Here is a 56,790-nt window from a genome sequence, read left to right on the forward strand (position 1 = left end):
TCGACCGGCTCGCCGGTTATCTCGGTATCTCCGGCGGCTTCGACGGCTTCCTGCAAGCGGTGCTCGACCTGCGCACCGCGCTCGATGTGCCGCATACGCTGGACGGTCTGAAGGTCGACGGCGCCAAGGCCGCGAAGATCGCCGAAATGGCCATCGTCGATCCGACCGCCGGCGGCAATCCGATCGAGCTGACCCTCGAGGGCGCAGCCGAGATCTTCGACGCGGCACTCACCGGCCGCCTCTGAGGCAGGCGTCGGCGGTTGCCGACGCTTCGCCAATTGACAGGGGGGTACTCCGCCCCCTACATCCCCACTGGCTTTCGCGGGCATGAGCGGCCTGCGAAAGCCGCGACCGGCCGGACGGCAGGCCGGCGCCGACAGGACAGATGACAGGGTGGGACCGGGCAAGATGAGTGACACGCGGATCGACCGCCGCTTCGCGGCATTGCAGGCGGCGAACCGTCCGGCGCTGGTGACCTTCGTCACGGCCGGCGATCCGGACCTTGCCACCTCCCAGGCGATCCTCGATGCGCTGCCGGCCGCCGGCGCCGACGTCATCGAGCTCGGCATGCCCTTCTCCGATCCGATGGCCGAAGGCATTCCCGTGCAGCTCGCCAACCAGCGCGCGCTGGCTGCCGGGCAGACCATGGACAAGACGCTGGACATGGTGCGCGCCTTCCGCCGCCACGACCAGGACACGCCCATCGTGCTGATGGGCTACTACAACCCGATCTACGTGCGCGATCCCGCCGTTTTCGTCAAAACGGCGGTCGAGGCCGGCGTCGACGGGTTGATCATCGTCGACATTCCGCCGGAGGCCGACGACGAGCTTTGCCTGCCGGCCATGGCCGCCGGTCTCAACTTCATCCGCCTGACGACGCCGACGACCGACGACAAGCGGCTGCCCGCCGTTCTCGCCAACACGTCGGGTTTCGTCTATTACGTATCGGTGACCGGCATCACCGGCGCCACCATCGCCAACCGCGACCGGGTGACCGAGGCGGTCCGCCGCATCAAGCGTCACACCTCGCTTCCGGTTGCCGTGGGCTTCGGCGTCAAGACGGCGGAAGATGCCGAGGTGATCGGCCGCGATGCCGATGGCGTCGTCGTCGGATCGGTGCTGGTGGAAGCGGTGCGCACGAGCCTCGACGGCGAGGGCCGGGCAACGGCTGCGACGGTCGAGGCTGTGGCCTCGGTGGTGCGCGGACTGGCCGGCGGCGTCGCGCGGGCCCGCGGCTGAGCCGCATCGGCCGCGTGAGGGCCGGGAACATGCAAGACAACGGACGGTATCTGCCTTGAACTGGATCAACAACGTCGTTCGCCCGAAGATCCGCGGCCTGCTGCAGAAGCGGGACGTGCCGGAGAACCTGTGGATCAAGTGCCCCGAGACCGGCGAGATGGTTTTCCATCGCGATCTCGAGGCGAACCAGTGGGTGGTGCCGAATTCCGGCCACCACATGCGGATTTCCGGCACACGCCGGCTCGAGCTGTTCTTCGACGACGGCTCGTTCGAGAAGGTGAAAACCCCCGAGGTCGTCGCCGATCCGCTGAAGTTCCGCGACGAGAAGCGCTACACCGACCGCCTGCGCGATGCCCGTGCCAAGACCGGCCTCGATGATGCCGTCACGGTTGCGACCGGCAAGCTGCGCGGCATGGACATGACCGCCGCGGTGCAGGACTTCGCCTTCATGGGCGGGTCGCTCGGCATGGCCGCCGGCGAGGCGGTGCTGACCGGCATGCAGACGGCCGTTGCGCGCAAGACGCCCTTCGTGCTCTTCGTCGCCTCGGGCGGCGCGCGCATGCAGGAAGGCATCCTGTCCCTGATGCAGATGCCGCGCACCACCGTCGGCGTGCAGATGCTGCGCGATGCGGGCCTGCCCTATATCGTCGTCTTCACCAACCCGACGACCGGCGGCGTGACGGCCTCCTATGCGATGCTGGGCGACGTGCACATGGCCGAGCCGGGCGCGCTGATCGGCTTTGCCGGTCCCCGCGTCATCGAGCAGACCATCCGCGAAAAGCTCCCCGAGGGCTTCCAGCGCTCGGAATACCTGCTCGACCACGGCATGGTCGACATGGTCGTGCATCGCCACAAGCTGCCCGAGACCATCGCCCGCGTCTGCTCGATCCTGATGAAGGCCGAGGTCAGCCTGCCGGACGAGGAAGAGCTGATGACGCCGTCGCGCGAGGAAGACGAGGCCAAGGTCTCGCCGGAACTCGTCCAGGGCGGCGAGACCTCTTCCGCAGCCGAGAGTGGCAGCCGCGAAGCCGACGGCGAGAGCCGCTAGACGGCCGGGCTGTCGCAGGCGCGACACGGGTGGACGCAGCCAGGCTTGCCGCGTTCCCGAAAGATCCCGTAACCATGAGGGCTGCTGCAGCCGTGCGGATCCCCGCGCGGCAGGGCGGGCAGGACAATGGACCAGGTAACAGCGATCCTCGACCGACTTCTGGCGCTGCACCCGCGCGAGATCGACCTGTCGCTCGGCCGCATGGAGCGCCTGCTCGATGCGCTGGGGCGGCCGCAGGACCGCTTGCCGCCGCTCGTCCACATTGCCGGCACCAACGGCAAGGGCTCCACCACCGCCTTCATGCGGGCGATCCTGGAGGCGGCCGGCCTCAAGGTGCATGTCTACACCTCTCCGCACCTGGTCTCCTTCAACGAGCGCATTCGCCTTGCCGGGCGCATCGTCACGGACGCGCGGCTGATCGAGGCGCTGGACACCTGCGAACAGGCCAATGCGGGCGCGGAGATCACCTTCTTCGAGGTGACGACGGCCGCGGCCCTGCTGCTCTTCGCCGAGGAGCCGGCGGACGTGCTGCTGCTGGAGGTCGGTCTCGGCGGCCGGCTCGATGCCACCAACGTCGTCGATGCGCCCCTCGCGGCCACCATCACGCCGCTGTCGATGGACCATGAGCGCTATCTCGGCGAGCGGCTTGCCGACATCGCGGCGGAAAAGGCCGGCATCCTCAAGCGCGGCTGCCCGGCAGTGATCGCACCGCAGCCGGACGAGGCGCTTGAGGTGATCTCGCGCATCGCTGCACGTCTGGGCGCGCCGCTTCAGGTTTTCGGGCAGGATTTCACCGCCTTCGAGGAGAACGGCCGTCTCGTCTACCAGGACGAGGAAGGTCTGATGGACCTGCCGCTGCCGCGCCTGTTCGGTCGCCACCAGATCGTCAACGCGGCGATGGCCATCGCCTCGCTGCGCGCTGCCGGGCGCCTGCCGGCGCCGGAGACCATCGAGGCCGGGCTCCTGGCCGTCGACTGGCCGGGCCGCATGCAGCCGCTGACGGAAGGGCCGCTGCTCGATCTCTGCCCGCCGGGCAGCGAGCTCTGGCTCGACGGCGGCCATAATCCCGGTGCCGGGATCACCATTGCAGAGGTGATGGCGGAGCAGGAGGAGCGCCGGCCGCGGCCGCTCTATCTCATCTCCGGCATGCTCAAGACCAAGGATCCGGTCGGCTTCTTCCGCCCCTTTGCCGGTCTTGCGCGCGAGGTCGCCTGCGTGCCGCTGACCACGACCGATGCCGGCCGCGATCCCGCCTGCCTTGCCGGCTCCGCGCGCGAGGCCGGCCTTGCGGCCGATGCCCATGCCTCGCTTGTCGACGCGCTCGCCCATGTGCGCGAGCAGGCCGCCGGGGACGACGTGCCGCCGCGCATCCTGATCTGCGGCTCGCTCTATCTCGCCGGAGAGGTCCTGGCCCGCAACGGCATGAAGCCGGTCTGAGGCCGCGCGCTCACAGCTTGCGCAGCCGCACCTCGTTGATCGCGTGGGTATCGGCCTTGCGCAGGATCAGGTCCGCGCGCGGGCGCGTCGGCAGGATGTTTTCCCGCAGGTTCACGAGGTTGATCTCGTTCCACAGGCCTTCGGCGATGGCGAGCGCTTCGTCGTCGCCCACCTTGGAATATTTGTTGAAGTAGGAGCCGGGATCGCGGAAGGCGGTCTCGCGCAGCCGCATGAAGCGCGACACGTACCACTCGTGCAGGACGTCCTCCTCGGCGTCGATATAGATCGAGAAGTCGAAGAAGTCGGAGACGAAGGGCACTTCCTTGCCGTCGCGCGGCAGATTGGTCGTCTGCAGCACGTTCAGCCCCTCGAGGATCAGGATGTCCGGCCGGTCGACCGTGACGAACTGCCCCGGCATCACGTCGTAGTAGAAGTGGGAGTAGACCGGCGCGCGCACATGCCGCCGCCCCGCCTTCAGGTCCGACAGGAACTTCAGCAGCGTCGCCCGGTCGTAGCTTTCGGGAAAGCCCTTGCGCCGCATCAGGCCTTCCGCTTCCAGCACGGCGTTGGGATAGAGGAAGCCGTCGGTGGTGACGAGATCGACCTTCGGGCTTGCCGGCCAGCGCGCCAGCAGCGCCTGCAGCAGGCGTGCTGTCGTCGACTTGCCGACCGCCACAGAACCGGCGATGCCGATGACGAAGGGGTTCTTGACGTCGTTGCGGCCGAGAAAGCGCGAGGTGGCGCGGTGCAGCTGCTGGGTCGCCTCCACGTAATAGGCGAGCAGCCGCGACAGCGGCAGCAGGATCGATTCCACCTGGCCGATGGAGACCGGGTCGTTGAGCGACTGTAGCCGCCGGACCTCGGTCGCCGTCAGCGTCATCGGCGTGTCGGCCCTGAGCTTTGCCCACTCGGCCTCGGTAAACACCCGGTAGGGCGACAGATCGTCCTCAGTGAACCTGTTGAGGCTGTGTTCCATGGCGACCATGCAATCCTCGATCCCGCCGGATGTCCGGCCGTTCGCTCGGGAGGCCCGGGGTTCATCCCGCGGGTCGCGCCGGGCAGTCCGCCGCAAGGCCTGTCCCGTCAGTCGGGCCGCCGCGACGCCTTCTCCTCCAGGCCCGTCTGCGCCGTGCGGCGCTCCAGTTCCGCCATCACGTCCGCCAGCGGCACGTCGCGCGCATTGAGCAGCACCAGCAGGTGGTAGAGCAGGTCGGCGGCCTCGCCGGTCAGCTCGCGCGCATCGCCCGCCACGGCCGCGATCGCCGTCTCCACCGCTTCCTCGCCCACCTTCTGGGCGATTTTCGCCGGTCCCTTGCCGATCAGCTTGCGGGTGTAGGAGCTCTCGTCCTCGCTCCGGGCACGCGCCGCGATGATGCGGTCAAGGTCGTTCAGTGTGAAGCCGGTCATTGGTCGGACGTCTCCTGCGGCCCTGCGCCGCCCGGTTGGGGCTTTGCGTGCGGGCCGGTGTGGCGGGGCCAGGGTGTCAGGCTGCGTCGAGCCGCATGGGAATGCCGGCCCGGGCCATGTGGTCCTTGGCCTCGCGGATCGTGTGGGTTCCGAAGTGGAAGATCGAGGCGGCGAGCACCGCCGTCGCATGTCCGTCGCGCACGCCCTCGACCAGATGATCGAGCGTGCCGACGCCGCCCGAGGCGATCACCGGCACCGGCACCGCATCGGCGATGGCGCGCGTCAGCGCCAGGTTGAAGCCCGTCCGGGTGCCGTCGCGGTCCATCGAAGTGACCAGCAGCTCGCCGGCTCCCAGCTCCACGGCCTTGCGGGCGAACTCGACGGCGTCGATGCCGGTCGCCTCGCGCCCGCCATGGGTGAAGATCTCGAAGCGTTCCGCCTCGCCCGGCGCGTTGACCTGCTTGGCGTCGATGGACACGACGATGCACTGGGCGCCGAATTTTTCCGCAGCCTCGCGGATGAAATCGGGGTTCTTTACCGCTGCGGTGTTGATCGACACCTTGTCGGCACCGGCCACCAGCAGCTTGCGGATGTCTTCGACCCGGCGCACGCCGCCGCCGACGGTCAGTGGCATGAAACAGGCCTCGGCCGTCCGCCGGACCACGTCGAAGATCGTGTCGCGGTTCTCGTGGCTTGCGGTGATGTCGAGGAAGCAGAGCTCGTCCGCGCCGGCCGCATCATAGGCCTTCGCAGCCTCCACCGGATCGCCGGCATCGACCAGATTGACGAAGTTCACGCCCTTGACGACGCGGCCGTCCTTGACGTCCAGACAGGGAATGACACGTGCTTTCAGCATGTTAGGCGATTACCCGACGTATTTCGCGGTCGCAGCATACAGCCCCTGCCCCGTGCTGCAAAGCCGGGAAAGATCGCAAGGGCGGCGGCGGCTTGCAGATTACCCAGCGGCAAGGACCTTCAGGGCCTCGGCCGGGTCGAGCCGGCCGTCGTAGAGCGCCCGGCCCGAGATCGCGCCTTCCAGCACGGCGCAGTCCGGCGCGGCGAGCCGCTTGACGTCCTCGATGGAGGCAAGGCCGCCCGAGGCGATCACCGGGATCGAGGTGGCACCGGCCAGCTCCAGCGTGCCGTCCCAGTTGATGCCGGCGAGCACGCCGTCGCGGTCGATGTCGGTATAGATGATCGCGGCAACGCCGGCGTCCTCGAAGCGGCGGGCCAGTTCGATGGCCGACAGTTCGGAGGTCTCTGCCCAGCCCTCGACCGCCACCTTGCCGCCGCGCGCGTCGATGCCGACGGCAACCCGGCCCGGAAACGCCTTGCAGGCGGCCTTGACGAGATCGGGGTCGCGCACCGCCACCGTGCCGAGGATCACCCGGGCGATGCCTTTGGCGAGCCAGGCCTCCACATGGGCAAGGGTGCGGATGCCGCCGCCCAGCTGCACCGGATTGGTCGTCGCCTTCAGGATCGCGTCGACCGCATCACCGTTGCGGCTCTCGCCGGCGAAGGCGCCATCGAGGTCGACCACATGCAGGTAGCTGAAACCCTGCGACTGGAAGCTGAGGGCTTGGGCGGCCGGATCGTCGTTGAAGACGGTGGCCTGCGCCATGTCGCCGAGCTTCAGGCGGACGCACTGGCCGCCCTTCAGGTCGATGGCGGGAAACAGGATGGGCATGGATGGTGTTCCGTGTGGTGATGGCGGCCGCTTACGGCGCCCACTCGATGAAATTGGCGATCAGCGCAAGGCCGAGCCGCTGGCTCTTTTCCGGGTGGAACTGGGTGCCCACCATCGTGTCGCGTCCGACGATCGCGGTGATCGGCCCGCCGTAATCGGCCGTGGCGATGACATGCGCCGGGTCCGAAGCCTTCAGGTGGAAGGAGTGGACGAAATAGGCGTGCAGGCCTTTTTCGCCCGTCTCGATCCCTGCGAGCAGCGGATGGTCGGCAAGCTTGCGGATCGTGTTCCAGCCCATATGCGGGATCTTCAGCTGCGGATCGTCCGGCGTGATCGCGGTGACGTCGCCGGGGACCCAGCCGAAGCCCTCCGTGGTTTCGAACTCCAGGCCGCGGCTCGCCATCAGCTGCATGCCGACGCAAATGCCGAGGAACGGGCGGCCCTTTGCCTCCACGGCCTCGATGAGGGCGGCTTCCATGCCGTCGATCGCGCGGATGCCGCGCCGGCAATCGGCAAAGGCGCCGACGCCCGGCAGCACGATCCGGTCGGCGCGCGCGACCAGGTCCGGATCGGCGGTTACCCGGATGGTCGCACCGCTGCCATGGGCATGCGCTGCCCGCTCGAAGGCCTTCTCGGCCGAGCGCAGGTTGCCGGAGCCGTAGTCGATGATGGCGATCAGCATGGGGTCGTTCCGTCAGGCAGAAATGCGGGAAAGTCGAAAGGTGCGGCCCGTGGCGGCCTTGGATCAGCTTCGATGCGGGGCAAGGCTGAGGCCGACCACCCGCTCGGCGCCGATCCGCGGCACGGGATAGCCGGGCCGATGCGGCGGGGGAGCGTCCGGCCGCGGCGTGCTGCCGCCGGCCTGCAGGTCCTGCGCGTGTCGCTGATGGGCGGCGAGCCGCGCGAAGAAGCGGCGCTCCGCCTCCTCGTTCCCCTGCGCCTCGATGACGGCGACGAAGCGCCAGCCGCGCCGCTCCAGCGTCCAGCGCCACAGCCCGTGCGCCTCGAAGGCGAAGAGGATCGACAGCGCCGCGGTGGCGATGCCGGGCATCGGCCCGCCGATGAAGCGCGAAGCGAGTTCCAGGGCAAGGCCGGCCACCAGATAGACGAGCAGCACCAGCCACAGCCGCTTCACCAGCAGCCAGGGAAGGGTGAAGAGCAGCGCCAGCCAGCTGAAGCCGTCGCGGATGAAGACCGTGCGCTGCGCCTCCGCCTCGCCCATCGTCTCGGGCGAGGAACCGGGCGGGATCAGCACCATGTAGATCGCCATCTGTCCCTCCGTCCGGCGGCCTCAGCCGCCGAGCTGGCCCTTGGTCGAGGGCACGCGGCCTGCCTGCCGCGGGTCCGGTTCGATCGCCTTGCGTAGCGACCGCGCCACCGCCTTGAAGCAGGTCTCGGCGATGTGGTGGCAGTTGCTGCCCGTCAGGTTGGCGATATGCAGCGTGATGCCGGCATTCATCGCGAAGGCGCGGAAGAACTCCTCGAAGAGCTCGGTGTCGAAATCGCCGACCTTGTCGCGCGGGAAGGCGACGTCCCACACCAGGAACGGACGGCCCGACACATCGAGGGCGCAGCGGGTCAACGCCTCGTCCATGGCCAGATGGCAGTCGGCATAGCGGGTGATGCCGGTCATGTCGCCGAGCGACTGGCGCAGCGCCTGCCCGAGCGCGATGCCGACATCCTCGGCCGTGTGGTGGAAGTCGATATGGGTGTCGCCGCTGGCACGGATCGTCATGTCGATCAGCGAATGCCGGGACAGCTGTTCCAGCATGTGGTCGAGGAAGCCGACGCCGGTCTGCACCGAATAGGCGCCGGTCCCATCGAGGACGATCTCGACGTCGATGTCGGTTTCCTTCGTCTTGCGCGAGATCTTCGCGGTGCGCATGGGCGACCCTGTCCTTCTGTCGCCGGCCTGCTGCCGGCTGCGAAGCCTTGTAACAGGACGCCTGCCGATATGAAATACCTGCGCGCGCGGTGCCGCGATCTGGTCAAGATCGCCCTGCACGGGTAAGACGGAAATTCGACACTTGCAACGTTCCGGAGACCTGCCGATGCAAAGCGCTGCCCTTCCGCTGGACGAGGACCCGTCCCCTTTCGCGCCGGCGAGCGCCCGCGACCGCCTGATTGTCGGCCTTGATGTGCCGACGGTGGAGGAAGCCCGCGCCATCGTGCGCGAGACCGCGGGTGCCGTCGGCACCTACAAGATCGGCATGCAGCTGCAGTTCGCCGGCGGCCTGGAGCTGGCCGCGGAGCTGGCCCGCGACGGCCACAGCATCTTTCTCGACGTCAAGCTCCTCGACATCGACAACACGGTGATGAAGGCGGTGGAGAACATCGCCCGCATGGGCATGCGCTTCGTCACCATCCATGCCTATCCCAAGGCGATGCGCGCGGCCGTTGCCGGGCTTGCCGCGGCCGGCGGCGACGTCTGCCTGCTCGGCGTCACCGTGCTGACCTCGATGGACGAGGACGACCTGCACGATGCCGGCTATGCCGGCGGCGTCGACGAGTTGGTGATTGCCCGCGCGGCAGATGCCCGCGCGGCCAATATGGGCGGCATCGTCTGCTCGCCGCTGGAGGTCGCCTCGCTGCGAAACGTGGTCGGCCCGCGCCTCGTCACCGTCACCCCGGGCATCCGTCCGGCGGGATCCGAGGCCGGCGACCAGAAGCGCATCATGACGCCGTCCGATGCGATCTCGGCCGGCGCTGATTACCTGGTGGTCGCACGCCCGGTGATTATGGCCGCCAACCGCCGCGCCGCGGCGGAGGCCATCGTCGAGGAAATCGACCGCGCGCTTTAGGCGCGCCAGCCGGTTCAGCGGGGCTCTTTGAGCCCTGCTGCCAGGCACTCGACTGCGGCCTGAACGCCGCCTGCGCCATGCGGCACGCCGAGCGCCTTCAGCGCCAGCTCCAGCACCCCGAGCGTGCCCAGCACGGTCGGGGCGTTGACATGGCCCATATGGCCGATGCGGATGCCCTTGCCGGCGATCTCGCCGATGGTGCCGCCGACGGTGACGTTGCAGGTCTCCTGGCACCAGCGCCGCAATGCGGCTGGGTCGAGCCCCGGTGTCAGCACCACGGTGACGGAGTTGGAGCGCTGGGCGTCCTCCAGGATGTTCAGTTCCATCGCGCCGCCTTCCGCCCATCTGGCGACGCAGGCGCGCACGGCGGCGGCCAGCATTGCGTGGCGGCGATGGGCGGCGTCCAGCCCCTCTCCCAGCAGCAGGTCGAGCGCCTGGCGGAAGGCGAAGAGCAGGTGCTCCGGCGGCGTGCCGCAATATTTCTGGTAGTGCTCGCTGCCCTGCCGGAACGTCCAGTCCCAGTAGAAGGTCTTCAGGTCCGCCGTCTCGTGGGCGGCGAGCGCTTTGGCATTGGCGCCGACGAAGGCGAGGCCCGGCGGGGTCATCAGCCCCTTCTGCGCGCCGGTGACGGTCACGTCGACGCCCCATTCGTCCATCTTGTAGGGCACGCAGCCGAGCGAGGCGATGGTGTCGACCATGAACAGCGCCGGATGGCCCGCCGCATCGATGGCCTTGCGCAGGGCGGCGATGTCGTTGAGCACGCCCGAGGCCGTGTCCACCTGCACCACCAGCACCGCCTTGATCTCATGGGCGGTGTCCGCCGCAAGGCGCTCGGTCACCGCGGCCGGATCGACGGCGCGGCGCCAGTCGCCCGGCAATACCTCGACCTCAAGACCGGTCATCGTCGCCATCTCGCCCCAGCCGCGGGCGAAGCGGCCGGAGTCCAGCACCAGCACCCGGTCGCCGCGCGACAGCGTGTTGGTCACCGCCGCTTCCCAGGCGCCATGTCCGTTGGCAGCATAGAGGAAGGCCTTGCCGGTGGTGCCGAAGACCTTCGGCAGATCGGCGAGCAGGCTGTCCGTCAGCCCGACCAGCGAGCCGGTATAGATGTCGATTGCCGGGCGGTGCATGGCCCTGAGCACTTCGTCCGGCACGGTGGTCGGTCCGGGGATCATCAGGAATTCACGGCCGCTGGCGAGCGTCATGGCAGGCTCCGGAGAGGTTGCGCGGCAGGGCGGCCCGAAATGTGAGGGCGGGCCCGCCGCGCGGGCGGGTGGGATCGCTCCTCGTCCGGCCGCCCGGCGGGCGGCGCGACGAGGATCAGACCACGTTCTTTTCCAACACCGGGCGCCCTTGTGCAATCCGCTCGTGCGACAGGGCACCAAGATCGAGGCTGCGCCAGCCGCCGTGGACGATGAGTTCGGCAATGCCGCGGCCGACCGCCGGCGACTGCTGCAGCCCGTGGCCGGAAAAGCCGGTGGCAAGATAAAGGCCCGGATGGCCGTCGACCGTGCCGAGAATGGCGTTGTGGTCGAACAGGTTCATGTCGTAGTGGCCGGCCCAGGCCTGGCCCGGCCGGATCGCCTCGAAGGCGGGCACGCGTGCGGCGAGCACCGGCCACAGATATTCGTCGAAGAAATCGTGCTCCACGTCGAAGTCGCGGGTGTCCGGGTCGCGCTCCTGCGGCGGGGCGGAGCCGCACAGGAAGCCGGTGCCTTCCGGGCGCACATAGGTGCCGGTCGGATCGATCAGCAGCGGACAGCCGGCAACGGGCTCGCGGCAGTCGAAGGTGAAGATCATCCGCTTGCGGCTTTCCACCGGCAGGTCGACGCCGAGCTGGCGGGCGAGCCGCGCCGCCCCTTCCGCGCCGGCGGCATTGACCAGCTTTCCGGCCGAGATCGTGCTGCCGTCCGACAGCTGCAGGCGGAACCCCTCGCCCTCGCGCGCGGCCTCCCGCACCTCGGCCGCCAGATAGGGCACACTGAGCGCGCGCGCCTTCTTGCGGAAGGCCTGCATCAACCCGTAGCCGTCGAACCAGCCCTCGCCGGAGCGTCCCCAGCAGCCGGCGGCAATGTCCTCGACATTGAGCCAGGGAAAGCGGGCGAGAAGCTCGTGCGGCTCCAGGAAGGCGATGTCCGCGCCCATGCGGGTCTGCAGGGCGTGGTTTTCCTCCAGGATGTGCCGCTTGTCGGCTGTCGCCAGGAACAGGTAGCCGCCTTCGTGCAGGTCGATCGCGGGCCGCTCGTCGCCGACCGCCAGCCGCATGCCGATCTCGCGCAGAAACTCGATGCCGTAGAGCGAGATGGCGATGTTGGTCGGCTCGGAGAATTGCTGGCGGATCGAGGCCGCCGACAGCGCCGAGGCGCAGGTCCGGTAGGACGGGTCCTTCTCGATCACGACGACCCGGCCGGTGAAGTCCGGGTCCATGGCAAGGTGGCAGGCGATGGAGGATCCCATAACCGCACCGCCGACGATCGCGACGTCGAAAGTCTCAGCGCTCACGTCGAGCCCGTCCTGTGGCAAGCGGTTGGCTTTAAAAAAAGCGGACGGGGGCCGCCGGCCCCCGCCCTTTTGGGACTGATCAGAAGAACGCCTGCAGACCGGTCTGGGCGCGGCCGAGGATCAGCGCATGGACGTCATGCGTGCCCTCGTAGGTGTTCACCGTCTCCAGGTTCTGGGCGTGCCGCATGACGTGGTACTCCTCCTGGATGCCGTTGCCGCCGTGCATGTCGCGGGCCTGGCGGGCGATGTCCAGCGCCTTGCCGCAATTGTTGCGCTTGACGATGGAGATCATCTCCGGCGCCACGCGCCCCTCATCGAACAGGCGGCCGACGCGCAGGGAGGCCTGAAGGCCGAGCGCGATCTCGGTCTGCATGTCGGCGAGCTTCTTCTGGAAGAGCTGGGTCTGGGCCAGCGGCTTGTTGAACTGCTTGCGCTCCAGGCCGTAGTTGCGGGCCCGGTGCCAGCAATCCTCGGCCGCACCCAGCGCACCCCAGGAAATGCCGTAGCGCGCGCGGTTGAGGCAGCCGAACGGGCCCTTCAGGCCGGCGACGTTCGGCAGCAGCGCGTCCTCGCCGACCTCGACATTGTCCATGACGATCTCGCCGGTGATCGAGGCGCGCAAAGACAGCTTGCCGCCGATCTTCGGTGCGGAAAGACCCTTCATGCCCTTGTCGAGGACGAAGCCGCGGATCGCCCCGTCATGGGCGTCGGACTTGGCCCAGACGACGAAGACGTCGGCGATCGGGGCGTTGGAGATCCACATCTTGGAGCCCTTGAGCCGGTAGCCGCCGTCGATCTTCTCGGCGCGGGTGCGCATGCCGGACGGGTCGGAGCCTGCATCCGGCTCGGTCAGGCCGAAGCAGCCGACGAATTCGCCGCTGGCGAGCTTCGGCAGGTACTTCTTGCGCTGCTCCTCGCTGCCATAGGCATAGATCGGATACATCACCAGCGAGGACTGCACCGAGTTCATCGAACGGTAGCCGGAGTCGACCCGCTCGATCTCGCGGGCGACGAGGCCGTAGGCGACGTAGGAGGCGTTGGCGCAGCCATACTCTTCCGGCAGCGTGATGCCGAGCAGGCCGAGCTCGCCCATCTCGTTGAAGATCTCGCGGTCGGTCTTCTCCTGGGCATAGGCTTCCAGCACGCGCGGCATCAGCTTGTCCTGGGCGTAGGCGCGGGCGGTCTCCATGATCAGGATCTCGTCCTCGTTCAGCTGGTCGCGCAGCAGGAACGGGTCTTCCCAGGCGAAGCGACCGCCGCCGGTCGGGTCGGACTTGTGAGCGGATGCGTGTGCGGTCATGGGTCTTGTCTCCTCCGGTCCGCCCGCGGTCAGTGCCGCCGGCAGAGTGCGTCCTGTCGTCGGGGCCCCTGCCTGTCTGTGGTGGCCGGACCCGGGAAAGGGGTGAATGTTCGGGCGCGAGTGTCCGGTCTGTCGCTGCCGGCGAAAAGTGATATGTTGTCTCAAGTTCATGAGCGAATGGAATAGGGTTTGAAACGCGGCTTCGTTCCCCACGCCGACAGCCTGATCGCCTTCGAGTGCGCGGCACGGCACGGCAGCTTCACCCGCGCGGCGGAGGAACTGCATCTCACCCAGGGCGCGGTCTCCAAGCAGGTGCGCCACCTGGAGACCCGGCTGGGGGTCGAGCTGTTCAAGCGGGTGCGCCAGCGCATCGTGCTGACCGATGCCGGCCGGCTCTACCTGCATGACGTGCGCGGCGCACTGGAGAGCCTCACCGCTGCCACGCGGCAGGTGATGTCCTTCGCCGGCAACGAGGACGTGCTCAACCTCGCCACCCTGCCTTCTTTCGGCACCCGCTGGCTGGCGCCGCGCCTCGCCGGGTTCATCGCCGCTCACCCGACCGCCAGCCTCAACGTGACGGTGCGGCTGCGTCCCTTCGACTTCGCCAAGGAGCCGTTCGACGTTGCGATCCATTATGGCGATCCCGTCTGGGCCGGAGCGGTCGCCGAGCCGCTCTTCCGCGAGGACGTGATTGCGGTCGCCTCGCCGGCGTTCAAGGCCCGGCACCGCATCCGCCGGCCGCAGGATCTGGCTCCGCTCCTCCGCCTGCACCAGTCGACGCGCCCGCTCGCCTGGCGGCAATGGTTCGAATGCGCCGGGGTGGAGACGGAGCTCGCCTTCCAGGGGCCGCGGTTCGAGCAGTTCGTGATGATGGCGGAGGCCGCTGCCAACGACCTCGGCGCGGCGCTGGTGCCGCGCTTCTTCGTTGCCGAGGAACTGGCATCCGGACGGCTGGTCCAGCTGTTCGACACGGTGCTGCGGCTCCCTTCCGCCTATCACCTCGTCTATCCGGAAGACCGTTCGTTGCGGCCCGTCGCGGCCCGTTTCCGCGACTGGCTGATGGGCGAGGTCGCGGCCGCCGGCGGCGGCGACAGGGCGGTGCTGCCGGGCTGACGCGATCATGGATCGTGAACGCAGCGGCCCCTGCCGGCTTCCGCAACGTTCCCGGCCGCTGTGACACGTTGCGCGGACGCGAGGCAAAAATACGGATTTGCAACGCCCGCGAATCCTGTTGGTATCAGGCTGTCTTCGTCAAGGAGATGCGGCGGTCCTGGCCGTGGGGTTCCCCCCTCCCTCCTCACGGTCAGGACCAATTTTCCCGCCGCTTCGGACCACCCTTCAGCCGAATTTGCAGCGCGATCCGCCGCGCGTCAGCCGCAGGACGCCTCCGTCCGTCCGGCGACCGTTACCCGCACCCTGGTCACCCCCTTGTTGATGAACTTCAGCTCGCGCGCCGCGCGCCGCGAGACGTCGATCACCCGGCCGCGCACGAACGGGCCGCGGTCGACGATGGTCAGCGTCACCTTGCGGCCGTTCGACAGGTTCTCCACCTGCACCTTGGTGCCGAAGGGCAGCTTGCGGTGCGCCGCCGTCAGCGCTTCGGGGTTGGCGCGCGCGCCGCTGGCGGTGCGTCCGGTGAGCTCGTACCAGGAGGCGCGGCCGCACTCGGCCAGCGCCGGCGAGGCACCGAGACCGGCGCAGGCGAGTGCGATCAGCACGTGGAGCCGGGGCTTGCGAATCATCTGCGGCGGTCCATATTTCAACCTTGAAGTTTTTACGAGGGCCCAGTGGTCGAGCAATTCGTTAACGAGTATGTTCGGCAATGGCCATTTTTCGTGACTTTGTTATGGCAAGCACCGAGAATTGGTCGCATTGCCGCTACGGATTCAGCGGCGGCGGGACGACGGTGCGGGGGCGGACCGGATGACGGCAGGCGATACGGCACGACCGGAAGTGGCTTGGCCCGTTGAGGGGCTGCATGCCGCTATCATCGCCGCGTCCCAGGATCCCATCTATTTCTGCACGCCCGACTACATCATCCGCGAGGCCAACGATCCTTACGTGATCATCGGCGGCATGACCCGGGAGGAGGCCATCGGCCGCACCGTGCAGGAGGTTGCCGGCGCCGGCGCCTTTCCGCGCCGCGCCCCCTACCTGGAGAGAGCGCTTTCCGGTCAGGCCTCCGTGCTCCAGGACTGGGTCAATGTGCCCGGCCAGGGCCGCCGCTTCTTCGACGTGCGCTATCAGCCGGTGCACGATGCGGATGGCCGCCTGCTCGGCGTCGCCGCCTACGGGCGGGACATCACCGACCTGAAGAAGGCGGAGGAGGTGCTGCGCCTCTACGAGAGCGCCGTCACCCAGATGTCGGACCGCCTGTCCATCGTCGACCGCGACTATCGCTACATCCTGACCAACGACAGCAATGCCCGCTGGCACGGCTGCACCGCGGACAGTTTTCGCGGCCGTTCGCTCATCGAGATCGTGGGCGTGGAGCGCTTTGCCGCCGAGATCCGCCCCTGGCTCGATCGCTGCCTTGCCGGGGAGACGGTGGAATACGACTTCCACGACACGGCGCCGGACGGTGCCCCCGTCGTGATGGATGCCCGCCTGCAGCCGTTCCGCAATGGCGACGGCGAGATCGAGGCGGCCGTCGTCACCCTGCGCGACGTCACCGAGACGCGCCGCCTGTCGGAGCGGCTGGAGCGCCTGGCCTTGCAGGACGACCTCACCGGCATCGCCAACCGCCGGGCCTTCGAGACCGGGCTGGAGCGGCGCGTCGCCGCCTTTCGGCAGGATGGCAGCGCCGGCTTCAGTGTCGTCTTCATCGATCTCGACGGCTTCAAGCTGGTCAACGACACTGCCGGCCACGGCGCCGGCGACCGCTTCCTGCAAGACATCGCCCGCCTGTTGCGGCAATCGTCGGGCGAGGATGTCGAGGTGGCGCGCATCGGCGGCGACGAGTTCGGCCTGATCATCGACAGCACCCTGCCCCTGGCGGCGCATGCGATCTGCAATCGCCTCCTTTCCGCCTTCGAGGGCTATCGCCTCGTCTGGGAAGACCTGACCTTCCGCAGCAGCGCCAGCATCGGCATCGCTTCGGTGGTGCCCGAGGACGACGAGGCGGCCCGTCAGGCGCTGACGGTCGGCCGGGTGCTGCAATGGGCGGATTTCGCCTGCATGCAGGCCAAGGCCGCCGGCGGCCACCGTATCGTCTCCCATGACGGAACGGGAAAAACTGGCGACGACCGCAAGGCCGAGATCCATCATCTGCTCGCCGTGGAACGGGCAATCGCCGGCGAAGGCTTCCTGCTGCACGCCATGACGATCGTCGACCTTGGCAGCGGTGCGCCGGTGATGCAGGAGGTGCTGCCGCGCGTCGCCGCCGGCGACGGCGAGTTGCACGGCCCCTCGATGATCCGCTCGACCGCCGAACGTCACGGATTGATGCGGTCGGTCGACCGGCTGGTGGTCGATGCCGTGCTCTCGCGCCTCGAAACGGGCGGGAGCGACGGACTGCCGGTTGCCGTCGACGTGTCGGCGGAGACCCTGCACAGCCCGGTCTTTGCGCGTCAGCTCGTCGGCCGGCTGGAGCGCTCGCCCGAGCTGGCGCGGTCCCTGGTCTTCGAGGTCTCGGAAACCGCCCTTTCGCGGCTGAAGCCCGAGGCGTGGAACCTGATGACCGACCTGCGCACGCTCGGCTGCCGCATCGCGCTCGATCATTTCGGACGGGGCATGGCGGGCTTCACCCAGCTGCGCGCCAATGCCTTCGACCTCATCAAGATCGACCGGTTGCTGACGGCCGGGCTTGCCGGCGATCCGGTCAAGCGGGCCGCCGTCTCGGGTGTCGTCGGCCTTGCCGAGGCGCTGGGCCTGCCGACGGTCGCCGAATACGTCACCGAGCCGCTGCACCTCGATATTCTCAAGGGGCTCGGAGTCGCCTATGCACAAGGCCACGCTGTCTCGCCGCCGCAAGCCTGGTCCTGATCCGGCGTCACGCCGGCCCGCCCTCCTCGAAGGTCTCTCCGGCAAACCGTGCCTGCGCCTCGGCCAGCAGCGCCGTGCGGGCTGTACCTTCCACGGCCGAAAGCCGCGCCCGCCACACCGCCTTGCGCCAGCGTTTCGGCAAGGCCGCTGCCCCCGGCATCGCGTCGATCCGCTCCTGCACCGCGGCGAGCCATCCGGCCGCCTCGGCGCGTCGCTCTAGGCGCACCAGCGCCTGCCCGACCGCAAGCCCGTAGCCCGGGTTGATGCGTGCGTAAGGGTCGGCAAGCGCGGCCGCCACGGCCTCCGCTACCGCCTTGCCCGTTCCGCTGCCCTCTTCCACGGCCTCAGCCACCGTTTCGGCAAAGCCTGCGAAACGGGCGAGATCGGCCGTTTCGTCGCCCGCGATCAGCCCGCGCTCGGCGCAAAGCCCGCCGAGATCGCGGGTAAACCCGGCGATCAGCTTGCGGGCGATGTTCAGCGTGTAGAGATGGTCGTGGCTGGCATGGGACGAGACGAGGCGGAGAACCTTCACCTGTTCCGGCAGATCATGGCCGCTCAGCGCCACTGCACCGGCCGTATCCGTTGCATCGAGAATGCCGAAGACCAGCGTCAGGTCCGGGCCTTCTGCGGCGCGTTGCAACCGCGCGCCCAGGTCGGGGGCGGTGGCCATCGCCGCGCTCCGCACCGCGCCGCTCTGACTGCCCGGCCGGCCGAGCACCAGCTCCGGGCCGAAGGCGAAGGCCCGTCCGTCGCCGCGCCGCAGGGCTGTCGCAAGCGCACCATAGGCGCCCTTGGAAGCGCCGTAATGGACGAGCCGCGATGCCTTGGAGGCTTTCGCAGCCCGATCGATGGCGCGGTCGATGGCCGCCTCGCAGCCGAGATACCAGACCGGGTCGGGGCAGTTGAGGAACAGGCAGGCATGGCGGGTGTTGGCGAACAGCCGCTCCAGCCCGAAGCGGCCCGGCGGCACGCGCACCTGCGAGAACACCACGGCAAGGCAGTCGCTTCCCCCGGCAGGGACGGCGTTGTAGCGCCAGACCAGGCCGCTGTCCGGGTCGTGTCCCTCGTCTGGCTGCCTGCCCTCGTCCATTGCCCGCCTCAGATTTCCGGGCCGATCCAGAAGTCGGCCTTGGTCGCCTTGCGCGGCTTCCGCGCCTCGGCGATATGCGCGGTGCTCGGATCGAGCGCGGCGAAGGCCTCGTACTGGGTCAGGAACACCTTGCCGTTGAGGTGGGTGAGGAAGTCGGTGCGCTGCAACCGGTCCATCACCGGACCCTTGACCTCCGACAGGTGGAAGCCGACCTCGGCGTCGGCCAGCCGGCGGCTGATCTCCTCCAGGCTCTCCAGAGCCGAGGCGTCGATCTCGTTGACCGCGGTGCACATCAGCACGACATGCCGCAGCTGCGGGCGCTCGGCGACCAGCTCGGTCAGCCGGTCTTCCAGGAACCGGCTGTTGGCGAAGAACAGGCTCTCGTCGACCCGCAGGGTGAGCACGGTCTCGCCGGTGATCACCTTGTGCCGGTTGATGTTGCGGAAATGCTCGGTCCCCGGGACGATGCCGACGATGGCCATGTGCGGCCGGGTGCTGCGATACAGATGCAGCGCCAGCGACACGCCGACGCCGACGGTGACGCCGGTCTCCACGCCGAGGGCGAGCGTCGCCAGGATCGTTGCCGCCATGGCCGCGAAGTCGCTGCGCGAATAGGCCCAGACCCGGCGGAGCGCCTTCAGGTCGACCAGCGACAGCACGGCGACGATGATCGTGGCGGCCAGCGTCGCCTGCGGCAGTTCTGAAATCAGCGGCGTCAGGAACAGCGTGGCCAGCGCGATGCCGATGGCGGTGAAGGCGCCGGCCGCCGGCGTCGCCGCGCCCGCATCGAAATTCACCACCGAGCGCGCGAAGCCGCCGGTCACCGGATAGCCGCCGGAAATGCCGGAGGCGATGTTGGTCGCGCCGAGCCCGATCAGCTCCTGGTCCGGGACGATGCGCTGGCGTTTCTTCGCCGCCAGCGTCTGCGCGACGGAGACCGATTCCACGAAGCCGATCACCGAGATCAGCAGGGCGGGCACCACCAGCTGGCCCCACAGCTGCGGGTCGAGCGGCGGCAGCGCGGGCGCCGGCAGGCCGGAGGGAATGTGGCCGACCAGCTTCACGCCCTTGTCGCCGAGGGAAAAGACATGGGCCGCCAGCGTCGTTGCGGCCACCGCCGCCACCGGGCCGGACTTGGCGATGATGTCGGCAAGCCGCGGCCGCAGGCCCGCCCGCACCAGCGCCGGCTTCAGCCCGCTGCGCACCCAGAACAGGAAGAGCGTCACCGGCACGCCTATCGCCAGCGCATAGGGGTTGGCATTGCCGAGGTTAGCGGCAAGCCCGCTGCCGATCTCCACCATCGTGCTGCCCGAGCCGCCGATGCCCAGGATGTGCTTCAGCTGCCCGGCGGCGATGATCAGCCCGCTTGCGGTGATGAAGCCGGAGATCACCGGGTGGCTCAGCAGGTTGGCGAGAAAGCCGAGGCGAAACAGGCCCATGGCAACCAGCATTGCTCCGGACAGCAGCGCCAGAACGATCGCCGCACCGAGATATTCGGGCGTGCCCTGCGCCGCGATCTCGCCCACCGCCGAGGCGGTCATCAACGACACGACGGCCACAGGTCCCACGGCCAGCGCCCGGCTGGTGCCGAACAGCGCATAGGCGACGAGCGGCAGGATCGAGGCGTAAAGGCCGACTTCCGGCGGCAGTCCGGCCAGCAGCGCATAGGCGAGCGACTGCGGGATCAGCATGATCGTCACGATCAGCGCCGCGATCAGGTCGTCGGTCGCCGTGTCGCGGCCATAGGTGCGGCCCCAGTCGAGGATCGGCAGATAGGAGGCAAGGCGTGTCATGTCGAAGCCGGAACCGCGTGTCGCAAAAGGAAAGTGCGCCGCCCGCTGGCGGGCGGCGCAACCGGGAGGCCCCGCCAGGTAGGGGGGCGGAAGGTGTGCGTCCGGCTGGCCTTGCGGCCGGCCGACGGTTCAGCCGGCCAACGTTTCAGCCGGCCAAAGTTTCACCCAGGAAGACCGTGATCGGCAATCTGGCGCAGCGCCGGGGCAAGGCCGGACAGGTCGTAGCCGGCATCCGCCGCCATGCGCACCAGCTCGGCCGGGTCGCGGTCGCCGGCCTGGGACAGGGCCCACAGGTTGATCGAGCGCGTGCCGGTACGGCAGAAGGCGAAGACCGGACCGCCGGCCGTCTCCAGCGCCTCATGGAAGCCGCGGATCGTGTCGGGCGTGATGCCTTCGCGGCCCGTGACCGGCAGGGCCGTATAGGCAAGGCCGGCCTCGGCGGCGGCGCGCGCGATCTCCGCGCCGGCCGGCTGGTCGGGAGCTTCCCCGTCCGGGCGGTTGTTGACGATCGCGACGAAGCCCGCGTCGCGGATCGCCGCGACATCCTCCGGCTGGATCTGGAACGATACGGTGAGGGTGTCGTCGACCCGGGCGCTCTGCATTCTTCCTGTCCTTACAATCCGTTGACCGGCACCTTCAGGAAGGTCCGGCCGCTGTCATCCTTTGGCGGCAGTTTGCCGGCGCGCATGTTGACCTGTATCGAGGGAATGATCAATTTCGGCATGTCGAGGGTGGCATCGCGCGCCTGGCGCATCGCCACGAATTCTTCCTCGGTGACGCCGTCGCGCACATGGATGTTGTGCTTGCGCTCCTCGCCCACCGTGGTTTCCCAGCGGATCTCGCGGCCGTTCGGGCCGTAGTCGTGGCACATGAACAGGCGCGTTTCCTCAGGCAGCGACAGCACCTTGCGGATCGAGTGGTAGAGCTCGTGCGCGTCGCCTCCGGGAAAGTCGGCCCGGGCGGTGCCGCCGTCGGGCATGAACAGCGTGTCGCCGACGAAGGCGGCGTTGCCCATCACATGGGTCATGCAGGCCGGGGTATGGCCGGGCGTGTGCATGGCGAAGCAGGTCATGCCGCCGACCGTATAGGTGTCGCCGTCGCGGAACAGGTGGTCGAACTGCGAGCCGTCGCGCTGGAACTCGGTGCCCTCGTTGAACACCTTGCCGAACGTGTCCTGCACGGTCCTGATGTTCTCGCCGATGCCGATGCGCCCGCCGAGCTTCTCCTGGATGTAGGGCGCGCCCGACAGGTGGTCGGCATGGACATGGGTCTCGATCAGCCAGTCGACCGTCAGCCCGTTCTCGCGGACGAAGTCGATGATCCGGTCGGCGGACTCGTAGGAAATGCGACCGGCGGCGTAGTCGATATCCATCACGCTGTCGACGACGGCGCAGGCCTTCGATCCCGGATCCTGGACCACATAGGAGATCGTGTTGGTCTTGGGGTCGAAGAAGGCGGTGACCTCGGGCCGGGTCGCCGGGTCGAGAGGATAGGTCGTCTCGGTCATCGTGGGATGCTCCATCGGTCTCGATATCGGTTGAGAGACTATGCGGGAGGCCGCGTCAGGCGGCCTGCGGTCGTTGCATGCGCCGGGCCTCAAGAAGACGCACCGCGGCGATTGCCGCTGTCAGCGCGCCGGCGAAAGCCAGCGGTTCGATCCGGCCGAGGCCGAGCGCCGGCACCACGCCGCCCGGGCAGAAGCCGGCAATGCCCCAGCCGATGCCGAACAGCGCCGAACCGCCGATGAGCCGGCCATCGAGGGTGATGCGGGCCGGCAGCGAGAAGCTCGTCGCCAATGCCGGCGCCGGACGGGCCAGCACCAGCCGGTAACCGATCACGGTGACCAGCAGCGCACCGCCCATGACGAAGGCGAGCGAGGGATCCCAGCTGCCGGCGAAGTCGAAGAAGTTCAGGACCTTGGCCGGATTGGCCATGCCCGACAGCAGGAGCCCGGCGCCGAACAGGAGGCCGATGAGAAAGGCGGAAGCGATGCGGATCATCGGTCAGGCTCCAAGAACGTGGCGGACGAGAAAGACGGTGACGGCGGTGGTTGCCATGAAGGTCAGCGTGGCGGCGATCGAGCGGACCGAAAACCGTGCCATGCCGCAGACGCCGTGGCCGGACGGGCAGCCGTTGGCATAGGACACGCCGATGCCGGCGATCAGGCCGCCGGCCACCAGCATCGGCAGTGAGACGGGCACCTCGATCTCGGGCAGGCTGCCCGTCGCGGCCAGGAGCACCAGCGGCGAGGCGATCATGCCTGCAAGAAACGCCAGGCGCCACCCTCTCTCGCCGGCCGCGGCCGCGCCGCCCGCATAGGGCGGCAGCAGGCCGGCGATCATGCCGCTGATACCCGCAATCCGCCCCAGAAGCGCCATGGTCAGCACCGCGGCGAGGCCGATCAGCATGCCGCCCAGGGCTGAAGTAAGGGGAGTGAACTCGCTCATGTCGACGTCTCGCCAAACGGTGTTTTTGGGATTTTTCGAGGCTGTGACTCGCGACTTCTGTCAATGGCACTTTGGCACAGTTGCGACTCGCTGACCCATAAGGGCTTCCTCGAATGGAAAATATATGCGAGCCATATAAATTAGCAAGAATGAATATTCAAGAGATGGAAAGTAAGGCCGACGAGGCCGCCGCTCTGCTCGCGTCGATGGCCAACAGCCGCCGACTGCTGGTGCTGTGCCATCTCGTGCGCGGCGAACACTGCGTCGGCGCACTGGCCGAACGGGTCGGCCTCAGCCAGTCGGCCCTGTCCCAGCACCTTGCGAAAATGCGGGTCCAGGGCCTGGTCGAAGCCCGGCGCGAGGGCCAGACGGTCTATTACAGTCTGGCCAGCACGGAGGTGCTTGCCGTTCTCGAGACGCTCTACGGCATCTATTGCGGGGTCGATGCCGGTTCCGAGGGCGCCGTCGGCGCCTGATCGGGGCGCAAGAGGCCCACGGCTTCGCCGCCCAGCGCCACCGTCGACCCGTCGCTTCGCATCTTCAGCACCACACCCGGCAACCCGTTCAGCGGGTTCTCGTCCGCCTGAGGCAGGTCGCGGTCCGCGCGCGGGGCCGACAGCTCGTTGAGCGGGCGCAGGATGCGCTCGTGGATCAGCGAACCGACGCGCAGCGGCAGCCGTTCGCCGGTCTGCGTCTCGATCTCGAAGCGCGTCTGCCACAGCCGCAACACCCAGCGTCCCCCATCCGTGCTTCCGTCCGCGCCGATAGCCTCGTCCTCGTCCCGCCGCACCAGCACCAGGTCGGCGCCGCGCCCGTTCTGGATGCGCGGCAGCGCGGGCAGGTCTTCCGGTGCGGTCTGCCCGGTCAGGAAGCCGGCAAAGGTGGTGAGCGACCAGCCCGGCGCCGGCCGATAGCCGTCCTGCGCTAGCGCGTCGGCCAATGCCTGCGGATCGCCGCTCCATTGCAGAATCAGCGGTTCCTCGCGTTCGCCGCTGAGTTCGATCCGGTGCGCGGGCACCTTTTCCCAGCCGCCGGACAGCCATTCCTGGCTCGTCAGCGTCTCCACCGGCTTGGTCGGGCGGTACATATCCCGCGCCCGGTCGAAGTCGCGCGAGACGTGAATGCCGCCGACGACCGCCAGCGTCACCACGGTCAGGGCCGCCAGCGACCAGCGGCCGATCTTCTCGTTGTGCACCGAGCCGAAGACGAAGGCGAAGGTGGCGACCATCGCCGTGCCGAAGGTGATGCCGCCGACCACATCGCTCATCCAGTGGGCGCCGAGATAGATCCGCGAGAAGGCGACCGCGCCGATCAGCGGCACGGCCAGCGAGAAGACGCCGGCCTTGATCAGGGGCGAACGGTCGTGGGCGACCAGCACCGCGATGATGCCGAACAGCACCGCGGTCAGCGTCGCGTGGCCGGAGGGGAAGGACAGCGCATCGGCGCCGGCATAGATGTCGATCGGCCGTTCGCGCTGGAACAGCATCTTGAACAGCGGCACGAACACGGCCGCGCTGGCGATCGCGATCATCAGGCCGGTGGCCCGTCGCCAGGCCTTGCGGGCGAACAGGTAGACGATCACCACGGCCGCGACGGAGGCGATCACCACCCCGTCGCCGAGCATGGTGATGAAGGTCATGATGTCGTCGCCGACCGGCGTGCGCAGGTCCTGGAACAGGTTGCGGATCGAGGTGTCGGCGCGGTTGAGCCCGTTGTCGGGCGAGATCGCCGCCGCCAGCGCCGCGAACAGCGGCACGGTGACGATCAGCAGCAGCGCCGAGACGATCATGCCGGCCGAGCGCGGATGCGCCGGATCCAGCATCTGCGCCAGCCACCGGCTGACGCGGTTCTCGTGCCGGCCCAGCCATTCGACTGTCCTCAGCCGGCTGCCGGCATAGAGCGGCAGCACGATCAGGATCAGCCAGCGGGCGATCATCACCGCGACGAAGAGCAGCACCAGAAGCACGCCCAGCACCGTGGCCAGCCTGCCGCTGATTTCGCCCAGCGCGCTGAAAGCCGTACCGGCGATGACGCCGGGACCCAGATGCACGATGGCCCAGACGATCGCCGAGGTGACGTTGATGAAGGTGAAGCGGCCGACCGGCATGCCGACCATGCCGGCAATCCCCGGCACGATGGCCTTCACGCCCGGCACGAAGCGGCCGATGAACACGCTCTTGCCGCCATGCAGCAGGAAATAGGCCTCGCCCCGCTCCACCAGCGTCCGGTAGCGGTTGAACGGCCAGACCGACTTGATCCGGTCCTTGTAGACATGCCCGACCCAGTAGGAGATCGCATCGCCGGCGATGGCGCCCATCGTCGTCCAGAACAGGATCGGCCAGGGATCGAGCTTGCCGAGGCCGACCAGCGTTCCCGCGCCCACCAGCACCACGGTCGAGGGCACGAACATGCCGATGATGAACAGCGCCTCGCCCATGGCGATCGTGAACACGACCACGTTGGCGAGAACGGGGTTTTCGCCGATGAAGGCGACGAGCTGATTGAGAATGTCGGTCACGAGACGCGGCCGGGCATGAACTGTTTCCTGGCTGGCGCGGGCGGAAATCCCCGGCGCGGCCCGCTACATGTACGTCCTGCGGCCGGCTTCGCCAATCCTCGGAAAGAGCATTTTTCCCGTTCCGCTCCGCGGCTTGGCGCAGGACATATGACAGGCGCCGTGCGTGCGACTATATGAGGCGCCCTTATCGCCGTGTCCCGGGACCTTGGTCGCGAACCATTGCATCGCGGCGGCATGCGCGGCACCTTGATCCCCCGCGCGCGGCACACGCCCGGCGACATGACATCAGGAGAGCAGCGCCCGTGTTCCAGTCGGCTTCCCTTCCCGTCGACCTGTCCCGTACCGATTTCGACGCGCTCGAGCCGAAGCTGCGCACCGAGCTGCTCGCGGCCCAGCGCGAGGTGATCGAGAAGAAGCCGTTCTCCGTGCTGGTGGTGATCGCCGGTGTCGACGGGGCCGGCAAGAACGACGCCATCGCCCGGCTGCACGAGTGGCTCGACGTGCGCTACCTCACCTGCAACGCCTATGACGAGGAGACCGACGAAGAGCGCGGCCGTCCGGACCTGTGGCGCTACTGGCGCGACCTGCCGGCGCTGGGCGAGACCTCCGTCGTCGTCTCCTCCTGGTACAACGAGCCGCTGCGCTGCTTCGTCCAGGGCGAGATCGGCGAGGCCGAGTTCGAGCGCCGGCTTGCCCGCATCAACCGGTTCGAGGGGCTGCTCGCCAGCGAAAACGTGCTCGTGCTGAAATTCTGGTTCTCGCTCACCCCCGAAACCCAGAAACGCCGGTTGAAAGGGCTCGGCCGCAAGGACCGCGCCCGGCGCATTCTCGCCGAATGGGCCGACATCGCCCATGCCCCCGGTGCCCAGGCGGCGTTCGAGCGCGCCGCCCTTTCGACCTCCACCCCGGCCGCACCCTGGATCGTCATCCCCAGCGACGAGCCGCGCGCCCGCGATCTTGCGCTCGGCCGCTGCGTCGAGATGGCCATCCGCCGCCGGCTGGAGGCCGCGCTCGCCAATCCGCTGGCGCTGCCGGCCGTGGTCGCCGGCATCGAGCGGCGCAGCGCCGTCGAGGCCGTCGATCTCGGTGCCCGCCTGTCGAAACACCGCTACCGCACGGAGCTCGACCGGCTGCAGGGCGAGCTCGCCCGCCTCATAGACCGCAAGGCGTTCCGCGACCGCTCGCTCGTCCTCGCCTTCGAGGGCAACGACGCTGCCGGCAAGGGCGGTGCCATCCGCCGGGTGATTCGCCCGCTCGATCCGCGTCGCTACCGCGTTCACCGCATCGCCGCCCCGAGCGAGGAGGAGCACGCCCATCCCTGGCTGTGGCGGTTCTGGAACCGGCTGCCGCGACGCGGGCACTCGGCGATCTTCGACAGGTCCTGGTACGGGCGGGTGCTGGTGGAACGGGTCGAAGGCTTCTGCAGCGAGGCCGAGTGGTCCCGCGCCTACAATGAAATCAACGAGTTCGAGACCGAGCTCACCGATGCCGGCGCCATCGTCGTCAAGGTCTGGCTGGCGATCAGCCGGCAGGAGCAGCTCGCCCGCTTCAAGGAGCGCGAGGAGACGCCCTACAAGCAGTTCAAGATCACCGACGAGGACTGGCGCAACCGGCTGAAATGGGACCAGTACACCGAGGCGGCCGGCGACATGGTCGACCGCACCTCGACCAGTTTCGCGCCCTGGCATCTGGTCGCGGCCGAAGACAAGCGCTTCGCCCGCGTCGAGGTGCTGCGCCGCCTGGTCGAGCGGCTGGAAGCCGCGCTGTGAGCGGCGGCCTCATTCCGCGCCGGAGGTGAAGCCCCGGCGAAACGCCCGCGGCGACAGGCCTGTCGCGGCGGAGAACACCCGCGAGAAATGCCCCGGATCGGCGAAGCCCAGCCGATAGGCGATGTCGGCGACGGCCCCTTGCGTATAGGCCAGCAGCCGCCGGGCTTCCAGCATCTGCCGCTCGCGCAGCACCGCCGAGGCCGGTTGGCCGAGCGCCTGCCGGCAGGCGCGGGTCAGGTGCGGCGTGGTCACCGCAAGGGCCGCCGCATACGGCTCCAGGGCGTGCCATTCCCGGTGATGCGCATCGACAAGCGCCTGGAAGCGCGCGGCGAGCCGGGCTGCGGCGCTGCCGGCTCCCGCCTGCGGCCCGGCCTGCGGGTCGGCCTCCAGCAGCCTCAGCGCCCAGATGAAGGTCAGCGTCGCCAGCGCGGCCAGCGCCTCGCCGCGATTGTCCCTGCGGCCCTGCTGCTCGGCCAGCAAGGCCTCCAGCTCGGGCGGCGCCGTGCGGGCCTGGCCGATGCGCACGCCCAGCAGCTGCCCGCGCGGGTCGATGCGCGCGCGGATCGGCTCGAACACCGCCACCGGCAGGGTCAGCACGGTGCCGGTGCTGCCCGGCAGGAAGCGGAACCCGTGCGCGACGCCTGCCGGCATGTTCAGGAAACTGGCGGCACCGAGCGTGCTCTCGCCCTCCTCGCCGATCAGGACGCCGCCGCCGCGCTCGATCCAGAACAGCTGGTGCAGCGAGGGATGCCGGTGGCGGGCGATGCGCCAGCGGCGCGGCCCGCTGCGCACCGACAGATGTTCGATATGAAGCGTATCTGGAAAGCCGGATCCCTCCGGTTCCCCATATAGTTCATAGTCGGGCAGCGATCGCGATGTTCGATTCATCCCTGTATTTGACCGAATTCTGCATTCCCTTGTCCAGCGCTTCGCGCCCATTCTCGGCAGAACGGCAAACCTGCTTCGCAGGCCGATCTCGTCGAGGACCCTTGCGCATGACCCCTGTTCTGTCCGGCCAGACGCCTGCCGATGTTCCGGCCCGCACCAGCGTCGTCATCGTCGGCGGCGGTCCCTCCGGCCTGCTGCTGTCCCAGCTGCTGCATCTTGCCGGCATCGACAACGTGGTGCTGGAGCGCCGTTCGCGCGCCTATGTGCTCTCGCGCATCCGCGCCGGGGTGCTGGAGCAGGGCACGGTCGACCTGCTGCGCCGGGCCGGCGTCGGCACCCGCATGGAGCGCGAGGGGCTCGTCCATGACGGCGTCGAGATCGCTTTCCACGGTCGGCGCCTGCGCATCGATCTCGCCGGCCTGACCGGCGGGCGCACCGTCACGGTCTACGGCCAGACCGAGGTGACGGCGGATCTCTACGCCGCGCGCGATGCCATGGGTGGCACGGTTCTGCACGAGGCGGAGGACGTCGCCCTGCACGATCTGGAGGGCGCTCAGCCCTTCGTCACCTTCCGTCTTGGCGAAACTGTCCACCGTATCGACTGCGATTTCGTCGCCGGCTGCGACGGGTTTCATGGCGTCTCGCGCAAGTCTGTCCCCGCCGACCGGCTGCGGCTGTTCGAGATGGTCTACCCGTTCGGCTGGCTCGGCCTGCTCGCCGACGTGCCGCCGGTGCACGAGGAGCTGATCTATGCCGGCCACGAGCGCGGCTTCGCGCTCTGCTCCATGCGCTCGGCCACCCGCAGCCGCTACTACGTCCAGTGCGCGCTGGACGAGCGGGTCGAGGACTGGTCCGACGACCGGTTCTGGGAGGCGCTGGCGGCGCATCTGCCCGCCGATGTGGCGGCCCGCCTCGTCACCGGCCCGTCCATCGAGAAAAGCATCGCCCCCTTGCGCTCCTTCGTTGCCGAGCCGATGCGGTTCGGCCGGCTGTTCCTTGCCGGAGATGCCGCCCATATCGTGCCGCCGACCGGCGCCAAGGGGCTGAACCTCGCCGCCTCCGACATCCACTACCTGTCGGAAGCGCTGATCGCCCATTACGGGCGCGGCGACGAGGCCGGCCTTGCCGCCTATTCCGATCGGGCACTGGCAAGGGTCTGGAAAGCCGAGCGTTTTTCCTGGTGGATGACCACGACCCTGCACCGTTTTCCGGAAAAGGGCGCGTTCGGCGCCCGCATGCAGCAGGCGGAATTCGACTACCTCGCCTCCTCCCGCGCCGCGCAGACGACGCTGGCCGAAAACTATGTCGGCCTGCCCTACTGAGGCGTCGGCGCAGTTCTTTGCCGGCTTTTTTCTTCGGTGCACCGACCCGGTTTGACAAGGGTCAAGGCGGCGCATGCCGGATGCCTCAGGATACCGCAAGTGGTCCGCCCGCGCGCCTTTCGCCGCAGGCCGGCAGGAAGGGTGTGCAGGCGAAAGGCCGGCGGCGGGAGGTGCATGTGACTGACGGCAAGCGGCAAGCAGCGACGGCGGGCGACAAGGTTGTCCCCGGGGCCGGTATCGAGACCGACCTCGAAGCCGCCAGCGAAATTGGCAGCGAAAATGACAACGAAACGGGCATGCCGGCCGGGCTTTCCAGCCTTTCGGAGCAGCGAGTCGCCGCGGTGCAGGAAAGCGAGCTTGCGGCCGTGAAAGACATTGCCGAACACGGCGAAAGCGGCAGCGACGACGGCATCGCCGCGATCATCGACGGGGCCTCGCCCGACGATGCCGGCCGCATGCGCCGCGCCCTCGGCCTGCCCAAGCCGCCGGGCACTCCGCGCCGGACCAGCAACGAACTTGCCCCCGACTGGCGCGAGGGAGGCTATCCTTACCGCTTCAAGATGCTGCGCCGCGACTACGAGCGCGAGAAGTTCGTGCTGCAGACCGAGCTTCTCAAGCTGCAATCCTGGGTCAAGGATGCCGGCCAGCGGGTGGTGATCCTGTTCGAGGGGCGCGATGCGGCCGGAAAGGGCGGCACGATCAAGCGCTTCATGGAGCATCTCAACCCGCGCGGCGCGCGGGTCGTGGCTCTGGAAAAGCCGGACGAGGTGGAGCGAGGGCAATGGTATTTCCAGCGTTATGTCAAGCACTTGCCGACGGTCGGCGAGATCGTTCTGTTCGATCGCAGCTGGTATAACCGCGCCGGTGTCGAGCGGGTCATGGGCTTTTGCACCGACGAGGAATATCGCGAGTTCCTCCGCCAGGTGCCGGAGTTCGAGCGCAATCTGGTGCGCAGCGGCACCCATTTGATCAAGTTCTGGTTTTCCGTCAGCCGCAAGGAACAGAGCCGCCGCTTCCGCGAGCGCAACGTTCATCCGCTCAAGCAATGGAAACTGTCCCCGGTCGACCTCGCCTCGCGCGACAAGTGGGACGACTACACCAAGGCCAAGGAGGCGATGTTCTTCCACACCGACACGGCGGATTCACCCTGGACGGTGATCAAGTCCGACGACAAGAAGCGGGCCCGGCTGAACGCCATGCGCTATGTGCTGCAGGCGATGCCCTACACGGGCAAGGACGCCAAGCGCGTCGGCCGCGTCGACGACCTTCTGGTGGGGCGCGCCACCGTTCTGCTGGAACGCGGCGAATACGACCAGCAGCACGGCTGGGACACCTCGGAAACGGGCGCGGGGCCGCGCTGAGCGCGACGCCGGCGAAGACCTGGAATTGCCGGAACCCGCGCGCCGGAAACGGACACGCTGGAAACGGGCGTGCTGGAAACCGGAGCGCTTGAAACCGGAGCGCTGGGGGCCGAAACTGCGGCGAACCTGCCCCGAGCCTTGCGCTGATTCCGGAAAATTCGCCCATGTCCTTCGATCTTCTCGTCAAGAACGCCACGCTGCCCGACGGGCGCGCGCACATCGACATCGCCTGCCGGGACGGCCGGATCACCGCCGTGGAGCCCGGCATTTCGGGCGAGGCGGGCCGTGTGATCGAGGCCGGCGGCCGACTGGTATCCCCGCCCTTCGTCGACAGCCATTTCCACATGGACGCGACGCTGTCGCTCGGCCTGCCGCGCATGAACGAGAGCGGCACCTTGCTGGAGGGCATCGCCCTGTGGGGCGAGTTGAAGCCGCTGCTCACCGTCGAGGCGGTGGTCGAGCGGGCGCTGCGCTACTGCGATCTTGCTGTTTCGCAAGGGCTTTTGGCGATCCGCACCCATGTCGACGTGTGCGACGACAAGCTTACCGGCGTCGAGGCGCTGCTTGAGGTCCGCGAGCGGATCGCTCCTTACATCGACCTGCAGCTCGTCGCCTTCCCGCAGGACGGGCTCTACCGCTCGCCGACGGCGGAACGCAACCTTGTCCGCGCGCTCGACATGGGCGTCGACGTGGTCGGCGGCATCCCGCATTTCGAGCGGACGATGGGGGACGGTGCCCGCTCGGTGCGGGCGCTGTGCGAGCTCGCCGCCGTGCGCGGGCTGATGGTCGACATGCATTGCGACGAGAGCGACGACCCGATGTCGCGCCATATCGAGACGCTGGCCTGCGAGACGCAGCGCCTCGGCCTCCACGGCCGGGTCGCCGGATCGCACCTCACCTCGATGCACTCGATGGACAATTATTACGTCTCCAAGCTCCTGCCGCTGATCGCCGAGGCGCAGGTGCACGCCATCGCCAACCCATTGATAAATATCACGCTTCAGGGCCGTCACGACAGCTATCCGAAGCGCCGGGGCCAGACCCGCGTGCCGGAAATGCGCGCGCACGGCATCAACGTTTCCTTCGGCCACGACTGCGTCATGGACCCCTGGTATTCGATGGGATCGGGCGACATGCTGGAGGTTGCGTCGATGGGGCTGCACGTCGCGCAGATGATGAGCCGCGACGAAATGCGCTATGCTTTTGAATGCGTTACGACCCATCCGGCGCGCGCGCTGGGGCTCGACGGCTACGGTATCGCGCCCGGCTGCAACGCCGATTTCGTGCTGCTGCAGGCGGCCGACACGATCGAGGCGATCCGCCTGCGGGCCCGCCGCCTGGCGGTCGTGCGCCGCGGCAAGGTGATCGCGCAGAGCGATCCGGCGATCACGCGCCTGTCGCTCGAGGGACGGCCGGAAACGATCGATCCGGCGGCTTACGCGCCTGTAAAATAAGGCTTTCCGCCGGTTTTCCGGGGTTGGAAATTTCGAGACGGATTTTGCGAAATTCGCTCTCAATCTCGCGCAATTTCGAGAGTCCCGTCTCGAAATTGCCCAAAGGCCGGACTTGGAGCCGGTCGCCAGGTTTGCCATAAGGGAGGGACGAGACGGCCCCCGTCCGGACAGTACCCCGGACAGCAACCCGGACAGGACCCCGGATAGGACCCATGCAGCGACCGACAGGAACCATCGACGGGGAGAGTGACGGGGATAAATCTGCTGCGGCTGCCGCCGGCTGCCCCGTTGCCGGCCATGGCGGAGCCTCGCCCGCGACAGCCGAGGCGGCGGCGCCCGGCACTTATGTGCCGCCCTGTCCGCTGCGCCCGGAATCGACGCCGCCGGTCTGGAAGCTGATCGGGCTCGCCCGCCGCAACTTCCTCTCGGTCTGGCCGAGCTCGGCCTTCGCCAAGCCCTGGCTGCGCATCGCCGTGCTGCGCAAGCAGATCTTCGTCTGCAACAGCCCGGACCTGGTCCAGGAGGCCTTCGTGCGCAAGCACGACACGTTCGAGCGCAAGAGCGCGCAGATGCGCCACGCGCTGGAACCGCTGCTCGGCGACGGCCTGTTCATCTCCGACGGCGAGACCTGGCGGCGGCGGCGCCAGATCGTCGGCCCGATCATCCATGCCTCGAAGGTTCGCGACTTTTTCCCCGTCATGGCCGAGACCATCGCCGAGCGGCGCGCCGCCTGGGAGGCGGCAGGTCCGGATGCGCCGGTCGACATGCTGCAGGAGATGGCGCACCTGACGGCGGAGATCATCTGCCGGACGATCTTCGGCCGCCAGCTCGGCCGCGACTACGCCGCCGAGGTGGTCGAAAGCTTCACCGACTATCAGCGCCATATCGACCAGATCGACCTGATCTCGCTGCTCGGCCTGCCCGACTGGCTGCCGCGCCGGCGCGGCCGGGCGATCCGCCGTGCGGTCGCGCGCATCGACAAGGTGCTCGACGAGATCATCACCAGCTACGAGGCGCGCCGGAGCGACGGCGAGACCTCGGTGATCGGCGGGCTGCTGGAGGCCCGCGACGAGGACGGCAAGCCGCTGTCGCGCGAGGCGATCCGCAACGAGGCGGCGGTGATCTTCATGGCCGGCCACGAGACGACGGCCAACACGCTGTCCTGGGCCTGGTTCCTGCTGTCGCAGGCGCCCTGGGCGCGCGAGGCGCTCAAGACCGAACTCGACACGGTGCTGCAGGGCCGGACGCCGGACTTCGCCGATGTCGCCCGCCTGTCCTATACCCGCGCGGTGATCGAGGAGACGCTTCGGCTCTATCCCCCCGTGCCGATCCTTGCCCGCGAGGCGCTGGCCGACGACACGATCGGCGGCGTGGCAACGCCCAAGGGCTCGCTGGTCATGGTCGTGCCCTGGCTGCTGCACCGCAATCCGGAACTGTGGCAGCGCGCCGACAATTTCGAGCCGGAACGGTTCCTCGGCACAACGCGCGGCGGCCAGTCGAAATTCGGCTACGTGCCCTTTGCCATCGGCCCGCGCATCTGCGCCGGCCTTGCGTTCGGCCTGACCGAATCGATCCTGTCGCTGGCGATGCTGGCGCAGGGCTTCGACGTGAAGCTGGAGCCGGGCACCGACGTGCAGCCGATCTGCCGGCTGACCCTGCGCCCGGGCGAGCGCCTGCCGATGCGGCTTCAGCCGCGCATCCCCGCCGCGCCGCGCGCGTGAGCCCGCCTCGGCCATGACCGCCGTTCGCGGCCCCGTCAGTAGAGCAGGCGCACCAGGGCGAGCGTCAGGCCCGGAAACAGCACCAGGATCGCCACGCGGACGATGTCGCTGGCGATGAACGGCACGACGCCGCGGAAGGTCTGCGACAGCGGCACGTCGGGCGCCATCGAGTTGATGACGAAGAGGTTCATGCCGACCGGCGGCGTTATCAATCCCACCTCCACCACGATCAGCACGATGATGCCGAACCACAGGGCGAACTCTTCCGGCGGCAGGCCGAAATCGAGCGCCGAGACGATGGGAAAGAAGATCGGGATCGTCAGCAGGATCATGGAGAGCGAATCCATGATGCAGCCGAAGACGAGGTAGCAGACCAGGATGATCAGCAGCACGGTCCAGGGGTTGAGCCCGAGCTCGCCGACATAGGCGGCCGACTGCTGCGGCAGCTGCGAGAAGGCGAGAAAGCCGTTGTAGACCGTGGCGCCGAGCACGATGAAGAAGATCATGCCGGTGGCGCTGGCGGTCGACAGGAAGGACTCCACCAGCCCCTTGCGGTCGAGCCCGCCGTTGAGAAGGGCGACGATGCCGGTGCCGGCCGCGCCCACCGCCGCGCCTTCGGTCGGCGTGAAGATGCCCGAATAGATGCCGCCGATCACCGCGACGAAGATCACCATGACCGGCCAGACGGCGATCAGCGCCGCGATCCGCTCGGCGCGGCTCGCCTTGTCCTGGCTGCCGGCGCTGCCGGGGCGAAAGCGCACATAGAGCGAGACGGTGAGCATGTAGCCGAGGGCGGCGAGGATGCCGGGAATGAAGGCGGCGACGAACAGCTTGGCGATGTTCTGCTCCGTCAGGATGGCGTAGATCACCAGCACCACGGAGGGCGGAATGAGGATGCCGAGCGTGCCGCCGGCGGCAAGGCAGGCGGTCGACAGGGCGCCGGAATAGCCGCAGCGCCGCATCTCGGGAAGCGCCACCTGGCCCATGGTCGCGGCGGTGGCGAGCGAGGAGCCGCAGATCGCGCCGAAGCCGCCGCAGGCCGCGACCGCCGCCATGGCAACGCCGCCGCGCCGGTGGCCGACCATGGTCTCGGCGGCGCGGAACAGGGCGCGCGACATGCCGCCGCGCGTGGCGAACTGGCCCATCAGCAGGAACAGCGGCACGATGGACAGCGAGTAGTTGGAAAAGGTGCTGTAGACCAGCGACTTGAGCTGCGCCAGGATCGGCACCGTGCTCCCCGTGACCAGCGACGTGCCGGCGATGCCGACCAGCAGCATCGACAGGCCGATGGGCAGGCGCAGGAAGATCATCAGCAGCAGGACGGGAACCGACCACAGGCCGTATTCGAGCGATGACACGTTCGGTTACTCCCGGCCGGCGGCTGCGGGCCGCGCAAGGGTCTCGTCGAGGCTGCGCCAGACCGTATAGGCGCAGACCACCACGGCGAAAGCGGCACCGACCACCGCCGCGGCATAGGGCCACCACAGCGGAAACTGCAGGATGAAGGTGGTCTCGTGATAGGCCTGCTTGTCCAGCATGCCGAGCCACAGGCGCCAGCAGATCAGGCCGCTGGCCAGCGTCATCAGGATGTTGGCGACAAGATCGACGCCCGCATTGACCCTCGGTCCGAAGCGGGCAAGGAACAGGTCTACCGTGACATGCCCGCGATTGAGCTGGCACCAGGGCAGGAAGGCGAAGATGGCGAAGGCGGTGCCGGCCTCGACCAGCTCGTAGTCGCCCGGGATCGGCCCGAGACCGGCGGAGGTCAGCGCGCGGCCGGTGATCGACACGACGGTTGCGACCGTCAGCGCGACCAGCACCGCGCCGCCGACGATCGCCAGCCAGGCGGAAAGCCGCTCCAGCAGCCGTTCGACGGATTGGCGCATTTGCTTTCGTTCCTCCCCAGCGCGGACCTGCCGCCCGGCGGCATGCGGCCCGCAGCCCTTGCAGGCTGCCTTGCGATCCCTGTCGTCCTGCTCTTAGCCGCTGGCACGCGCCGCGACAACTCCTGCCCGATGACGCAGGCGACCGGCAAGGCTGACAGGGTGATCCATGCAAAAGGTAATGTAAAATGAGATTTGGATGAGTTTGTATAACCGCAGGCCGGCATCTGGCGCTGCGCTTGCCTCGCCCTGCCGGCTCGGCTCAACTGCAGGCCGGTGGACAAGCGATTTGGGCCTGAAGCAAGCGATTTGAGGGAGTGTCCGGCAGTGGCGAGACGCGCGCGCAATATCCTTTTCGTGATGTACGACCAGCTGCGCTTCGACTATCTCGGCTGCGCCGGCCATCCGCGGCTGGAGACGCCGAATTTCGACCGGCTGGCGGCGCGCGGGGTGCGCTTCACCAATGCCTATGTGCAGTCGCCGATCTGCGGCGCCTCGCGCATGAGCTTCTATACCGGGCGCTATGTCGGCTCGCACGGCGCGGCCTGGAACAACTATCCGCTGAAGGCGGGCGAGGTCACGCTGGGCGACCACCTGCGGGCGCGCGGCATGGACGCGGTGCTGATCGGCAAGACCCACATGAAGGTCGACGATGCCGGGCTCGACCGGCTCGGCATCTCGCGCGGCGGCATCATCGGCACGCGCATCGCCGAATGCGGCTTCGATGCGAGGGTGCGCGACGACGGGCTGTGGGCGGAAGGTCCGGACGGGCCGTATGATGCCAAGCCCTCGCCCTACAACGAATTTCTGAAGGCGCGCGGCTACGACAGCCGCAACCCCTGGCACGACCATGCCAATTCCGGCCTGTCGGCGGAGCGGGACGCGGCCGGGCGTGGCGAAATCGAGAGCGGCTGGCTGATGCGCAATGCCGGGCTCGCGGCGAATGTGCGGGAAGAAGACGCCGAGACGCCGTGGCTGACCGACGAGACGCTGGCTTTCCTCTCAGAGCGGCACGAGGAGCGGCGAGCGGTCCCCTGGCTCTGCCACGTTTCCTACATCAAGCCGCACTGGCCCTATATCGTGCCGGCGCCCTATCACGACATGTACGGCCGCGAAGACGTGCTGCCGGCCTTGCGCGATGAGCGCGAGCGGGCCGACCCCAACCCGGTCTTCGAGGCCTTCATGCAGAGCCGGGCCTCGCGCAGCTTTGCCCGCGACGAGGTGCGGGAGGCGGCAATCCCCGCCTATATGGGCCTGGTGCGCCAGTGCGACGACCAGTTCGGCCGGCTGCTCGACGCGCTGGAGGAAAGCGGCGCGCTGGACGACACGATGATCGTCGTCACCTCCGACCATGGCGACTATCTCGGCGACCACTGGCTGGGCGAGAAGGACCTCTTCCACGAGCCCTCGGTGAAGGTGCCGCTGATCGTCTACGATCCCTCGACAAAGGCCGATGCGACCCGCGGCAGCACCTGCGACGCGCTGGTCGAGGCGATCGACCTTGCCGCCACCTTCGTCGATGTGGCGGGACGGCGGGACGGCGAGGCGCCGGACCTGCCCGGTCACATCCTGGAGGGACGCTCGCTGCTGCCCTGGCTGCATGGCGAGACGCCCACAGACTGGCGGCGCGCGGCGATCAGCGAATACGACTATTCCTGCACGCCGATGGCCGACCGGCTCGGCGTTTCGGTCAAGGATGCCCGGCTCTTCATGGTGTTCGACGGGCGCTACAAGCTGATCCACGCGGAAGGCGGGCTGCCGCCGATGCTGTTCGACCTGGCGAGCGATCCGTCCGAATTCGCCGATCTCGGCCGCGACCCGGCCCATGCCGGCGAGGTGGCGCGGCTGCGCGCCGTGCTGGCCGACTGGGGTCTGCGGCTCAGCCAGCGCACGACGGTGAGCGACAAGCAGATCCTCGCCCGGCGCGGCGGGGCGGGCGGGCGCACAGGCGTGCTGATCGGCGCCTATGACGAGGCCGATGTCGGCGCGGAGGCCTTGGCCTTCTATCGCGGCAAGGTGAAGCCGATGGATCAGGCCGAATAGAGCCGGCTGCCGGCGATCCAGGTGGCGCGGACCCGCAAGGCGCTATCGAGCTCGACGAAATCCGCGTCATGTCCGGGCAGCAACCGGCCCTTGCGCTCGGCAAGGCCGGCGGCCTCGGCCGCATGCAGCGAGACCATGCGCAGCGCCAGCTCCAGCGGCAGGCCGACAGGCCCGGCGAGCCGGCGCAGCGAGGCGGACATGTCGATATCGGCGCCGGCCAGCGTGCCGTCGGCAAGGGTCAGCCGGCCGAGCCCCTCGCCCATCGGCTCGCGGGCGATCTCGCGGCCGTTCAGCGTGAAGGAGCTGGCATCGGTGCCGAGCGGGGCCATCGCGTCGGTGACGACGAAGAGGCGGCCGGGCCCGGCCTTGCCGCGCGCGGCGATGCCGATCACCGGATCGGCGACATGCAGCCCGTCGACGATGATGCCGGCCGACAGCGCGCCGGTGGCCAGCGCCGCCCCCGCAAGGCCCGGCGCCCGGTGACCGAGCGGGCTCATGGCGTTGAAGAGATGCGTGACGAGGCGCGCGCCGGCGACGGTTGCGGCCAGGGCGGCCGCGTGATCCGCTTCGCTGTGGCCGAGGCTGACCACGACGCCGGCATCGACAAGCCGGCGGATCGTCTCGCTCGGCACGATCTCGGGCGCCAGGGTGACGACAAGCAGCGGCAGGCGGCGGGCGGCTTCGACGAGCTGGGCGATATCGTCCTCGTCCATCGGCCGGATCAGCTCGGCCGCATGGGCGCCCTTGCGCGCGGGGGCGAGATGCGGCCCCTCCAGATGCAGACCGAGGCAGCCGGGCACGCTGGTCGCCGCGCCGATGGCGGCGCGGATCGCCCGCGCGGTCACCTGCGGCGTGTCGGTGATCAGCGTCGGCAGGAAAGCGGTGGTGCCGAAGCGGCGATGGGCGGTCGCGATGGCGGCGATGGCATCGCGGTCGGGCGCTGAGTTGAACTGCACCCCGCCGCCGCCATTGACCTGCAGGTCGATGAAGCCGGGCACCAGCATGTCGCCGGCCGCCTCGATACGCTGCGCATCGCCCGGCAGGTCGTGGCCGCGCACGATGCCGGCAATGCCGCCGTTTTCCACCAGCAACGTTGCGTTCTCGTGCCAGCTTTCGCCGTCGAAGATCTTGGCGGCAGAAATCGCCAGGGGGCGCCAGGGGGTCTCGTCAGGCATGGTCCGGGCATCCCGCGTCGGGGCCGGCCTGTCGCCGGCGAAAGGGTCCTGCCGCTTTTTGCGCCAGCCGTTTGCGGCGCGCAAGCGTCAGGGGGCGAAAAACGCGCGCTGGGCCATGCGCACCGCGCCGTCCAGCGCATCGCCGAGCGGCGCGGCAAGGTGCGCGGCAAAGGGCGGTGCAAGACGCGGCGCATAGAGCGGGGCAAGGCCGCCCATCAGCACGATGCGCTCGCAGCCGGGCCACAGCAGGGCGGCGAGCATTTCCTCCACCTCCAAGGTGAAGGCGGCAAGCAGGGCCTCGGCCTCGCCGTCGCCGGCCTTTGCGGCATCGAAGACCGCCGGGGCGTGGCGGGCGAAATCGGCTTGGCGGGCGGAGCCGGCGAAGGCGACCATGCGGGCGGGATCGTCGCCGAAGGCGGCAAGCAGCGTCTCGGCGAGAACCCCGCGCGGGCGCACCCCGTCGCGCGACAGCAGCGCCGATTTCAGCGCCTCGCGGCCGAGCCGGGCGCCGCCCCCCTGGTCGGCGAGATGCACGCCCCAGCCGCCGACGCTGCGGATCTCTCCGCCCTGGCGGGCGAGAAAGGCCGAGCCGGTGCCGAGGATCGCCATGATGCCGTCATGGGGGCCGAGCGCGCCCTCCAGCGCGATCTCGCCGTCGCCGACGAGCTCCACCTGCGAGAAGGGAAGGGAGAGAAGCGAGCGGCCGTCGCGGCCGAGCTGGCGGGCGCCGGCAAGGCCGAGCAGCGCCGGACAGGAGGCGATCGCTTCCGCCGGCAGGCCGGCCTCGGCAAGGGCGCAGCGCGCCGCCGCGATGATGTTTGCGGCGGCCTGCTGCGGATCGGTCGCGACATTGGCCGGGCCGGCGAGGCCGCGCGAGACGATCTCGCCGTCACGGCCGGCAAGGGCGGCGCGACAGGTGCTGCCGCCGCCGTCGATGGCGATGAGCCAGGAGCTCATGTCGGTGCGCCCACTGCCCGCTGCTCAGTGCGTGGCGGGCTGCTCGGCGAGCTTGCGGGCCTGCTCGATCCAGCCGTCGCGGTCGATGCGGCCGCGGAAGTCGAGGCGGCTGTCGAGCGCGGCGATCTGCTCGTCGGTGAGCGCGGCGATCTGCCAGTAGTGGAAGATGCCGGCGCCGTTGAGCGCGGTCTGCAGCTTCGGACCGACGCCGGAAATGGCGGTGAGGTCGTCGGCAACGCCGCCGCGCGGGCTGGCCAGCAGCACCTCGGCCAGCGGATCGGAAGCCGCCTTTGCGGGCGCCTTGGCGGGCGCCTTCGCCTCTGCCGGCTTCTCGGCGGGCTTTTCGGCAACGGGAATGGTCACCTCGGTGGATGCCGACTTCGCCGTGTCGGCGGCCTTGGGAGCCGTGGCCGGCAGATGCGCGTGGCTGCGCATGAAGTCGAGGATGCGCGGGGCGATCTCCGAGCGGAAGCGCGAGCCGTTGAAGACGCCGTAATGGCCGACATCCGGCTGCATGTAATGGGCGCGCATGTCCGGCGAGAGATTGACGCACAGATTGTGCGCCGCCATCGTCTGGCCGCGGCCGGTGATGTCGTCCTTCTCGCCCTCGACGGTGAGCAGGGCCGAGCGGCGGATGGCGCCGCAATCGACCAGATCGCCGCGATGGCGCATCTTGCCCTTGGCGAGCGCGTGGCGGATGAACACGGTCTCCACCGTCTGCAGGTAGAACTCAGCCGTCAGGTCCATCACCGCGAGATACTCGTCGTAGAAGTCGCGGTGCTTCTCGGCATTGTCGCCGTCGCCGGAGACGAGATGCTGGAAGAACTCGTGATGGGCGTTGACATGCCGGTCGAGGTTCATGCTCATGAAGCCCGAAAGCTGCAGGAAGCCCGGATAGACGTCGCGCATGAAGCCCGGCTGCGGGAACGGCACCTTCATGATGACGTTGCGCTCGAACCAGTCGATGCTCTTGCTCTCGGCCAGGTCGTTGACGGCGGTCTGGTTGATCCGCGTGTCGATCGGACCGCCCATCAGGGTGACGCTGGCCGGGGCGCAGGGATCGCCATGCGCCTCCATCACCGCCGTGGCGGCGAGCACCGGGACCGAGGGCTGGCAAACGGCCATGACATGGGTGTCCGGCCCGAGGAACTGCAGCATCTCGATGACGTAGTCGATGTAGTCGTCGAGATCGAAGCGGCCGTCGGTGAGCGGCACCATGCGCGCATCGATCCAGTCGGTGATGTAGATGTCCGCGCTCGGCAGCATCGTCTCGACCGTGCCGCGCAGCAGCGTCGCATAGTGGCCGGACATCGGCGCAACCATCAGGATGCGCGGGCCCTTGTGCTTGCGCTCGCCGAGCTTGCGGTCGAAATGCAGGAGGTTGCAGAACGGCTTCTTCCAGACGATCTCCTCGCGCACCGGCACCTTGACGCCGCTGACGGTGGTCTGGGTGAGGCCGAATTCCGGCTTGCCGTAGCGCCGGGTCATCCGCTCGATCATTTCGCAGCCCGCGGCGACCGAGCGCCCGATCGGGGTGTGAGAGAACGGATTGAGCGGGTTTTGGAAGTACAGGCGCGTCATGTCCGCGCTTGCCCGCAGCGGACTCATCGCCGCATGATTGAATTCATAGACCTGATAGAACACGTGACCGACCTCGCAATCTCCGTGAGGCAGTGCAGCATAAGCCGCCTGCCTTTTTTCGCATTGCAAAATAGTATGACAAAGATTAACGCCGCTTCAACCTGTACGGAGGTCCACATCGGCCGAAGCGGTGCGGGGATACCGGACGCAGCGGTTCCGCGGAGGAAAACTTCTCGCAACCGCTGCGAAAACGCGAGGCAAGACAGGATCTTGCCGGAAGCGGCCACGCGGTGGAAAAAAGTTGCGGCGCTAGCGTTTTTTCAGCAGATACCGTTAAAAATCACGATGCAAGATCGGCGACGACGGCGTCCAGGACGAGGCAACCGGCCGGCGTGACGCGCATTCGCGTGCCGTCGAGTCGTTCCACCATGCCGTGTTCGATGAGGTCGGCGACGCGCCGCGGGTCGATCCGGCGGTCGGAAATCGCCTCGAAACGGGCAAGGTCGACGCCCTCCACCAGCCGCAGGCCCATCAGCAGGAACTCGTCGCCCTGCTCCTCCTGGGTCAGCGACATGTCCTCCACCAGCCCCTCGCCGCGCGCCTCGACGGCGGCGAGCCAGGTCTCGGGGTGGCGCTCGGTGGCGGTGGCGAACTTGCCGTTGCCGCCGGTCAGCCGGCCATGGGCGCCGGGACCGACGCCGACATAGTCGCCATAGCGCCAGTAGACGAGATTGTGCCGGCACTCGGCGCCCGGAACGGCATGGTTGGAGACCTCGTAGGCAGGCATGCCGTGGGCGGCGCAGATCTCCTGCGTCAGGTCGTAGAGATCGGCGGCGGTGTCGGGATCGGGCACCACCAGCTTGCCGGTGCGGTGCAGCTCGAAATAGGGCGTGCCCTGCTCGATGGTCAGCTGGTAGAGCGACAGGTGGTCGGCGGCAAGGCCGATCGCTTCCTCCAGCTCGGTGCGCCAGGCGGCGGCACTCTGGTCGGGCCGGGCGTAGATCAGGTCGAAGGAGATGCGCTCGAAGGTCGAGCGGGCGATGCCGATGGCCGCGCGCGCCTGGGCCGCGTCATGCAGCCGGCCGAGGCGCTTCAGGTCCGCATCCCGCAAGGACTGCACGCCGAGCGACAGGCGGTTGACGCCGGCCGCGCGATAGCCGCGGAACCGCTCCGCCTCCACCGAGGACGGGTTGGCCTCCATCGAGACCTCGACGGTCGGCGAGATTTCCCAGTGGCCGGCGATGGCGTCGAGCACGCGGCCGACGGTCGCCGGGAGCATCAGGGACGGCGTGCCGCCGCCGAGAAAGATCGAGTCGACCTTCCGTCCGCGCGTGCGGGCGGCGAAATAGGCGAGCTCCCGCTCGAAAGCCGCGGCAAAGCGCGCCTGATCGACGCCGGCATGGCGGACATGGCTGTTGAAGTCGCAATACGGGCATTTGGCCTCGCAGAAAGGCCAATGCACATAGATGCCGAAACCGCCGTCCGCCTGAGCCATCATGCCTCCAGGCAGCGCGCCGAGAAGTCCGCGAAGGCGCGGGCCCGGTGCGACAGGGCCTTGTCCGGCCGCGCCCAGCCATGCTTTTCGTCCGCCGACATCTCGCCGAAGGTGCGGCTCTCGCCGTCCGGCTGGAACATCGGGTCGTAGCCGAAGCCGCCGCTGCCGCGCGGCGGCCACACGGCGGTGCCCTCGACCTCGCCGCGGAACAGGGCGATCTCGCCGTCCGGCCAGGCAAGGCACAGCACGGCGACGAAGGACGAGCGGCGGTCCGCCGGATCGGTCGCGCCGGCGGCATGCAGCTTTTCCTCGATGGTCCGCATGGCCATCGCGAAATCCTTCTCCGGTCCCGCCCAGCGGGCCGAATAGACCCCGGGATCGCCGTTCAGCGCGACGACGCAGAAGCCGCTGTCGTCGGCGAGCGCCGGCAGGCCGGAGGCCTCGGCGGCCGCGCGGGCCTTCAGCTCGGCATTGGCCTCGAAGGTGGTGCCGGTCTCTTCTGGCTCGGGCAGGCCGAGCGAGCCGGCCGAGACGACCTCGTAGCCGTAGGGCGCCATCAGGTCTTCGAACTCGCGCAGCTTGCCCGGATTGTGGCTCGCCAGCACGATGCGGCCGGGCTCGAGCCGGCGCATGGGGGAGGGGGTGTCGGTCATGCGAACCTCACGAGATCGCCATCTTCTGCAGGTCGACCAGCCGGCCGATGCCGGACTTGGCCAGCGCCAACAGCTGCGCGAACTGCTCCTCGGAGAAGGGCGCGCCCTCCGCCGTGCCCTGGATCTCGACGATGCCGCCGGAGCCGGTCATGACGAAATTGGCGTCGGTGTCGGCGTCGGAGTCCTCGAGATAGTCGAGGTCGAGCACCGGCTGGCCGGCATGGATGCCGCAGGAAATCGCGGCGATATGGTCCTTGAGCACCTTGCCGCCGACCATGTCGCGGGCGCGCATCCACTCGATGCAGTCGTGCAGGGCGACCCAGGCGCCGGTGATCGCGGCGGTGCGGGTGCCGCCATCGGCCTGGATGACGTCGCAGTCGACGGAGATCTGGCGCTCGCCGAGCAGCGGCAGGTCGACGATGGCGCGCAGCGACCGGCCGATCAGCCGCTGGATCTCCTGGGTGCGGCCGGACTGCTTGCCCGAGGACGCCTCGCGGCGCATGCGCTCGCCGGTGGCGCGCGGCAGCATGCCGTATTCGGCCGTCACCCAGCCGCGGCCCTGGCCGCGCAGCCAGGGCGGAATGCGCTCTTCCAGGCTCGCGGTGCACAGCACATGCGTGTCGCCGAACTTGACCAGGCACGACCCTTCCGCGTGCTTGGAAACGCTCCGTTCCAGCGTCACGGCGCGCAACTCGTCCGCTGCACGTTTGGATGGCCGCATGTCGATCCCCTTCAAGCCTGCCGCGCGGGGCGTCGATGCCCCTTGCTCCTGTTTCGCGTCCCTCTTAATCCAATATGGGACCGGAATGAAATGCCTGTCTGCCGCTTGTCCCGTATGGGCGCCCCCGTGCGGGGCCTCGCCCTTGCGCCTTTGGCATGGGCAATCGCGTGCAGGGCGCACTATATTCGGGGATGCGCCGCACCGCCGGGCGGCAGGAACGACGGGCAGGGGACCTGAGGTGCCGAAGGTGGATTTGCAGAACCGGGGAGCAGGAACGTGACGCTGGGTGTGCCGTCCGTGAGCCTTGGCGACCTCGACAAGCGGTCGCGGGAGATCTTCCGCGCCATCGTGGAATCTTATCTCGACACCGGCGAGCCGGTGGGGTCGCGCAACCTGTCGCGCCTGCCGGGCATCCAGCTGTCGCCGGCCTCGATCCGCAACGTCATGTCGGATCTGGAGCATGCCGGGCTGCTGTATTCGCCGCATACCTCGGCCGGGCGTATGCCGACGGAAGGGGGCCTGCGCTTCTTCGTCGATGCGCTGCTGGAGGTGGGCGACCTGACGCGAGAGGAGCGCGACCAGATCGACATCCAGGTCAAGGCGGCGCGCAGCGAGCGCACCAGCGAGCAGCTCTTGACCGAGGCCAGCCAGATGCTGTCCGGCCTGTCGCGCGGCGCCGGCGTCGTCTTCTCCCACAAGGCGGATGTGCGCCTGCGCCATGTCGAATTCGTCCGCATCGAGCCGCTGAAGGCGCTCGTCGTGCTGGTCGGCGACGACGGTTCGGTGGAGAACCGCATCGTCGACCTGCCGCCGGGCCTGCCGCAGACCGCCCTGATCGAGGCGTCGAACTATCTCACCAGCCTGATCCGCGGGCGGACGCTCGCCGAGGCGCGGCGCGAGCTGGAGATCCAGCGCGACCGCCACCAGAAGGAGCTGGACGAGCTGACCGCCAAGCTGGTGGAAGCCGGCATCGCCACCCGCTCCGGCGTGGTCGATGCGGCCGGCTCGCTGATCGTGCGCGGCCGCTCCAACCTGTTGTCGCATCTGGAAGCCGAGCAGGACCTGGAGCGCATCCGCCTGCTGTTCGACGACCTGGAGAACAAGCGCGACCTGATCCAGCTCTTGACCGCCGCCGAGGGCGGCGAGGGGGTGCGCATCTTCATCGGCTCGGAGAACAAGCTGTTCTCGCTCTCCGGCTCCTCCATCGTCGTCTCGCCCTTCCGCGACCAGGACGACCGGATCATCGGCGTGCTCGGCGTGATCGGCCCGACGAGGCTGAACTATGCCCGCGTCATCCCGATGGTCGACTATACCGCCCGGCTGGTCGGCCGCCTGCTGCGCTGACCGCCTGCCTCCCTTGATGCCCCGGATCCCCTGATGACCCCGCTTTCGCCCGCAGAACTCGAACGCTATGCCCGCCACATCGTGCTGCAGGATGTCGGCGGCCCCGGCCAGCAGAAGCTGAAGGCCGCACGGGTGCTGGTGATCGGCGCCGGCGGGCTCGGCGCGCCGGTGCTGCAATATCTGGCGGCGGCCGGCGTCGGCACGCTGGGCGTCGTCGACGACGACACCGTGTCGCTGTCCAACCTGCAGCGCCAGGTGATCCACGACACCGACCATCTCGGCGAGCCGAAGGTGGCGAGCGCGGCCGAGGCGATCGCCCGGCTGAACCCGCATGTGAAGGTCGAGCCGCATGTGGCGCGGCTTGGCGCGATGAACGCGCTGGCGCTGATTTCGCGCTACGACCTCGTCGTCGACGGGTCCGACAATTTCGCCACCCGCTATCTCGTCTCCGACGCCTGCTTCTTCGCCGGCAAGCCGCTGGTCACCGGCGCCGTCGGCCGGCTCGACGGCTCGCTGACGCTGCTGAAGCCGTATGAGGCGGGCGAGGACGGCACGCCGAACCCGACCTATCGCTGTCTCTTCCCCGAGCGCCCGGCCGACGGCTTGCTGCCGACCTGCGCCGAGGCCGGCGTGCTCGGCGCGCTGACCGGCATCGTCGGCACGATGCAGGCGATGGAGGCGATCAAGGAGATCGTCGGCTTCGGCGAGGGCCTGCTCGGCCGGCTGCTGCTGGTCGACACCCGCTCCATGCGCTTCGAGACGATCCGCTATCGCTGGAACGCCAAGAACCCGCTGAACGGCACCGTCCGCAAGCGCTTCGACGAGTTGGCCGGCGCGTGAACGGCTTCTTCCGCCTGCGCCGGCAACAACCGGTCCTGCCCGAGGAGATCACGCTGGAGATCGACGGGCGGGAGCAGCGCATCGTGCTGCGCGGCAACCCGCAGGCGCGACGCTACATCCTGCGGGTGCCGCCGGACGGCGGCGCGCCGGTGCTGACCGTGCCGAAAGGCGGAACCCTGGCCACCGCGCGCGACTTCGCGCAGCGCCAGCGCGGCTGGCTGGCCGGGCGGCTGGGCGAGCGGCCCGAGGCGGTGCCTTTCGCGCAAGGCGGCGTGATCCCGCTGCGCGGGGCGGCGCACCGGATCGTTGCAGCGGGGGGCTTGCGCGGACTGGTGCGCGCCGAGCCGGCGCCGGAGCCGGAAGACGATGAGGTTGGCCGCCTCTTGGTGCCGGGCGCTGCCGAACACATCGCCCGCAAGCTCACCGATTGGCTGAAGCGCGAGGCGCGGCGGGACCTGGAGCGCGCGGTCGCGCACCACGCGGCAGCGCTCGGCCGCACGCCTTCGGCGCTCACCCTGCGCGATACCCGCAGCCGCTGGGGTTCCTGCACGTCGGACGGACGGCTGTCCTTCTCCTGGCGGCTTGTGCTTGCGCCGCCGTCGATCCTCGATTACGTCGCTGCCCATGAGGTCGCCCATCTCGCCGAGATGAACCACGGTCCGCGCTTCTGGGCCCATTGCCGCCGCCTTGCCCCGCATACGGAGGAGGCGCGCGACTGGCTGAAGCGCGAGGGCGGCCGCCTGCATCTCTACGGCTGACCCGGCAGACCTGCCCCGCCAGCCGCCCTCTCCCCACCGGCGCCCGCCCGAACTCGCGGCCGCGCGCCGCCGCCAGAAGGCCGCTCGCATGCTCAAGCCGGACACCCTCAAGCCGGACACCTGGGCGCTCACCATCCTGCTCGCCAGCCTGACGGCGCTCGGCCCGATCTCCACCGACATGTACCTGCCGGCGCTGCCCTCGATCCTGCGCGAGCTGGAGACCAGCCACGCGTCGGTGCAGCTGACCCTGTCGGTGTTCCTCGTCGGCTTTGCCGTCGGCCAGGTGTTCTACGGCCCGCTCGCCGACCGCATCGGCCGCAAGCCGGTGCTGATCGCCGGCCTTGCCATCTATGCGGTGGCGAGCCTTGCCTGCACGCTGGCGCCCACCGTCGAGGTGCTGATCGTGGCGCGCTTCTGCCAGGCCTTCGGCGCCGCCGGGCCGGTGGTGCTGGCGCGTGCGGTGGTGCGCGATCTCTACGAGGGCCCGCGCGCAGGCCAGGAGCTCGCCCGCATGGGCTCGATCATGGGCCTTGCCCCGGCGATCGCGCCGTTCTTCGGCGGGCTGATCGCGGCGGCCGGCGGCTGGCGCTTCGTCTTCCTGGTCTCGGTCGCCTTTGCCGCCGCGGTGATCGTCGGCGTCTGGCGCGGGCTGCCCGAGACGATCCGGGCGCGCGAGACGGCGCCGTTCTCGGTCCGGGCGATCCTGTCGGGCTTCGGCGGCCTGCTGCGCCACCGCGCCTATGCCGCCTATCTGGCGGTGGTGACGCTGACCTATTGCGGCCTCTTCGCCTTCATCTCCGGCTCGTCCTTCGTGCTGCAGGATATCTTCGGGCTCAGCCCTTCGCTCTATGGCATCGCCTTCGGGCTCTGCGCCGGCGCCTATGTGGTGGGAACGCTGATCGGCCAGCGGCTGGCGCCGAAAAAGGGCGCGGAGGTGACGATCCTCACCGGCTGCGCGGCGCTGGCGCTGGGCGGGACGGTGATGATCGTCGCGGTCCTCGCCGCGCCTTCGGCGCTCTCCGTCATCGCGCCGATGATGCTCTACATGGTGGGGGTGGGCCTTGCCCTGCCGCAGGCGCAGGCCGCGGCGCTGATGCCCTTCCCCGACCGGGCCGGCAGCGCCTCCTCGCTGATGGGCATCTGCCAGATGAGCATTGCCGCGGCGGTCGGCATCGGCGTCGGCGCCACCCATGGCGGCACCGCCCTGCCGCTGGCGCTGATCATCGCCGCCAACGGCTTCGGCGCGGTGCTGGCGCTGCTGGTCAGCCGCCGCGCCCGCATGGCAGGGTGAGGGGCCGGCTGAGCGGCGTCTCTCAGCCCCCCGATCAGCCCCCGAAGATCCGGTTGAGCAGGTCGAGCGGGCCGCCCCCGCCGCCACCCGAATCGCGCATCGGCGGCAGCCGGCGGGACGGATCGCCCTCGGCGGGAATGTCGCGCATCGGCATGTCGAGCGGCGCTGCGGCAGGTTCTGCGACCTGCACCGGCCGGTCGGACACGCCCGGAAGGCTGGCGACCGGCAGGCCCTGGTGCCCCGCCTGCATCACGTCCTTCCAGACCTTGGCCGGCAGCGAGCCGCCGGTGGCGCGCTTGGTCGGCGAATTGTCGTCGTTGCCGAGCCAGACGGCGGTGGTCAGCGAGCCGGTATAGCCGATGAACCAGCCGTCGCGGAAATCCTGGCTGGTGCCGGTCTTGCCGCCGGCCGGGCGGCCCGGCAGATTGGCGATCTTGCCGGTGCCGGTGGTCAGCGTCTGCGCCATCATCATGTTCATGTCGGCCAGCGTCGCATGGTCGATGACCCGCCCCGCGCCGTCGCCGGTGCGCGCATAGAGCACCTTGCCCTCGAGCGTGCGGATCTGGCGGATGACATGCGGCACCACCGCATAGCCGCCATTGGAAAACGGCGTGTAGCCGGCGGCGATCTCCAGCGGCGTCACCTCCGAGGTGCCGAGCGAGATCGACAGGTTCGAGGCGAGCGGCGAGGTGATGCCGAGCTTGCGGGCGGTGCGGATGATGGCGCGCGGGCCGACTTCTTCCGCCAGCCGCGCGGCCACGGTGTTGAGCGACAGCGACAGCGCCTCGGTCAGGGTCACCGGGCCGCGATAGGTCTTGGTGTAGTTCTTCGGCGCCCACTTGCCGATCTTGACCGGCTCGTCGACCCGCACGGTTGCGGGCGTCAGCCCGCGCTCCAGCGCGGCGAGATAGACGAAGGGCTTGAAGGCGGAACCGGGCTGGCGCCGGGCATTGACCGCCCGGTTGAACTGGCTCTGCGCATAGTCACGGCCGCCGACCAGCGCCTTGACCGCGCCCGATCCGTCCAGCGTGACGATGGCGCCCTGGCCGACGCCGAGCTTGGCGCCCTCCTCCGACAGGGCGCGGCGCAGGGAATCCTCGGCGATGATCTGCAGGCCGAGATCGATCGTCGTGTCGACGACGATGTCGTCCTCGATGGCGCCGACATAGCCCGGCAGCAGCTCCATCACCCAGTCGGCGACGTAGTTCTCGCTGGCCGAGGTGTGGTGGGTGACGACGCGCAGCGGCGCGGCGATGGCGTCGCGCGCCTCCGTGTCGGTGAGATAGCCCTCCTCGGCCATGGCCGCGAGCACGGTGGTGGCGCGTTCCTGGGCAAGGTCCGGGTTGCGGGTCGGGGCATAGCGCGAGGGCGCCTTGAGCAGGCCGGCCAGCGTTGCCGCCTCCGACACGCTGATCAAGCGCGCCGACTTGCCGAAATAGCGCCGGGCGGCCGCATCGACGCCATAGGCGCCGGCGCCGAAATAGACCCGGTTGAGATACATCTCCAGGATCTCGTCCTTGGAGTAGTTGGTCTCCAGCCACAGCGCCAGCACCGCTTCCTGCACCTTGCGTCGCAGGGTGCGGTCCGGCTCCAGGAACAGGTTCTTGGCCAGCTGCTGGGTCAGCGTCGAGCCGCCCTGCACCAGCCGGCCGGAGGTAATGTTGGTCAGCACCGCACGGCCGAGGCCCAGTGGATCGAGGCCGAAATGCGAGTAGAAGCGCCGGTCCTCGATGGCGATCACCGCCTGCGGCAGATAGGGCGGCAATTGTTCGAGCCGCACCGCCTCGCCGCCGGTGTCGCCGCGATTCGCCATCAAGGTGCCGTCGGCGGCGACGATGCGCACATTGGGCGGGCGCTGCGGCACCTTCCATTCGGAGGTCGGCGGCAGGTAGGCGGCGTAATAGATGAGGACACCGACGCCGGCGATGCCGCCCCAGATGCACAGGACGAAGCCCCAGTAGAGGCCCCGCTTCAGCAGGCGCGAGATCCCGCCGCGCTGGCGCTTGGCACGGGACTTGCCGCGCCCGCCCTTGCGGCCGCCGCCCTTGCCCCCGCTCCCGTTACCGCCGCCGCCCGAGAGCCGGCCGCCGGACACCCCGCCGAGACCCGAACCGCTGCCAGACGCATTACCCGAACCGTTGCCGGCGCTCTCCAGCGAGGCGGCCTTGCGGGGCGCGCGCTTGCGGGCCGGAGCGGAGGAGGAGGGGGACGAGGAGGAGGGCGCATGTCCGCCGGCCGCCGGCCGGTCGGCGCCGGTCAGCCGCATGTCGAGCGTTGCGCCGCTGCGCTCCATCTTCGGCTTGACGCGGGCGGGGCGCCGGCTTCCGGGTGTCGATCCGCGAGCCATCGATTCGGTCTGTCCCTCCAAGGTGTACCAGGGGCGTCGGCTGCTGGTCGATCCGGTGCGGATCCTCCGGCACAGCGCGCCTGACCGAGCTTCGCCTTGGAGCCTAAATGCGGCGATTTAAGGGGGTGTTAAGTACGGCAGGACGGCAGCGGCTCGCACCCCGGCACGGCTTTACAGCCCTACCGGCCGCGCGCTACGCCTTGGTCCCACACGCGGGGGGCGACACGCGGCAGCACAGGGCGGCCGCAGCTCCATGAAAGGTGCAGGCATGGCGAAGGCATATTGGGTGGCACGGGTCGATGTGAGCGATCCGGACGCCTACAAGAAGTATATCGAGGCGAATGCCGAGGCGTTTCGCGCCTATGGCGCCCGCTTCATCGTCCGCGGCGGCCGCTTCGAGTGCAAGGAAGGCGCCGCGCGCCAGCGCAACGTGGTGATCGAGTTCGACAGCTACGAGAAGGCTGTCGCCTGCTACGAGAGCGACGCCTATGCCTATGCCAAGTCGCTGCGCGCCTCGCACGCGGTGTCGGATCTGGTGATCGTCGAGGGCTACGACGGCCCGCAGCCGTGAGCGCCTCCGCCGGCGCCTTCGTGGTCCGGGTTGCAGGACCCGAGGATGTCCCGGCCCTGCACGAGCTGTGGATGGCGCAGGCGGACCGGCGCGACTGGTCTCCGGCCGCCTCTCCGGGCGGGCTGCTACCCGAGCTCGACGTGCTGGCGGCGGAGAATCGCGTCTGGGGCGCCTTCCGGGGCGGCCGGCCCGTCGCCATGGCGGCGGCGGGCGAACTGGACGGGGCGATGTGGCTGTCGGTGCTGGGAGTGGCCCGCGACTGCCGCGGCCGCGGCCTGTCGCGCTCGCTGCTGGCCTCGGTGCTCGGCCATGGCGCCTTCGCCTGCTATCCCGCGCTCATCGCCTTCGCGCGGCCCGAGCGCGGCGGTTTTCTCGACCATGTCGGCTTCGTGCGGCTCGACGCGGGCCAGATCGATCCCGGCGCGCGGAACATCGCCGCCCGCTACCGGCTGGAGCCGTGGGCGCGGCGGCTTTGAGCCGCGCCGTCTCAGTGCCTACTGGCTGGCGTAGCGGCCGGCGTCGGCGCCGTAGTGATTGACGTAGCGGCTGTTCAGCGCTTCCACCGGCATGACGATCAGCACGTCGGTGGTGCCGAACTGGTGGTCGACGACCGCGCCGTCGCCGATATAGGCGCCGAGCCGCAGGTAGCCCTTGATCAGGGGCGGCAGCTCGCGCAGGGCCTGGCGCTCGTTGACCTCCGCCTTGGGCATGCGGTTCATCTCGACATAGCGTTCGCCGACCGCGCGCACCCGCCAGGCTTCCGGCGCCCGCGCATTGTGGTGCAGGAAGGCGAGCTGCGAGGCCATGCGGTCCGGATCGGTGCCCTCGATCGAGGCGCAGCCGACCATCACGTCGATCCGGTGCATCAGGACATAGGCCCAGATGCCGTGCCACAGCAGCTCCACCGTGCGCTTGGTGCGGTAGGGCTTGAGCACGCAGGAGCGGCCGAGTTCCAGGAACTGCAGCCGCGGATGGGTGTCGACCAGCGACTGGATGTCGAATTCGGCGGCGGTGTAGAAGCCGCCGTGACGCTCGGCGACGTCCTGGCGCAGCAGCCGGTAGGTGCCGACGATGCGCGGCTTGCGCCGGCCGAGCTTGTTGCGCTCGGTGAGCTCGTGATCGAGCACCAGGAGATGGTCGCAGATGTCGTCATAGGCATCGACGTCGCGCCTGGTCGACTGGGTCGCCGGGTCGGCGATGGCCGACATCTCCTCGTAGAAGACGTGGTAGCGCAACTCCTGGGCCTTGCGGATCTCCTTGGCGCTGCGGGCAAGGCGCACCTCCAGCGAGCCGATGCGGCCGAGGCTGGGGACGTTGCGGCCCGACGGGGCGGCCTTCATCCCGGCCAGCCAGCTTGTCGCCATCGCCGGAGCGAACTTGCGCATCAGGCCGCGCGGCGACAGCGGCGACAGAACAGCGTTTCTAGACATGGCCCCGAGCCTTCCCTGCTTGCCTCCCGCGGACGCCGCCACGCAACGGGGCCGGTTTCGAGCACGCCCGGCCCGGCCATTCTCGTGTCATTCTTGCCGGCCGATCCGGGGCCTGCCGGCATCCTCAACCGGCAAAGAATCCCGGCGGAAGCAGGCAGGCGAATCGGCCGCGCTTGGCGGACGGCCACGATGCTGGCCGTGCCGTAGACCATACTTTCCCAACACTTGCGTGACAATTGGCGAAGTTCTCAGTCCGCTCCCGCCAGCGGGGTCTCGGCCGGGCGGCGGAAGATGCGCCGGCGAAGCAGGTCCGGATCGAGCGGCTTGGACAGCACCGCATCGGCCCCGGCGGCGAGCGCCGCTTTTTCCGCATCCGCGGTGACATCGGCGGTCACCACATAGACGGGCGCGCGCGGCCAGCCGCCCGCCGTCTCCATCTCGCGGAAGCGGCGGATTGCCGCAATGCCGTCGACGACCGGCATGTGCAGGTCCATCAGCAGCATGTCGCAGGACCCGTCGGCGGCCGCGGCAAGGGCGGCGGCCCCGTCGACCGCCACCACCGGCTCGTGGCCGAGCTTGCGCAGCAGGGCCTCGCTGAGCATCCGGTTGATGTCGTTGTCGTCGGCAACGAGGATGCGCAAGGGGCGCGGCGCGCAGGCGTGGTCGCCGGCTTCCCCCGTCAGGCAGCGCGGCTCGGGCCGGTCCCAGGGCGACAGGCCGGTGTCGCGGCCGAGCAGCGTGGCGCAGAGCTCGGCCAGCGAGGCGGCGCGCACCGGGCGGATCAGGTAGCCGCCGAAGCCGGCCTCGCGCAGGCGCGGCAGCCGGTCGCGCTCGCTCGGCGCCAGCAGCACGCCGGCAGGCGCGGCAAGCCCGGCGGCGCGGGCGCTGGCGAGCCAGGCGCCGGCATCGGTCACGGCGAGCGGGTCGAGCAGCACCAGATCGGCGGCGAGCAGCTTGTCGTCGCCCTCCTCCGTGCCGGGCGCCAGCAGCGAGGTCACGGCCCCTTGCGCGGCCAGCGAGCGGGCGATCAGCGGCATCTCAATGCGGCTGGCCGAGACCAGCGCGATGCGGGCACCGGCGAGCGCGCGCACTGCCCCGCTTTCCGTTTCCGGCGCGGGCAGGGCAGGTGCTGCGTGAAGCGGCAGCTCGACGCGGAAGGCGGCGCCCTGGCCCGGTGCGGATTTCGCCACCACGTCGCCGCCCATCAGCCGGGCCAGCCGGCGCGAGATGGCAAGGCCGAGGCCCGCGCCGTCGAAGCGGCGGGCCGGGCCGTGGTCGACCTGCTCGAACTCCTCGAACAGCCGTTCGGCCTCTTCCGGGGCGAAACCGATGCCGGTGTCGCGCACGGTGATGGCGAAGCAGCGCGGCGAACCGTCGGCGGTCGCTTCGCCGGTCTCCACAATCGGCTCGATGCAGATCTCGACGCCGCCGGTCTCGGTGAATTTCAGCCCGTTGCCGGCCAGGTTGAACAGGATCTGGCGCAGCCGCGTCGGGTCGGCGACGAGGCGCGCGGGCATGTCGGGGGAGATGTAGCAGCCGATCTCCAGCCCCTTCGACTGGGCCCGCGGCGACAGCAGCTCCACGACGCTTTCGGCGAGCGGGGCAAGGGCGATCTCCTCCGGCGCCAGATCCAGCCGGCCGGCCTCGATGCGCGACAGGTCGAGCACCTCGTTGATCAGCAGCAGCAGGATCTCGCCGGAGGCGCGCACCGCCTCCACATAGCTCGCCTGCTCGGCCGTGAGCCTTGTGTCGGCGAGCAGGCCGGTCATGCCGAGAATGCCGTTGAGCGGGGTGCGGATCTCGTGGCTGACGGTGGCGAGGAACCGGCTCTTGGAGGCGTTGGCGGTCTCCGCCTGGTTGCGCGCGGCAAGCAGCGCGTCCTCGATGCGGCGGCGGTCGGTGACGTCGCGCAGGATGGTCTGGATCAACGGCTCGCCGCTGGCGCCGTCGCGCACCGGCACGTCGCGCCGGGCGAACCAGCGCTCGCCGCCGGAGGTCTCCATCCGGATGTCGCGGCTGGCCTCGTCTTCGGCCTTGCTGCCGTTCGCCTCCGGCAGGGCCGGGGCCCAGCCTTCCGGGAACAGCCGTTCGGCCGCATCGTTGGCATAGACGATCTCGCCGCCGGCGCGCCAGCGGGTGACCACGTCGCCGAGCGTGTCGAGCACGTCGCGCAGCCGGCCGTCGCTTTCCTTCAGCCGCCAGGCCTCGTCGCGCAGCTGTTCGTTCTCTGCTTGCAGCAGGTTGCGCTCGGAGGTCAGCGCGGCAAGGCGGGCGCTTGCCTGCGCCATTTCGCGCAGATGGGCGCCGCGCTGGGCCTGCAGCACGCCGCCGAGACCGATGGCGAGCCCGGCAAGCGCCAGCGCGCTGCCGGCCGCGGCAAGGCGCAGCGCCTCGGGCACCAGCCAGATGGTGAGCGCGGCGCCGGCCAGAAAACTGGCGGCGGCGACGCCAAGCGTCAGCAGCGAGGGGCCGGGAACGGCAGGCGTGCGCGGGGAAGCCTCCCCCGCACGGAGGCTGGCGTGCTCCGGCGCCGAGACCGCGCTGTCGCGGTGCTCCGTTCCGTCATGGCGTTTCGGGGCGGCCACCTGCTCTCCTCGTCAATCAGCGGGTTCGCGCAAGGCGCACGAACCCGCCTACTTTCGGCCGGAGAGATTGAGAAACCGTTGCGGCAAAAGGGTTTGCCGCGCGTCAATTGACGTGCCGTCTGTCGTAAGTTGGCGCGCAGACTACACTGCCGCCTGCAGGCCGGTGCGGGGCCCTAACGGGCCTTCAGCATTTTATTTCGCAACGCAGCCCGTTGCCAACCAACTCACATTTGGTGTGGCATCCGAAGAGTTTCTTGTCTGAGACCGCTTTTTGGCTGGCCCAACTCTGAATAAGTGTCTGAAGGTTTTCCGCGTCCTCGGTTGTGAGCGCGCTTTTTCGCATCACGCATCGGCCCGGTGCGTCACAGTTTCCCGTCGGTCGAGAAGATCGGCACTCGCATACTTTGTCAAACGCGCAGTCTGAGTCGCTCATGCAGGCCTGTGCAGAGCTCGGGAGCAGAAGGATGGCTGAACTTATTGCAGCTACAAGGAGAAGTTTCATCGAAAACTCCCTAGAAAAATGAATTTACAATATTTGCAATCACAGATAGTCGTTGTCAATAAAATATAAACCGTGACTTGTGCCTTCTGAGAAAAAGGCCGCCGTCATGGCGTATGGTTCGCCCTGTCAGCGGCCCTCGCGAGGGCCGCTGATACTCCCATGGCAGGCACAATTATGAGTCCACGACCTAGGCGGCTTCCGCCAGATCGTCCAGGATGCCGGCCGCCAGCTCGAAGGACCGGACCCGGGCGGCGTGGTCGTGGATCATGCCGGTGACGATCAGCTCGTCGGGCTGGTAGCGCTCGAGGATCGCGCTAAGGCCCCGCCGGACGGTGTCGGGCGAGCCGGTCGCCGACACGCTGAGGGCCTGGTCGACCTGCGCAAGGACGTGGGGCGGGATCTCGGCGGTCACGTCCTCGACCGGGGCGGGCAGCTTTCCCGGACGCCCTGTGCGCAGCCTTGCGAAGGACAGCACCTGCGATGAGCGCAGGTAGCGGGCCTCCGCATCCGTGTCGGCGACGAAGACGCCGGCGGCGACCATCACGTGCGGTTCGGCAAGCTGGTCCGAGGGGCGGAACGTGCTGCGATAGACCGTCAGCGCTTCCTCCAGCATCGCCGGGGCGAAATGCGAGGCGAAGGCGTAAGGAAGGCCGAAGGCCGCCGCAAGCTGCGCGCCGTAAAGGCTCGATCCGAGGATCCAGACCGGCACATGCGTGCCCTCGCCGGGAATGGCGCGCACGGGTCCGCCTTCCGACGGGTCGCCGAGATAGGCGATGAGGTCGACGACGTCCTGCGGGAAATTGTCCTCGCCGGCCATGTGCCGCCGCAGGGCCCGAGCCGTTGCCA

General features: G+C 69.0%; 51 protein-coding genes (2 of these 51 only partly in view). 20 read left to right on the top strand and 31 right to left on the bottom strand.

The window, feature by feature from the left end; all coding sequences use genetic code 11:
* The 4 genes from GH266_RS13635 to GH266_RS13650 all read left to right on the top strand — a co-directional run.
* On the top strand, positions 1-245 hold the 3' portion of the coding sequence (locus GH266_RS13635; RefSeq protein ID WP_158194311.1) for an iron-containing alcohol dehydrogenase. Its footprint begins 919 nt before the window's first position; only the last 245 of its 1,164 coding nucleotides appear in the window; the start codon falls outside the window, past its left edge; it ends in the stop codon at positions 243-245.
* Between the two features lie 163 nt (positions 246-408).
* Positions 409-1,239: a tryptophan synthase subunit alpha gene (gene trpA, locus GH266_RS13640; protein WP_158194312.1), complete on the top strand. Its 831-nt coding sequence runs from the start codon at positions 409-411 to the stop codon at positions 1,237-1,239.
* Positions 1,240-1,294: 55 nt separating this feature from the next.
* A complete protein-coding gene (gene accD, locus GH266_RS13645) occupies positions 1,295-2,287 on the top strand; it encodes an acetyl-CoA carboxylase, carboxyltransferase subunit beta (protein ID WP_158194313.1) in 993 nt (330 codons plus the stop codon).
* Positions 2,288-2,413: 126 nt separating this feature from the next.
* The gene (locus GH266_RS13650; RefSeq protein ID WP_158194314.1) at positions 2,414-3,724 is read left to right on the top strand and encodes a bifunctional folylpolyglutamate synthase/dihydrofolate synthase; all 1,311 of its coding nucleotides are present in this window, start codon (positions 2,414-2,416) and stop codon (positions 3,722-3,724) included.
* 10 nt (positions 3,725-3,734) lie between these two features.
* On the opposite strand, the gene coaA is transcribed toward GH266_RS13650, so the two are convergent.
* The 7 genes from coaA to hisB all read right to left on the bottom strand — a co-directional run bounded on the left by coaA (position 3,735) and on the right by hisB (position 8,703).
* Entirely contained in the window at positions 3,735-4,709 is a 975-nt protein-coding gene (gene coaA, locus GH266_RS13655; protein WP_208996800.1) for a type I pantothenate kinase, read from the bottom strand.
* 98 nt (positions 4,710-4,807) lie between these two features.
* Positions 4,808-5,131 (bottom strand): phosphoribosyl-ATP diphosphatase, encoded by a 324-nt coding sequence (locus GH266_RS13660; RefSeq protein ID WP_158194315.1) that lies wholly within the window; start codon positions 5,129-5,131, stop codon positions 4,808-4,810.
* A gap of 76 nt (positions 5,132-5,207) precedes the next feature.
* Positions 5,208-5,987 carry an imidazole glycerol phosphate synthase subunit HisF gene (gene hisF / locus GH266_RS13665; protein ID WP_158194316.1) on the bottom strand — a complete coding sequence of 260 codons (780 nt, stop codon included), beginning with the start codon at positions 5,985-5,987 and terminating at the stop codon, positions 5,208-5,210.
* A 99-nt stretch (positions 5,988-6,086) separates the two neighbouring features.
* The gene (hisA, locus tag GH266_RS13670) at positions 6,087-6,818 is read right to left on the bottom strand and encodes a 1-(5-phosphoribosyl)-5-[(5-phosphoribosylamino)methylideneamino]imidazole-4-carboxamide isomerase (RefSeq protein WP_158194317.1); all 732 of its coding nucleotides are present in this window, start codon (positions 6,816-6,818) and stop codon (positions 6,087-6,089) included.
* 31 nt (positions 6,819-6,849) lie between these two features.
* Positions 6,850-7,500 carry an imidazole glycerol phosphate synthase subunit HisH gene (gene hisH, locus GH266_RS13675; RefSeq protein WP_158194318.1) on the bottom strand — a complete coding sequence of 217 codons (651 nt, stop codon included), beginning with the start codon at positions 7,498-7,500 and terminating at the stop codon, positions 6,850-6,852.
* Positions 7,501-7,563: 63 nt separating this feature from the next.
* Positions 7,564-8,088, bottom strand: a complete 525-nt coding sequence (locus GH266_RS13680) for a DUF2628 domain-containing protein (protein WP_158194319.1) — start codon at positions 8,086-8,088, stop codon at positions 7,564-7,566.
* Between the two features lie 21 nt (positions 8,089-8,109).
* Positions 8,110-8,703 carry an imidazoleglycerol-phosphate dehydratase HisB gene (hisB, locus tag GH266_RS13685; protein WP_097174402.1) on the bottom strand — a complete coding sequence of 198 codons (594 nt, stop codon included), beginning with the start codon at positions 8,701-8,703 and terminating at the stop codon, positions 8,110-8,112.
* Between the two features lie 166 nt (positions 8,704-8,869).
* On the opposite strand from hisB, the gene pyrF reads away from it, so the two are divergent.
* Positions 8,870-9,619: an orotidine-5'-phosphate decarboxylase gene (gene pyrF, locus GH266_RS13690; protein WP_158194320.1), complete on the top strand. Its 750-nt coding sequence runs from the start codon at positions 8,870-8,872 to the stop codon at positions 9,617-9,619.
* 14 nt (positions 9,620-9,633) lie between these two features.
* Here the strand turns inward: pyrF and GH266_RS13695 are convergent, their stop codons facing one another.
* The 3 genes from GH266_RS13695 to GH266_RS13705 form a co-directional block, all read right to left on the bottom strand.
* A complete protein-coding gene (locus GH266_RS13695; RefSeq protein WP_158194321.1) occupies positions 9,634-10,824 on the bottom strand; it encodes a pyridoxal-phosphate-dependent aminotransferase family protein in 1,191 nt (396 codons plus the stop codon).
* Between the two features lie 115 nt (positions 10,825-10,939).
* Entirely contained in the window at positions 10,940-12,121 is a 1,182-nt protein-coding gene (locus tag GH266_RS13700; protein WP_158194322.1) for an NAD(P)/FAD-dependent oxidoreductase, read from the bottom strand.
* A gap of 79 nt (positions 12,122-12,200) precedes the next feature.
* Entirely contained in the window at positions 12,201-13,421 is a 1,221-nt protein-coding gene (locus GH266_RS13705) for an acyl-CoA dehydrogenase (RefSeq protein ID WP_158194323.1), read from the bottom strand.
* A gap of 189 nt (positions 13,422-13,610) precedes the next feature.
* Between GH266_RS13705 and GH266_RS13710 the strand changes: the two genes are divergently transcribed.
* Positions 13,611-14,534: a LysR substrate-binding domain-containing protein gene (locus GH266_RS13710; RefSeq protein ID WP_158194324.1), complete on the top strand. Its 924-nt coding sequence runs from the start codon at positions 13,611-13,613 to the stop codon at positions 14,532-14,534.
* A 257-nt stretch (positions 14,535-14,791) separates the two neighbouring features.
* On the opposite strand, the gene GH266_RS13715 is transcribed toward GH266_RS13710, so the two are convergent.
* Complete coding sequence (locus GH266_RS13715; RefSeq protein ID WP_158194325.1) at positions 14,792-15,163, bottom strand: septal ring lytic transglycosylase RlpA family protein; 372 nt, start codon at positions 15,161-15,163, stop codon at positions 14,792-14,794.
* A gap of 211 nt (positions 15,164-15,374) precedes the next feature.
* On the opposite strand from GH266_RS13715, the gene GH266_RS13720 reads away from it, so the two are divergent.
* Positions 15,375-17,405, top strand: a complete 2,031-nt coding sequence (locus GH266_RS13720) for a GGDEF and EAL domain-containing protein (protein WP_158194326.1) — start codon at positions 15,375-15,377, stop codon at positions 17,403-17,405.
* Between the two features lie 7 nt (positions 17,406-17,412).
* Here GH266_RS13720 and GH266_RS13725 read toward each other — a convergent pair whose 3' ends face one another.
* The 6 genes from GH266_RS13725 to GH266_RS13750 form a co-directional block, all read right to left on the bottom strand.
* On the bottom strand, positions 17,413-18,495 hold the full coding sequence (locus tag GH266_RS13725; protein WP_158194327.1) for a hypothetical protein: 1,083 nt from the start codon (positions 18,493-18,495) through the stop codon (positions 17,413-17,415).
* An 8-nt stretch (positions 18,496-18,503) separates the two neighbouring features.
* Entirely contained in the window at positions 18,504-20,288 is a 1,785-nt protein-coding gene (locus GH266_RS13730; protein WP_158194328.1) for a SulP family inorganic anion transporter, read from the bottom strand.
* A gap of 161 nt (positions 20,289-20,449) precedes the next feature.
* Positions 20,450-20,890, bottom strand: a complete 441-nt coding sequence (locus tag GH266_RS13735) for a protein tyrosine phosphatase family protein (protein ID WP_158194329.1) — start codon at positions 20,888-20,890, stop codon at positions 20,450-20,452.
* Positions 20,891-20,901: 11 nt separating this feature from the next.
* Entirely contained in the window at positions 20,902-21,795 is an 894-nt protein-coding gene (locus GH266_RS13740; protein ID WP_158194330.1) for an MBL fold metallo-hydrolase, read from the bottom strand.
* A gap of 55 nt (positions 21,796-21,850) precedes the next feature.
* Entirely contained in the window at positions 21,851-22,288 is a 438-nt protein-coding gene (locus tag GH266_RS13745; RefSeq protein WP_158194331.1) for a DUF6691 family protein, read from the bottom strand.
* Positions 22,289-22,291: 3 nt separating this feature from the next.
* A complete protein-coding gene (locus GH266_RS13750) occupies positions 22,292-22,735 on the bottom strand; it encodes a YeeE/YedE family protein (RefSeq protein WP_158194332.1) in 444 nt (147 codons plus the stop codon).
* Between the two features lie 149 nt (positions 22,736-22,884).
* Between GH266_RS13750 and GH266_RS13755 the strand changes: the two genes are divergently transcribed.
* Entirely contained in the window at positions 22,885-23,211 is a 327-nt protein-coding gene (locus GH266_RS13755) for an ArsR/SmtB family transcription factor (protein ID WP_244953690.1), read from the top strand.
* Here the strand turns inward: GH266_RS13755 and GH266_RS13760 are convergent.
* Positions 23,166-25,253 carry a bifunctional DedA family/phosphatase PAP2 family protein gene (locus GH266_RS13760; protein WP_158194333.1) on the bottom strand — a complete coding sequence of 696 codons (2,088 nt, stop codon included), beginning with the start codon at positions 25,251-25,253 and terminating at the stop codon, positions 23,166-23,168. The genes GH266_RS13755 and GH266_RS13760 overlap by 46 nt on opposite strands.
* A gap of 302 nt (positions 25,254-25,555) precedes the next feature.
* Here GH266_RS13760 and pap point away from each other — a divergent pair, with 302 nt between their 5' ends.
* Positions 25,556-27,022: a polyphosphate:AMP phosphotransferase gene (gene pap, locus GH266_RS13765; RefSeq protein WP_199270321.1), complete on the top strand. Its 1,467-nt coding sequence runs from the start codon at positions 25,556-25,558 to the stop codon at positions 27,020-27,022.
* A 9-nt stretch (positions 27,023-27,031) separates the two neighbouring features.
* Here the strand turns inward: pap and GH266_RS13770 are convergent, their stop codons facing one another.
* Positions 27,032-27,814 (bottom strand): AraC family transcriptional regulator, encoded by a 783-nt coding sequence (locus GH266_RS13770; protein ID WP_158194335.1) that lies wholly within the window; start codon positions 27,812-27,814, stop codon positions 27,032-27,034.
* Between the two features lie 203 nt (positions 27,815-28,017).
* Here GH266_RS13770 and pobA point away from each other — a divergent pair, with 203 nt between their 5' ends.
* The 4 genes from pobA to GH266_RS13790 all read left to right on the top strand — a co-directional run bounded on the left by pobA (position 28,018) and on the right by GH266_RS13790 (position 33,768).
* A complete protein-coding gene (gene pobA / locus GH266_RS13775) occupies positions 28,018-29,232 on the top strand; it encodes a 4-hydroxybenzoate 3-monooxygenase (RefSeq protein ID WP_158194336.1) in 1,215 nt (404 codons plus the stop codon).
* 296 nt (positions 29,233-29,528) lie between these two features.
* Entirely contained in the window at positions 29,529-30,593 is a 1,065-nt protein-coding gene (gene ppk2 / locus GH266_RS13780; RefSeq protein ID WP_158196210.1) for a polyphosphate kinase 2, read from the top strand.
* Positions 30,594-30,757: 164 nt separating this feature from the next.
* On the top strand, positions 30,758-32,047 hold the full coding sequence (locus tag GH266_RS13785; RefSeq protein ID WP_158194337.1) for an amidohydrolase family protein: 1,290 nt from the start codon (positions 30,758-30,760) through the stop codon (positions 32,045-32,047).
* A gap of 212 nt (positions 32,048-32,259) precedes the next feature.
* Complete coding sequence (locus tag GH266_RS13790; protein ID WP_158194338.1) at positions 32,260-33,768, top strand: cytochrome P450; 1,509 nt, start codon at positions 32,260-32,262, stop codon at positions 33,766-33,768.
* 35 nt (positions 33,769-33,803) lie between these two features.
* Here the strand turns inward: GH266_RS13790 and GH266_RS13795 are convergent, their stop codons facing one another.
* Together GH266_RS13795 and GH266_RS13800 are read right to left on the bottom strand one after the other, a co-directional pair.
* Positions 33,804-35,126 (bottom strand): TRAP transporter large permease, encoded by a 1,323-nt coding sequence (locus GH266_RS13795; RefSeq protein ID WP_158194339.1) that lies wholly within the window; start codon positions 35,124-35,126, stop codon positions 33,804-33,806.
* Positions 35,127-35,132: 6 nt separating this feature from the next.
* Complete coding sequence (locus tag GH266_RS13800) at positions 35,133-35,654, bottom strand: TRAP transporter small permease (protein ID WP_158194340.1); 522 nt, start codon at positions 35,652-35,654, stop codon at positions 35,133-35,135.
* 324 nt (positions 35,655-35,978) lie between these two features.
* Here GH266_RS13800 and GH266_RS13805 point away from each other — a divergent pair, with 324 nt between their 5' ends.
* Entirely contained in the window at positions 35,979-37,694 is a 1,716-nt protein-coding gene (locus GH266_RS13805) for a sulfatase-like hydrolase/transferase (RefSeq protein WP_158194341.1), read from the top strand.
* Here GH266_RS13805 and nagA read toward each other — a convergent pair.
* The 6 genes from nagA to rph form a co-directional block, all read right to left on the bottom strand.
* Complete coding sequence (gene nagA / locus GH266_RS13810; RefSeq protein ID WP_158194342.1) at positions 37,682-38,869, bottom strand: N-acetylglucosamine-6-phosphate deacetylase; 1,188 nt, start codon at positions 38,867-38,869, stop codon at positions 37,682-37,684. The two genes, GH266_RS13805 and nagA, sit on opposite strands and share 13 nt — an antisense overlap.
* Before the next feature lie 87 nt (positions 38,870-38,956).
* The gene (locus GH266_RS13815) at positions 38,957-39,826 is read right to left on the bottom strand and encodes a glucosamine kinase nucleotide-binding domain-containing protein (RefSeq protein WP_158194343.1); all 870 of its coding nucleotides are present in this window, start codon (positions 39,824-39,826) and stop codon (positions 38,957-38,959) included.
* Positions 39,827-39,850: 24 nt separating this feature from the next.
* Positions 39,851-41,407, bottom strand: a complete 1,557-nt coding sequence (phaZ, locus tag GH266_RS13820) for a polyhydroxyalkanoate depolymerase (RefSeq protein WP_425329544.1) — start codon at positions 41,405-41,407, stop codon at positions 39,851-39,853.
* A gap of 340 nt (positions 41,408-41,747) precedes the next feature.
* On the bottom strand, positions 41,748-42,905 hold the full coding sequence (gene hemW, locus GH266_RS13825; RefSeq protein WP_209001457.1) for a radical SAM family heme chaperone HemW: 1,158 nt from the start codon (positions 42,903-42,905) through the stop codon (positions 41,748-41,750).
* On the bottom strand, positions 42,902-43,555 hold the full coding sequence (rdgB, locus tag GH266_RS13830; protein ID WP_199270322.1) for an RdgB/HAM1 family non-canonical purine NTP pyrophosphatase: 654 nt from the start codon (positions 43,553-43,555) through the stop codon (positions 42,902-42,904). Before rdgB ends, hemW begins: the two co-directional genes overlap by 4 nt.
* Positions 43,556-43,562: 7 nt before the next feature.
* The gene (gene rph, locus GH266_RS13835; protein WP_158194346.1) at positions 43,563-44,276 is read right to left on the bottom strand and encodes a ribonuclease PH; all 714 of its coding nucleotides are present in this window, start codon (positions 44,274-44,276) and stop codon (positions 43,563-43,565) included.
* Positions 44,277-44,552: 276 nt separating this feature from the next.
* Here rph and hrcA point away from each other — a divergent pair, with 276 nt between their 5' ends.
* From hrcA to GH266_RS13855, 4 genes are all read left to right on the top strand, one after another.
* Positions 44,553-45,620: a heat-inducible transcriptional repressor HrcA gene (hrcA, locus tag GH266_RS13840; protein ID WP_209001458.1), complete on the top strand. Its 1,068-nt coding sequence runs from the start codon at positions 44,553-44,555 to the stop codon at positions 45,618-45,620.
* Positions 45,621-45,653: 33 nt separating this feature from the next.
* Positions 45,654-46,460 carry a molybdopterin-synthase adenylyltransferase MoeB gene (gene moeB / locus GH266_RS13845; RefSeq protein ID WP_158194347.1) on the top strand — a complete coding sequence of 269 codons (807 nt, stop codon included), beginning with the start codon at positions 45,654-45,656 and terminating at the stop codon, positions 46,458-46,460.
* On the top strand, positions 46,457-47,218 hold the full coding sequence (locus tag GH266_RS13850; protein WP_244953691.1) for a M48 family metallopeptidase: 762 nt from the start codon (positions 46,457-46,459) through the stop codon (positions 47,216-47,218). Before moeB ends, GH266_RS13850 begins: the two co-directional genes overlap by 4 nt.
* Before the next feature lie 88 nt (positions 47,219-47,306).
* Positions 47,307-48,509 carry a multidrug effflux MFS transporter gene (locus tag GH266_RS13855; RefSeq protein ID WP_158194348.1) on the top strand — a complete coding sequence of 401 codons (1,203 nt, stop codon included), beginning with the start codon at positions 47,307-47,309 and terminating at the stop codon, positions 48,507-48,509.
* Positions 48,510-48,543: 34 nt separating this feature from the next.
* On the opposite strand, the gene GH266_RS13860 is transcribed toward GH266_RS13855, so the two are convergent.
* Complete coding sequence (locus tag GH266_RS13860) at positions 48,544-50,856, bottom strand: transglycosylase domain-containing protein (protein ID WP_199270323.1); 2,313 nt, start codon at positions 50,854-50,856, stop codon at positions 48,544-48,546.
* Between the two features lie 268 nt (positions 50,857-51,124).
* Between GH266_RS13860 and GH266_RS13865 the strand changes: the two genes are divergently transcribed.
* Positions 51,125-51,427: a DUF1330 domain-containing protein gene (locus tag GH266_RS13865; protein WP_158194349.1), complete on the top strand. Its 303-nt coding sequence runs from the start codon at positions 51,125-51,127 to the stop codon at positions 51,425-51,427.
* A complete protein-coding gene (locus GH266_RS13870; RefSeq protein WP_158194350.1) occupies positions 51,424-51,903 on the top strand; it encodes a GNAT family N-acetyltransferase in 480 nt (159 codons plus the stop codon). The genes GH266_RS13865 and GH266_RS13870 overlap by 4 nt, the downstream gene beginning before the upstream one ends.
* A gap of 18 nt (positions 51,904-51,921) precedes the next feature.
* Here the strand turns inward: GH266_RS13870 and olsB are convergent, their stop codons facing one another.
* The 3 genes from olsB to GH266_RS13885 all read right to left on the bottom strand — a co-directional run.
* On the bottom strand, positions 51,922-52,791 hold the full coding sequence (olsB, locus tag GH266_RS13875) for a l-ornithine N(alpha)-acyltransferase (protein WP_244953834.1): 870 nt from the start codon (positions 52,789-52,791) through the stop codon (positions 51,922-51,924).
* A gap of 314 nt (positions 52,792-53,105) precedes the next feature.
* Complete coding sequence (locus GH266_RS13880; RefSeq protein WP_158194352.1) at positions 53,106-55,442, bottom strand: ATP-binding protein; 2,337 nt, start codon at positions 55,440-55,442, stop codon at positions 53,106-53,108.
* A gap of 689 nt (positions 55,443-56,131) precedes the next feature.
* On the bottom strand, positions 56,132-56,790 hold the 3' portion of the coding sequence (locus GH266_RS13885; RefSeq protein WP_158194353.1) for an LLM class flavin-dependent oxidoreductase. It continues 340 nt past the right edge of the window; only the last 659 of its 999 coding nucleotides appear in the window; its start codon lies beyond the right edge, outside the window — the gene reads right to left on this strand; it ends in the stop codon at positions 56,132-56,134.

The sequence above is a fragment of the Stappia indica genome, from assembly GCF_009789575.1.
GTDB lineage: Bacteria > Pseudomonadota > Alphaproteobacteria > Rhizobiales > Stappiaceae > Stappia > Stappia indica_A.

Bases quoted from the DNA above. Each gene is read 5' to 3' on its own strand.
- GH266_RS13660 (WP_158194315.1), bottom strand. From the start codon at position 5,131: ATGACCGGCTTCACACTGAACGACCTTGACCGCATCATCGCGGCGCGT.
- hisB (WP_097174402.1), bottom strand. From the start codon at position 8,703: ATGCGCACCGCGAAGATCTCGCGCAAGACGAAGGAAACCGACATCGAC.
- GH266_RS13735 (WP_158194329.1), bottom strand. From the start codon at position 20,890: ATGCAGAGCGCCCGGGTCGACGACACCCTCACCGTATCGTTCCAGATC.
- GH266_RS13815 (WP_158194343.1), bottom strand. From the start codon at position 39,826: ATGAGCTCCTGGCTCATCGCCATCGACGGCGGCGGCAGCACCTGTCGC.
- GH266_RS13695 (WP_158194321.1), bottom strand. From the start codon at position 10,824: ATGACGCTCGCCAGCGGCCGTGAATTCCTGATGATCCCCGGACCGACC.
- coaA (WP_208996800.1), bottom strand. From the start codon at position 4,709: ATGGTCGCCATGGAACACAGCCTCAACAGGTTCACTGAGGACGATCTG.
- GH266_RS13750 (WP_158194332.1), bottom strand. From the start codon at position 22,735: ATGAGCGAGTTCACTCCCCTTACTTCAGCCCTGGGCGGCATGCTGATC.
- trpA (WP_158194312.1), top strand. From the start codon at position 409: ATGAGTGACACGCGGATCGACCGCCGCTTCGCGGCATTGCAGGCGGCG.
- GH266_RS13705 (WP_158194323.1), bottom strand. From the start codon at position 13,421: ATGACCGCACACGCATCCGCTCACAAGTCCGACCCGACCGGCGGCGGT.
- GH266_RS13785 (WP_158194337.1), top strand. From the start codon at position 30,758: ATGTCCTTCGATCTTCTCGTCAAGAACGCCACGCTGCCCGACGGGCGC.
- nagA (WP_158194342.1), bottom strand. From the start codon at position 38,869: ATGCCTGACGAGACCCCCTGGCGCCCCCTGGCGATTTCTGCCGCCAAG.
- GH266_RS13800 (WP_158194340.1), bottom strand. From the start codon at position 35,654: ATGCGCCAATCCGTCGAACGGCTGCTGGAGCGGCTTTCCGCCTGGCTG.
- hemW (WP_209001457.1), bottom strand. From the start codon at position 42,905: ATGATGGCTCAGGCGGACGGCGGTTTCGGCATCTATGTGCATTGGCCT.
- rph (WP_158194346.1), bottom strand. From the start codon at position 44,276: ATGCGGCCATCCAAACGTGCAGCGGACGAGTTGCGCGCCGTGACGCTG.
- GH266_RS13740 (WP_158194330.1), bottom strand. From the start codon at position 21,795: ATGACCGAGACGACCTATCCTCTCGACCCGGCGACCCGGCCCGAGGTC.
- GH266_RS13790 (WP_158194338.1), top strand. From the start codon at position 32,260: ATGCAGCGACCGACAGGAACCATCGACGGGGAGAGTGACGGGGATAAA.
- rdgB (WP_199270322.1), bottom strand. From the start codon at position 43,555: ATGACCGACACCCCCTCCCCCATGCGCCGGCTCGAGCCCGGCCGCATC.
- GH266_RS13680 (WP_158194319.1), bottom strand. From the start codon at position 8,088: ATGGCGATCTACATGGTGCTGATCCCGCCCGGTTCCTCGCCCGAGACG.
- GH266_RS13730 (WP_158194328.1), bottom strand. From the start codon at position 20,288: ATGACACGCCTTGCCTCCTATCTGCCGATCCTCGACTGGGGCCGCACC.
- ppk2 (WP_158196210.1), top strand. From the start codon at position 29,529: ATGCCGGCCGGGCTTTCCAGCCTTTCGGAGCAGCGAGTCGCCGCGGTG.
- phaZ (WP_425329544.1), bottom strand. From the start codon at position 41,407: ATGACGCGCCTGTACTTCCAAAACCCGCTCAATCCGTTCTCTCACACC.
- moeB (WP_158194347.1), top strand. From the start codon at position 45,654: ATGACCCCGCTTTCGCCCGCAGAACTCGAACGCTATGCCCGCCACATC.
- GH266_RS13725 (WP_158194327.1), bottom strand. From the start codon at position 18,495: ATGGACGAGGGCAGGCAGCCAGACGAGGGACACGACCCGGACAGCGGC.
- pobA (WP_158194336.1), top strand. From the start codon at position 28,018: ATGACCCCTGTTCTGTCCGGCCAGACGCCTGCCGATGTTCCGGCCCGC.
- olsB (WP_244953834.1), bottom strand. From the start codon at position 52,791: ATGGCGACAAGCTGGCTGGCCGGGATGAAGGCCGCCCCGTCGGGCCGC.
- GH266_RS13855 (WP_158194348.1), top strand. From the start codon at position 47,307: ATGCTCAAGCCGGACACCCTCAAGCCGGACACCTGGGCGCTCACCATC.
- GH266_RS13745 (WP_158194331.1), bottom strand. From the start codon at position 22,288: ATGATCCGCATCGCTTCCGCCTTTCTCATCGGCCTCCTGTTCGGCGCC.
- GH266_RS13860 (WP_199270323.1), bottom strand. From the start codon at position 50,856: ATGGCTCGCGGATCGACACCCGGAAGCCGGCGCCCCGCCCGCGTCAAG.
- hisH (WP_158194318.1), bottom strand. From the start codon at position 7,500: ATGCTGATCGCCATCATCGACTACGGCTCCGGCAACCTGCGCTCGGCC.
- hisF (WP_158194316.1), bottom strand. From the start codon at position 5,987: ATGCTGAAAGCACGTGTCATTCCCTGTCTGGACGTCAAGGACGGCCGC.
- GH266_RS13755 (WP_244953690.1), top strand. From the start codon at position 22,885: ATGAATATTCAAGAGATGGAAAGTAAGGCCGACGAGGCCGCCGCTCTG.
- GH266_RS13865 (WP_158194349.1), top strand. From the start codon at position 51,125: ATGGCGAAGGCATATTGGGTGGCACGGGTCGATGTGAGCGATCCGGAC.
- GH266_RS13715 (WP_158194325.1), bottom strand. From the start codon at position 15,163: ATGATTCGCAAGCCCCGGCTCCACGTGCTGATCGCACTCGCCTGCGCC.
- GH266_RS13650 (WP_158194314.1), top strand. From the start codon at position 2,414: ATGGACCAGGTAACAGCGATCCTCGACCGACTTCTGGCGCTGCACCCG.
- pyrF (WP_158194320.1), top strand. From the start codon at position 8,870: ATGCAAAGCGCTGCCCTTCCGCTGGACGAGGACCCGTCCCCTTTCGCG.
- hisA (WP_158194317.1), bottom strand. From the start codon at position 6,818: ATGCCCATCCTGTTTCCCGCCATCGACCTGAAGGGCGGCCAGTGCGTC.